This window comes from Aeromonas sp. S13(2024), assembly GCF_041402405.1.
In the GTDB taxonomy this organism is placed as follows: Bacteria; Pseudomonadota; Gammaproteobacteria; order Enterobacterales; family Aeromonadaceae; genus Aeromonas; species Aeromonas veronii.
Genome location: NZ_JBGLRA010000002.1, coordinates 343500 through 400447, shown reverse-complemented (window position 1 = coordinate 400447; position 56948 = coordinate 343500). Strand labels below are relative to the sequence as shown.

Annotated in this window: 50 protein-coding genes (1 of these 50 only partly in view); 25 read left to right on the top strand and 25 right to left on the bottom strand. The window is 60.1% G+C overall.

From position 1 onward, the window contains the following. Positions 1-84 precede the first annotated feature (84 nt). Positions 85-519 carry a thioredoxin TrxC gene (gene trxC, locus ACB042_RS05620; RefSeq protein WP_150995820.1) on the bottom strand — a complete coding sequence of 145 codons (435 nt, stop codon included), beginning with the start codon at positions 517-519 and terminating at the stop codon, positions 85-87. A 187-nt stretch (positions 520-706) separates the two neighbouring features. Between trxC and ACB042_RS05615 the strand changes: the two genes are divergently transcribed. From ACB042_RS05615 to ACB042_RS05600, 4 genes are all read left to right on the top strand, one after another. Further along, positions 707-3511 (top strand): response regulator, encoded by a 2805-nt coding sequence (locus tag ACB042_RS05615; protein WP_371177995.1) that lies wholly within the window; start codon positions 707-709, stop codon positions 3509-3511. Positions 3512-3677: 166 nt separating this feature from the next. Further along, a complete protein-coding gene (locus tag ACB042_RS05610) occupies positions 3678-5414 on the top strand; it encodes an ABC transporter transmembrane domain-containing protein (RefSeq protein WP_371177994.1) in 1737 nt (578 codons plus the stop codon). Beyond that, positions 5411-7162, top strand: coding sequence for an ABC transporter transmembrane domain-containing protein (locus ACB042_RS05605; protein ID WP_371177993.1), 1752 nt, complete (start codon positions 5411-5413; stop codon positions 7160-7162). Before ACB042_RS05610 ends, ACB042_RS05605 begins: the two co-directional genes overlap by 4 nt. A 167-nt stretch (positions 7163-7329) precedes the next feature. After that, a complete protein-coding gene (locus ACB042_RS05600) occupies positions 7330-7803 on the top strand; it encodes a DUF4442 domain-containing protein (RefSeq protein ID WP_019446113.1) in 474 nt (157 codons plus the stop codon). A 33-nt stretch (positions 7804-7836) separates the two neighbouring features. Here ACB042_RS05600 and ybcJ read toward each other — a convergent pair whose 3' ends face one another. Next, positions 7837-8070, bottom strand: a complete 234-nt coding sequence (gene ybcJ / locus ACB042_RS05595; RefSeq protein ID WP_005361116.1) for a ribosome-associated protein YbcJ — start codon at positions 8068-8070, stop codon at positions 7837-7839. A 260-nt stretch (positions 8071-8330) separates the two neighbouring features. On the opposite strand from ybcJ, the gene ACB042_RS05590 reads away from it, so the two are divergent. The 3 genes from ACB042_RS05590 to pdxY all read left to right on the top strand — a co-directional run bounded on the left by ACB042_RS05590 (position 8331) and on the right by pdxY (position 10793). Further along, positions 8331-8894: a VC2662 family protein gene (locus ACB042_RS05590; RefSeq protein ID WP_019446112.1), complete on the top strand. Its 564-nt coding sequence runs from the start codon at positions 8331-8333 to the stop codon at positions 8892-8894. 84 nt (positions 8895-8978) lie between these two features. Next, the gene (locus ACB042_RS05585) at positions 8979-9755 is read left to right on the top strand and encodes a DUF429 domain-containing protein (RefSeq protein ID WP_279487016.1); all 777 of its coding nucleotides are present in this window, start codon (positions 8979-8981) and stop codon (positions 9753-9755) included. 174 nt (positions 9756-9929) lie between these two features. Further along, positions 9930-10793, top strand: coding sequence for a pyridoxal kinase PdxY (gene pdxY, locus ACB042_RS05580; protein WP_019446110.1), 864 nt, complete (start codon positions 9930-9932; stop codon positions 10791-10793). A gap of 106 nt (positions 10794-10899) precedes the next feature. Here the strand turns inward: pdxY and ACB042_RS05575 are convergent, their stop codons facing one another. The 3 genes from ACB042_RS05575 to ACB042_RS05565 all read right to left on the bottom strand — a co-directional run bounded on the left by ACB042_RS05575 (position 10900) and on the right by ACB042_RS05565 (position 13306). Next, positions 10900-12018, bottom strand: a complete 1119-nt coding sequence (locus tag ACB042_RS05575; protein WP_279487017.1) for a glycerol dehydrogenase — start codon at positions 12016-12018, stop codon at positions 10900-10902. Positions 12019-12315: 297 nt separating this feature from the next. Continuing rightward, positions 12316-12822, bottom strand: a complete 507-nt coding sequence (locus ACB042_RS05570; protein ID WP_371177992.1) for an N-acetyltransferase family protein — start codon at positions 12820-12822, stop codon at positions 12316-12318. A gap of 91 nt (positions 12823-12913) precedes the next feature. Continuing rightward, positions 12914-13306, bottom strand: a complete 393-nt coding sequence (locus ACB042_RS05565; RefSeq protein WP_236272498.1) for an NUDIX domain-containing protein — start codon at positions 13304-13306, stop codon at positions 12914-12916. A 338-nt stretch (positions 13307-13644) separates the two neighbouring features. On the opposite strand from ACB042_RS05565, the gene ACB042_RS05560 reads away from it, so the two are divergent. Together ACB042_RS05560 and ACB042_RS05555 are read left to right on the top strand one after the other, a co-directional pair. Further along, on the top strand, positions 13645-14490 hold the full coding sequence (locus ACB042_RS05560) for a DUF5718 family protein (RefSeq protein WP_005361108.1): 846 nt from the start codon (positions 13645-13647) through the stop codon (positions 14488-14490). 57 nt (positions 14491-14547) lie between these two features. Further along, positions 14548-14988, top strand: coding sequence for an acetyltransferase (locus ACB042_RS05555; RefSeq protein WP_371177991.1), 441 nt, complete (start codon positions 14548-14550; stop codon positions 14986-14988). A 78-nt stretch (positions 14989-15066) separates the two neighbouring features. Here the strand turns inward: ACB042_RS05555 and ACB042_RS05550 are convergent, their stop codons facing one another. Both ACB042_RS05550 and ACB042_RS05545 read right to left on the bottom strand, forming a co-directional pair. Beyond that, positions 15067-15387, bottom strand: coding sequence for a DUF4377 domain-containing protein (locus ACB042_RS05550; RefSeq protein ID WP_019446103.1), 321 nt, complete (start codon positions 15385-15387; stop codon positions 15067-15069). A 92-nt stretch (positions 15388-15479) separates the two neighbouring features. After that, the gene (locus ACB042_RS05545) at positions 15480-16766 is read right to left on the bottom strand and encodes a citrate synthase (protein ID WP_005333572.1); all 1287 of its coding nucleotides are present in this window, start codon (positions 16764-16766) and stop codon (positions 15480-15482) included. Between the two features lie 442 nt (positions 16767-17208). Here ACB042_RS05545 and sdhC point away from each other — a divergent pair, with 442 nt between their 5' ends. The 9 genes from sdhC (at position 17209) to ACB042_RS05500 (ending at position 27616) form a co-directional block, all read left to right on the top strand. Then, complete coding sequence (gene sdhC, locus ACB042_RS05540; RefSeq protein WP_005333571.1) at positions 17209-17586, top strand: succinate dehydrogenase cytochrome b556 subunit; 378 nt, start codon at positions 17209-17211, stop codon at positions 17584-17586. Beyond that, positions 17580-17924, top strand: coding sequence for a succinate dehydrogenase, hydrophobic membrane anchor protein (gene sdhD, locus ACB042_RS05535; RefSeq protein ID WP_005333558.1), 345 nt, complete (start codon positions 17580-17582; stop codon positions 17922-17924). Before sdhC ends, sdhD begins: the two co-directional genes overlap by 7 nt. A gap of 1 nt (position 17925) precedes the next feature. Then, positions 17926-19692: a succinate dehydrogenase flavoprotein subunit gene (sdhA, locus tag ACB042_RS05530; RefSeq protein WP_040066317.1), complete on the top strand. Its 1767-nt coding sequence runs from the start codon at positions 17926-17928 to the stop codon at positions 19690-19692. Between the two features lie 16 nt (positions 19693-19708). Continuing rightward, the gene (locus tag ACB042_RS05525; protein WP_005333549.1) at positions 19709-20425 is read left to right on the top strand and encodes a succinate dehydrogenase iron-sulfur subunit; all 717 of its coding nucleotides are present in this window, start codon (positions 19709-19711) and stop codon (positions 20423-20425) included. A 115-nt stretch (positions 20426-20540) separates the two neighbouring features. Continuing rightward, a complete protein-coding gene (gene sucA, locus ACB042_RS05520) occupies positions 20541-23348 on the top strand; it encodes a 2-oxoglutarate dehydrogenase E1 component (protein WP_371177990.1) in 2808 nt (935 codons plus the stop codon). A gap of 35 nt (positions 23349-23383) precedes the next feature. Beyond that, entirely contained in the window at positions 23384-24574 is a 1191-nt protein-coding gene (gene odhB, locus ACB042_RS05515; protein ID WP_267529738.1) for a 2-oxoglutarate dehydrogenase complex dihydrolipoyllysine-residue succinyltransferase, read from the top strand. 171 nt (positions 24575-24745) lie between these two features. Next, the gene (gene sucC / locus ACB042_RS05510) at positions 24746-25912 is read left to right on the top strand and encodes an ADP-forming succinate--CoA ligase subunit beta (protein ID WP_005361097.1); all 1167 of its coding nucleotides are present in this window, start codon (positions 24746-24748) and stop codon (positions 25910-25912) included. Continuing rightward, a complete protein-coding gene (sucD, locus tag ACB042_RS05505; protein WP_005333542.1) occupies positions 25912-26784 on the top strand; it encodes a succinate--CoA ligase subunit alpha in 873 nt (290 codons plus the stop codon). The genes sucC and sucD overlap by 1 nt, the downstream gene beginning before the upstream one ends. Before the next feature lie 154 nt (positions 26785-26938). Beyond that, positions 26939-27616 carry a hypothetical protein gene (locus ACB042_RS05500; RefSeq protein WP_371177989.1) on the top strand — a complete coding sequence of 226 codons (678 nt, stop codon included), beginning with the start codon at positions 26939-26941 and terminating at the stop codon, positions 27614-27616. Positions 27617-27999: 383 nt separating this feature from the next. On the opposite strand, the gene ACB042_RS05495 is transcribed toward ACB042_RS05500, so the two are convergent. From ACB042_RS05495 to phnR, 5 genes are all read right to left on the bottom strand, one after another. Continuing rightward, a complete protein-coding gene (locus ACB042_RS05495; RefSeq protein WP_371177988.1) occupies positions 28000-29406 on the bottom strand; it encodes an FAD-dependent oxidoreductase in 1407 nt (468 codons plus the stop codon). A gap of 18 nt (positions 29407-29424) precedes the next feature. Then, positions 29425-31161 carry a putative 2-aminoethylphosphonate ABC transporter permease subunit gene (locus tag ACB042_RS05490; RefSeq protein ID WP_371177987.1) on the bottom strand — a complete coding sequence of 579 codons (1737 nt, stop codon included), beginning with the start codon at positions 31159-31161 and terminating at the stop codon, positions 29425-29427. Next, on the bottom strand, positions 31158-32252 hold the full coding sequence (locus ACB042_RS05485) for a putative 2-aminoethylphosphonate ABC transporter ATP-binding protein (RefSeq protein ID WP_371177986.1): 1095 nt from the start codon (positions 32250-32252) through the stop codon (positions 31158-31160). Before ACB042_RS05485 ends, ACB042_RS05490 begins: the two co-directional genes overlap by 4 nt. Positions 32253-32524: 272 nt before the next feature. Further along, the gene (locus tag ACB042_RS05480; protein WP_043824248.1) at positions 32525-33544 is read right to left on the bottom strand and encodes a putative 2-aminoethylphosphonate ABC transporter substrate-binding protein; all 1020 of its coding nucleotides are present in this window, start codon (positions 33542-33544) and stop codon (positions 32525-32527) included. Between the two features lie 120 nt (positions 33545-33664). Beyond that, complete coding sequence (phnR, locus tag ACB042_RS05475; RefSeq protein ID WP_162519648.1) at positions 33665-34372, bottom strand: phosphonate utilization transcriptional regulator PhnR; 708 nt, start codon at positions 34370-34372, stop codon at positions 33665-33667. A gap of 253 nt (positions 34373-34625) precedes the next feature. Here phnR and phnW point away from each other — a divergent pair, with 253 nt between their 5' ends. From phnW to phnX, 3 genes are read left to right on the top strand one after another with little or no spacing between them, the layout of a single operon-like run. Further along, positions 34626-35768, top strand: coding sequence for a 2-aminoethylphosphonate--pyruvate transaminase (phnW, locus tag ACB042_RS05470; protein WP_371177985.1), 1143 nt, complete (start codon positions 34626-34628; stop codon positions 35766-35768). Continuing rightward, positions 35765-37204 carry an aspartate aminotransferase family protein gene (locus ACB042_RS05465; RefSeq protein WP_371177984.1) on the top strand — a complete coding sequence of 480 codons (1440 nt, stop codon included), beginning with the start codon at positions 35765-35767 and terminating at the stop codon, positions 37202-37204. Before phnW ends, ACB042_RS05465 begins: the two co-directional genes overlap by 4 nt. After that, a complete protein-coding gene (gene phnX, locus ACB042_RS05460; protein ID WP_371177983.1) occupies positions 37197-38036 on the top strand; it encodes a phosphonoacetaldehyde hydrolase in 840 nt (279 codons plus the stop codon). The genes ACB042_RS05465 and phnX overlap by 8 nt, the downstream gene beginning before the upstream one ends. 98 nt (positions 38037-38134) lie before the next feature. On the opposite strand, the gene ACB042_RS05455 is transcribed toward phnX, so the two are convergent. From ACB042_RS05455 to ACB042_RS05395, 13 genes are all read right to left on the bottom strand, one after another. After that, entirely contained in the window at positions 38135-38587 is a 453-nt protein-coding gene (locus ACB042_RS05455) for an NUDIX pyrophosphatase (protein ID WP_371177982.1), read from the bottom strand. 54 nt (positions 38588-38641) lie between these two features. Further along, positions 38642-39271, bottom strand: a complete 630-nt coding sequence (locus ACB042_RS05450; RefSeq protein ID WP_371177981.1) for a DUF2268 domain-containing putative Zn-dependent protease — start codon at positions 39269-39271, stop codon at positions 38642-38644. Between the two features lie 91 nt (positions 39272-39362). Then, entirely contained in the window at positions 39363-40568 is a 1206-nt protein-coding gene (gene nrfF / locus ACB042_RS05445; RefSeq protein ID WP_371177980.1) for a heme lyase NrfEFG subunit NrfF, read from the bottom strand. Then, positions 40565-41179, bottom strand: coding sequence for a DsbE family thiol:disulfide interchange protein (locus tag ACB042_RS05440; RefSeq protein ID WP_371177979.1), 615 nt, complete (start codon positions 41177-41179; stop codon positions 40565-40567). Before ACB042_RS05440 ends, nrfF begins: the two co-directional genes overlap by 4 nt. Beyond that, a complete protein-coding gene (gene nrfE, locus ACB042_RS05435; protein WP_371177978.1) occupies positions 41176-43143 on the bottom strand; it encodes a heme lyase NrfEFG subunit NrfE in 1968 nt (655 codons plus the stop codon). Before nrfE ends, ACB042_RS05440 begins: the two co-directional genes overlap by 4 nt. Positions 43144-43316: 173 nt before the next feature. Further along, complete coding sequence (nrfD, locus tag ACB042_RS05430; protein ID WP_371177977.1) at positions 43317-44270, bottom strand: cytochrome c nitrite reductase subunit NrfD; 954 nt, start codon at positions 44268-44270, stop codon at positions 43317-43319. Positions 44271-44357: 87 nt separating this feature from the next. Further along, positions 44358-45038 carry a cytochrome c nitrite reductase Fe-S protein gene (gene nrfC, locus ACB042_RS05425; protein WP_371177976.1) on the bottom strand — a complete coding sequence of 227 codons (681 nt, stop codon included), beginning with the start codon at positions 45036-45038 and terminating at the stop codon, positions 44358-44360. Then, positions 45035-45634, bottom strand: a complete 600-nt coding sequence (gene nrfB, locus ACB042_RS05420) for a cytochrome c nitrite reductase pentaheme subunit (RefSeq protein WP_213388712.1) — start codon at positions 45632-45634, stop codon at positions 45035-45037. The genes nrfC and nrfB overlap by 4 nt, the downstream gene beginning before the upstream one ends. 53 nt (positions 45635-45687) lie before the next feature. Further along, complete coding sequence (gene nrfA / locus ACB042_RS05415) at positions 45688-47130, bottom strand: ammonia-forming nitrite reductase cytochrome c552 subunit (RefSeq protein ID WP_371177975.1); 1443 nt, start codon at positions 47128-47130, stop codon at positions 45688-45690. A 521-nt stretch (positions 47131-47651) separates the two neighbouring features. Then, positions 47652-48854, bottom strand: a complete 1203-nt coding sequence (gene glpC, locus ACB042_RS05410) for an anaerobic glycerol-3-phosphate dehydrogenase subunit GlpC (protein WP_371177974.1) — start codon at positions 48852-48854, stop codon at positions 47652-47654. A 51-nt stretch (positions 48855-48905) separates the two neighbouring features. Then, positions 48906-50171 carry a glycerol-3-phosphate dehydrogenase subunit GlpB gene (gene glpB / locus ACB042_RS05405; RefSeq protein WP_371177973.1) on the bottom strand — a complete coding sequence of 422 codons (1266 nt, stop codon included), beginning with the start codon at positions 50169-50171 and terminating at the stop codon, positions 48906-48908. Further along, positions 50161-51834, bottom strand: coding sequence for an anaerobic glycerol-3-phosphate dehydrogenase subunit A (gene glpA, locus ACB042_RS05400; RefSeq protein WP_371177972.1), 1674 nt, complete (start codon positions 51832-51834; stop codon positions 50161-50163). The genes glpB and glpA overlap by 11 nt, the downstream gene beginning before the upstream one ends. A gap of 241 nt (positions 51835-52075) precedes the next feature. After that, positions 52076-52531, bottom strand: coding sequence for a YchJ family protein (locus tag ACB042_RS05395; RefSeq protein WP_083250005.1), 456 nt, complete (start codon positions 52529-52531; stop codon positions 52076-52078). 123 nt (positions 52532-52654) lie between these two features. Here ACB042_RS05395 and ACB042_RS05390 point away from each other — a divergent pair, with 123 nt between their 5' ends. The 4 genes from ACB042_RS05390 to ACB042_RS05375 all read left to right on the top strand — a co-directional run. Further along, the gene (locus tag ACB042_RS05390) at positions 52655-54322 is read left to right on the top strand and encodes a methyl-accepting chemotaxis protein (RefSeq protein WP_069529311.1); all 1668 of its coding nucleotides are present in this window, start codon (positions 52655-52657) and stop codon (positions 54320-54322) included. A gap of 132 nt (positions 54323-54454) precedes the next feature. Then, positions 54455-55666, top strand: coding sequence for an ROK family protein (locus tag ACB042_RS05385; protein ID WP_042055876.1), 1212 nt, complete (start codon positions 54455-54457; stop codon positions 55664-55666). A gap of 173 nt (positions 55667-55839) precedes the next feature. Then, positions 55840-56595: a tRNA-uridine aminocarboxypropyltransferase gene (locus ACB042_RS05380; RefSeq protein WP_371177971.1), complete on the top strand. Its 756-nt coding sequence runs from the start codon at positions 55840-55842 to the stop codon at positions 56593-56595. A gap of 177 nt (positions 56596-56772) precedes the next feature. Continuing rightward, positions 56773-56948, top strand: the 5' portion of a protein-coding gene (locus tag ACB042_RS05375; protein WP_005333472.1) for a TSUP family transporter. 601 nt of this gene lie beyond the right edge of the window; 176 of the gene's 777 nt are visible here — the first part of the coding sequence; its start codon is at positions 56773-56775; its stop codon lies beyond the right edge, outside the window.

The following is a 56948-nucleotide window of genomic DNA, read 5'->3' as shown; positions in this document are numbered from 1 at the left end:
ATGTTGAAAATCAGCCTCTACTCACATACTCATTGATAAAAATGAGGAAATGAACACATAAATAAAACATGTGCGAAATATAAATCAAACATCCATGAACTGTTCCAGCCACTGCTTGAACATGTTCTTGGGCAAGGAGCCATTTATCTGGTTCACCAGTTTGCCCTGTTTGAAGACCATCAGGGTGGGGATGCTGCGAATGGCGTAACGGGCGGCAATGGTGCTCTGCTGCTCGGTATCGACTTTGACAAAGCGCATCCGTGGTTCGAGTTCATGGGCAACCTCATGAAATACCGGAGCAAACTGCTGGCAGGGGCCACACCAGCTGGCCCAGAAATCGACCACGACCGGGATGTCTGAGTTGATCAGGGTATCGAAGTTATCCGCATTCCCGAGGCAAGGGGTCTGGCTGAACAGGAGGGCTTTGCAGCGCCCGCATTTGGCAGATGTATCGATATGGGTACCGGGCAGGCGGTTCCTGGTAAAGCAGTGGCTACAATAAGTAGTGATAAATGACATAATTGGTTCCTTCTAAATCAGCTCTGGCCGGGGATATGATGAGAAGCCAGAATGAAGCAATCGCGAAACAATAGCGAAATATCAGAGCAATAACGGTAACACAGTGCCCAGCGGGAGTGGATAATTCCCCCAGGGTTCATTGCCTGACCGGATAATTCAGCGACCACCAGATGAGAGTCGAGACGGGATGAATAAAGGATCACGGAAAAACCGTGCTGTGCCAGGGCTGATTGTTGCCCTGCTGCTTGCCTTTTCGGGCTACTGCTGGCAGTCGCTCAGTCAGCAGCAGCAGGCCCACAACCTGAACGAAGCGGCCGAGGTGGTGCTGAACCGGATCAACGCCGATACCCTCTATCTGCTTGGGCGGGAGCAGGCCAATGACAGCAATGTCCAGCAGCGCCTGAACCAGTTATCCATCACCCTTGACGGTTTTGTACGGGAAGTCAGAAGCGATCCCGAGCTGGTGCAAGACGATCTCTCCCAGGCACTGCTTGAGGACATGGACACCTATCTGATGGCGCTGGCCAGGCTTCATGCCATTGAGATGGCTATCGAGTACCTCAATGCGCCCCTGCAGGCCCAGATTAAAAAGGTGCGGGGGATAAGCCCGTCAGACAGTGCGCTTCATCGCGACCTGGAGGAGCTGGCGCAACTGAGCAACTATCTGCAGCGCAGTTGGGACAAACGTGAACAGACTACGCTGGACCAGCTGCAACAGCAGTTGCAATCCCGTTATGGCAACTTGCCGGAGATCGCTACCCTGATCCGCCTGAGCAAGGAGATGAGCCAGCAGGTGATTGCCTATCACACCTTGCGTTACCAGCTCATCGACATGCATGTGATCGAGAGTCTGGTGCGCTGGAAACTCGACAAGCTGGAGCGCGCCTCCTCTTTGATGAATCGCTTTTATCTGATGGTGCTGTGCGGAGCTTTGATCTGCTTTGCGCTGGTGGCCTTCACCCTGTGGCGCCGTAACCAGAAGCTGAGCGAGTTGTCGCGCCAGACCGGCTTGCTGGCCCAGGCCAAAAGCGATTTTCTGGCCAACATGAGCCACGAGATCCGCACCCCCATGAATGCCATCATAGGTTTTAGCTCGCTGGCACTGCAGACTGAACTGGATCAACAACAGCGGGACTATCTGGGCAAGATCAAATCCTCATCCGATACCCTGCTGCTGTTGATCAACGACATCCTTGATTTGACCAAGGTGGAGTCAGGCAAGCTGACGTTGGAGGAGATCGACTTCGATCTCAGCGAGCAGCTCGATTCGCTGGCGGGCATGTTTGCCGATCTGGCGGAGCGCAAGCACGTGGAGGTGGTTATTCGCAAGTCACCGGAGGTGCCGGTCTTCTTGCGTGGAGATCCCCTGCGATTGGGGCAAGTGCTGGTCAATCTGGTGAACAACGCCATCAAGTTTACCGAACGCGGTGAAGTCGAAGTCTGCATCGAGCTGGCCAATCCTCATCCCATGCGGATCCGCTTCAGTGTGCGCGATACCGGCATCGGCATTGCCGAAGAGAAGCAGACCCAACTGTTTCAAGCGTTTACCCAGCTGGAGGCGGGCAATACCCGAAAATATGGCGGCTCGGGTCTTGGGCTCAACATCTCCCAGCGGCTGGTGGAGCTGATGGGGGGGCGGATCACCGTAGAGAGCAAGCCTGGCGTCGGCTCTCTGTTCAAGTTCGATATCCCGATGGCGCAGGCGGTCTACGGCGTCGCTGGACGGAAAGTCTTCTTCGAAAACCAGCCGCTGGTGATGGTGATGGATGACAACGAACTGGTGCTGGATCTGGCCCGGGACATTCTGACTCGGGCGGGAGTGCGGGTGCTGCCGGTCAACTCCCTTTCCCGTGCCCGTCAACTGCTCCGTGAAGAGGGACCGAATCTGCGGTTGGCGATCCTCGACTGGCGCATGGGTCAGGAGGATGGGCTCGATCTGGCGCTGGAGATGTATCAGCACAGCCAGTGGCGGCGGATCCCCATCCTGATGATCAGCGCCTGGGCCAGAGAGGGGCTACACGCTAGGATGGACAGCATGGGGTTGACCCATTTTCTGCCCAAACCGATGACCGAAAATGCCCTGCTGGCCAAGGTGGACGAGCTGCTTAACGGCAGCTCCTACGAACTCAACCTGCGCAAGGCCGAGGCACAGGGGGATCAGCAACACTTCAAATCCCTGTTGCAGGGTACCCGAGTGCTGTTGGCGGAAGATAACCGGGTCAATCAGCAGCTCATCATCGAATATCTGCGGCGCGTCGATGCGGTAGTGTGTGTGGTCAGCAATGGTCGGGAGGCGGTGGAGCGGGTCGCCGAGCAGCCTTTTGACGTGATCCTGATGGATTTGCAGATGCCGGTGCTGGACGGACTCGATGCCACCCGCCAGATCCGCAAGATGGTCGACAAACACGATGTGCCCATCATTGCCCTCACCGCCAGTGCAATGCCCGGTGACAAGGAGCGTTGTTTGGGGGGGGGGATGAATGGTTATGTCACCAAGCCGGTGAGCAAGCTGGATCTCTACAACAACCTGCTGCAGTGGGTAAAGCCGCAAGGGGTGGAGCAGGCGGGGATCATGGAGGTGAAACCGCCGGATATGATCGGGATCCTCGATCTGCAGGATGCCCTCAAGCGGCTGGAGCAGGACAAGGAGGCATTGCAGATCCTGTTCAAGCTGTTCATGTCGGAGCACAAGGACGATCTGTGGGAGATCCGCTCCGCCCTGCGCCGTCAGCAGCCCGAGGTGGCCAGCAAGCTGCTGCACACCCTCAAGGGGGTGTCTGCCAATATCTCGGCGGCCCGTCTGCAATTGGTGGCTGGCGAGCTGGAGTGGCGCTTGCGGCAAAACGAGGCGCTAAGCGAGACGGATCTCGAACAGTTGCAACAGGTCTTCAGCCAGACCCGGGAAGAGGTGTCACACTTCCTGTTGACCGGTGAGCAGCATGAAAATTCGTATAATCCCTATTCATCAGGGGATGATCGCATGTCACAGTGAATTAAATAGTAATTATTCTCAACCATCCCGGTTCGGGATATGATGAGCTTTCGTTCGAATCGCCTCCAGCCGGAGGCGATTGTTTTCATTCTTCTATTTCTGCGTGGCTTCTCTGATGGCCGCTCCTTGGAGCGGTCACGGGCAGAGAGCGCTAAAGGTTGGTGGTGTGAGCGTATTTCTACGATTGAGCTGGTTTTTCAAGGAGCAGTGGCCCCGTTATCTGGCCGCCATCTCCCTGCTGCTGATGGTGGCCCTGTTGACCGTTATTCCGCCCAAAGTGGTGGGCTGGGTGGTGGATGGCATCACCAAGGGTGGTCTCGACAATGGTACCCTGATGCGCTATCTGGCGGGGCTGTTTGGTCTGGGTGTGCTGATTTATCTGCTGCGCTACGTTTGGCGGGTGATGCTGTTTGGTGCCTCTTACCGTCTGGCCTATGTGCTGCGCAATCGCCTTTTCAGCCATTTCACCCGGATGAGCCCCGATTTTTATCAGCGCCACCGTACTGGCGATTTGATGGCCCATGCCACCAATGACATTCAGGCGGTGGAGATGACCGCTGGCGAAGGGGTGCTGACTCTGGTGGACTCCATCATGGTCGGGGTATTGGTGCTCTCCATCATGTGTAGCCAGTACTCCTGGCAGTTGACGCTGGTCTCCTTGTTGCCGCTGCCGGTGATGGCCTATTTCATGAACCGCTTCGGCACCCAGATCTACACCCAGTTCAAGGCGGCGCAAGGGGCCTTCTCCAAGCTCAACAACAAGACCCAGGAGGCCCTTTCCGGCGTGCGGGTGTTGAAATCCTATGCGGTTGAATCGCTGGAAGATGAAGGCTTTGCCGAGCTGACCAAACAGGCGGGGGCGCGCAATATGGCTGTGGCCCGCATCGATGCCAAATTCGATCCGGTCATCTATCTCTGTATCGGTTGCTCCTACTTCCTCGCGGTGGCGGGGGGCAGTGTGCTGGTGCTGCAGGGTGAGTTGACCCTGGGTGAGCTCACCAGCTTCACCATGTACCTCGGCCAGCTGATCTGGCCGATGTTTGCCATCGCCTGGTTGTTCAACATCATCGAGCGGGGTAGCGCCGCCTACTCCCGTATCGAAAGCCTGCTGGGGGAGCGCAGCGATATCGAAGAGCCCGCCCAGCCTGCCGCGTTTACCTCTGCCTTTCCTTTGCAGATCAAAGGGGTGAGCTATCAACTTGAGCAGCGCACCCTGCTTGCGGATATCGACGTTACCCTCAAGCAAGGGGGGATGCTCGGGGTGGTGGGGCGCACCGGGGCAGGCAAGAGCTCCCTGCTCAAGCTGTTGATGCGCCTTGCCAATCCGACTCACGGTTCGATTGTCATGGGGGGCGTACCGATTGACCAGTTGCCGCTCGCCACACTGCGCAGCCAGTTTGCCTATGTGCCACAGGAGCCATTCCTGTTTTCCACCACCATCGCCGCCAATATCGCCCTGGGCAAACCCGATGCGAGCCGCGAGGAGGTCGAACGGGTGGCACGCATTGCCTGTGTCCACGATGATATCGTGCGTTTCCCCAAGGGCTATGAGACCGAGGTGGGGGAGAAAGGGGTGACCCTCTCCGGCGGCCAGAAACAGCGGCTGGCCATTGCCCGCGCCCTGCTGCTGGAGGCGCCCATTCTGGTGCTCGATGATGCGCTCTCGGCGGTGGATGCCCACACCGAGCAGCAAATTCTGCACGCTCTCAAAGCCAATCGTCGCACCCTGATCCTGGTCAGCCATCGCATGACGGCGGTGGAGCAGGCTGACGAGATCCTGGTGTTGGAGCAGGGGGCCATTAGCGAGCGAGGTCATCACGGTGCCCTGATGGCGCACAATGGCTGGTACGCAGATATGGTGCGTTACCAGCGTCTCGAAGAAGCGGTGGAGGAGAGCCTGTGAATCCGACCATTAAACGACTGCTCGCCTACTGCGCCCAGTATCCTCGCTGGCTTATTCAGGCGGGGATCTGTTTGCTGCTTGCCACCGGCGCCGAAGTGGCCGGGCCGCTGCTGATCAAGCTCTTTATCGATGACTATCTGGCGCCTCGCAATATCGTGCTGCCCACCATAGCCCTGATTGCAGCGGGCTATCTGGGCTTGCAGGTACTCTCGGCGGCGGGCTTCTATTTGCAATCCCTGCGCTTTAACCGTATCGCCCAGGCGGTGGTGCAAACCTTGCGCGAGCAGGTGTTTGCCACCGCCATCCGCTTGCCGGCCCGCTACTTTGACAAGCATCGATCCGGCTCGCTGATTTCCCGCATCACCAACGACACCGAAGCGATCATGAACCTCTATGTGCAGGTGATCGGCTTGCTGGTGCAAAAGGTGGTGCTGTTGTGCGGCATCCTCATCTCGATGGCGCTGCTGGATCTGCGGCTGATGCTGGTCTGCTCCCTGTTGCTGCCCGCTGTGGGCGGGGTGATGTGGCTCTACCAGAAACTGAGCGTGCCGGTGGTGCGAGCGACCCGCAGTCTGCTCTCCGACATTAACAGCCGCCTCAACGAGTCGCTGCAGGGGATGCCGGTGATCCAGGCGATGGTGCAGGAGCGCCACTTTGCCAACGCCTTTGCCGAGGTGAACCAGCAGCACTGGTCGGCACGGATCAAGAGCCTCAAGATCAACGGCATTTTGCTGCGTCCGCTCATCGATCTCTTCTACATGATGGTGCTGATCGGTCTGTTGGCGCTGTTCGCCCACGAGGGGGGGAGCCACGCCGGTGCCATTCAGGTGGGGGTGCTCTACGCCTTTATCAGCTATCTGGGGCGGATGATCGAGCCGCTCATCGAGATGACCAACCAGCTTAACCAGCTGCAGCAGGCGATGGTGGCGGGGGAGCGTGTCTTTGCCCTGCTCGATGAAACTCGCGAGAGCACCGAGGGCGAGATGATCCCGCTGGAAGGGCGGGTCAGTTTCGAGCGGGTGAGCTTTTCCTACGATGGTGAGCAACAGGTGCTGCGGGAGGTCAGTTTTTCCGCAAAACCGGGCCAGATGCTGGCGCTGGTGGGCCATACCGGCAGCGGCAAGTCCACCATCATCAGCTTGCTGATGGGCTTCTATCCGCTGGATCAGGGGCAGATCCGCTTCGATGAGCACGCACTGGATACCCTGTCGCTGGCGGCGGTGCGCCGCAGCATCGGGCTGGTGCAGCAAGATCCCTTTATCTTCGTCGGCACCCTGGCGGAGAACCTGCGTCTCGGCCGCGCCGGAATAGATGACGCGCGGCTCTGGCAGGCGCTGAGCGAGGTGCAGTTGGCCGAGTTTGTGCGCAGCCTGCCGGAGGGGATCAACACCCTGATGGAGGAGGGGGGCAAGAACCTCTCCGCCGGTCAGCGGCAACTGCTCTCCTTTGCCCGCGCGCTGGTGGGGGATCCGCGTATCCTCATTCTGGATGAAGCGACGGCCAGCGTGGACTCCCAGACCGAGTTGGCGCTGTCGCAGGCGATCTCTGCTGCCCGTCGTGGCCGCACCACCATCGCCATCGCCCACCGCCTCTCGACCATCGTCGATGCGGACGAGATCCTGCTGCTCTCCCGCGGTCAGGTGAGCGAGCGGGGTACCCATGGTGAGTTGATGGCCCTCGGCGGTCACTATGCCCAGCTGTTCGAGATGCAGAGTCAGGGGGCTTGGCTGGAAGAGAAGCGCGCCTGATCGGCACATTTGCTGTAACAGCGACATGAGCGAAAAGAGGGAACCGGTGCGATTCCCTCTGTTTTTTTGGGTTGGGCAAAAGGTCGTAACCGTGATCCCTGTGCTTGTCGAATGGCGCAGATGCAGGCAACATATTGTTTACATTAACTCATCGGATCAGTTCGCATATGGATTTGCAACGCTTCAAAGCCAATCTGGCGCTCCGGCTGTTTGCCTGGCGCTATATTCCCGTCATCGGGTTTTGTGCCCCGATCATCGAAGAGATGAACGCCAAGGCGCTGCGCATTCGCATTCCCCTTGGCTGGCGTACCCGCAACCACCTGGGCAGCATGTATTTTGGTGCGCTGGCGACCGGCGCCGATCTGGTAGGTGGTCTGCTGGTGATGGAGAAAGGGCGGCAGCGGCGCAAGAAGGTGCACTTCGCCTTCAAGGATGTGCAGGGGGAGTTTTTGAAACGACCGGAGGGGGATGTGCAGTTCGACTGCGCAGCGGGGGAGGAGATTGACGCCATGATCGACGAATCGCTGGCAAGCGGTCAGCGCATCAATCGCCCCATCCAGGTGGTGGCCACCTGTCCGTCATTGAACGGGGATGAGGCGATGGCGCGTTTTGTGCTGACCCTGTCGATCAAGGCCAGCTAGCGGGTTGCCGGAGAGTGGCTCCCCGAAACGTGTTTAGCCAATCTCCGGGCTGACGCCCTCTTTCACCACGACCTTCATGCCGTTGAAGTTGACCACCTGTTCGGCCACGATCTTGCAGCGCTTGCGGGTCTCGACCTGACCGTCCACCTCGACCAGCCCTTCGGCAACGAGGGCTTTGGCGGCGCCGCCACAATCGGCCCACCCCTGATGTTTGATAAGGTCACACAAGGCAACGAAGGGGTGACCTTCGAGCAGAAACGTCTCCATGGAAAATCCTCTAGATGGATGAATGCCGGATACAGCAGGGCGACTATTTTAGGCAGTTCGCTCAGGCAAAGAAAGGAAGAGGGGCCACTCGCTGCGAAAAAGTGGCCGATTGTCTTTAAGGTGGCGCTTTCGCAAGACCTGATGGAGAGGTGAGAGGGCCACCCGTGACGTATCGTGACGCACCTCGTCCCTGCTGGTGTGCACACACTCTCCCCTGACTGTTAGGATCGGGCCACTCTCAATGGCCCAAGGAACTTTCCATGACACTCTCCCGCCTGCTGCTGGCATGCAGCGCCCTGACTCTGTGCGGTGTCGCGCAGGCCAGTACTCCGGTGCAGGTCTCGCTGCCCGGGGTCAATTTGCCCGCGTCCCATCAGGTGGAAGGAGCGCGCGCCTCGCTGCTCTACGGTCGGACCGGTCAGGTGAAGGGCATTGATCTGCCAATCTTCGCTCTCTCCGATGTGGATCAGTTCAGCGGCCTGCAGCTCGGGATCTTTCTCGGTGCTGGTCGGGTGCGTCACCAGTTTGGTGGGGTCGCCATCAACGCCATCAACTGGCACGAAGGGCAGGATACCGGCGTCAATCTGGGGCTGGTCAACCTGACCAACAATGTACAGGGGCTCAACTGGGGGGCGGTCAATATCGCTAAGGGCAATGCGCTGGCCAACGTTGGCCTGGTCAACTATGCCGAGCGTACCACCTTCCAGATTGGCTTTATCAATGCGACCAAGCACCTCGATGGCTTGCAGATCGGGCTAGCCAACTATGCCGCCAACGGCGTTTTCCCCATTTTGCCGCTGGTGAACTTCCAGAAATCGTTCTGACCAAGGCAGTTCGCTTTGCGTTAAAGACATCTGCTGATTACCCTGTGCCTCTTGCAACTTGTGACAGGCGAACAGAGGTAATTGATGACGGCAGGGCAGATGAGTGCAATCGGGATCGGCTGGGATGTGCGTGGCTGGCAGGGCAGTGCCCAGGCGGTGGCCGTGGTGGGCTGGCAGGCCGAATCCAACCGCCTGCACTGGCTCGGGGTGTCGCCGCTGTTTCGTCTGAGCTCGCGGGTGGCGCCGGATCTGGCCGCTCTGCTGCGTCCGGCCCTGCAAAATGAGGCCACGTTGGCGCAGGTAGAAGCCTGCCCGCAACTGGCGCTCGGTATCGATGCGCCGCTCGCCTTTCCCCGCGCCTTGCGGGATCTGCTCAACGGCCAGCCACATAGCTGCGCCGCTCCCGAGCGGGAGATAGACAACCCCTACGCCTATCGTGACTGCGAGCGCTGGTTGTATCAGCAGTACGGCAAGAAGCCGCTCTCGGCCACCTTCGACCGGCTCGGTAACAATGCGACCCTGGCGCTCTCCATGCTGCCGCGACTCTCGGATCTGCAACTGGTGCCGACCGTTGCCCCGAAGGCCAGTCGCGCCGTGCTGGAGGTCTATCCGGCATTGGCCAAAGTGGGCGGCAAGGCCTCCCCGGCACGGCCCGAGCTGGCGGCGCAGCTGCCTGCGGATGTGCTGGTCGGCACTGATCGCTACGATGCGGCGCTCTGTGCCCTGATGGCGCTGCAATATGCCGCTGGTGGCAAGGTGACGGTATTGCCTGAGCTGATTTCGCCACCCAGTGACATGCCGTGTGATGAGGGATGGGTCTATCACTTTGCTCGTCATGGCGTTGAGCACAACGGCATGTGATGGACGGTGACGCGGCGGATCATGGCGCCGCTCATCCTGTCGACGCGGGCCAAATGGCGCAAAAAACCTGTCTTTAGTCAGGAAATTGCCTGTTCATCCCGCGCCAAGGTGGCGCATCGTTATCTTCATCCGATATATTGCCCACCTTGCTGATCCTTTGCTGTGGTATTCCCGATGAAATCCGTTCTCTCTATTCAGTCCCACGTGGTCTTTGGTTGTGCCGGCAACAGCGCGGCCGTCTTCCCCATGCGCCGCCTCGGTATGGATGTATGGCCCATCAACACGGTGCAGTTTTCCAACCACACCCAATATGCCCAGGGGTGGCAGGGAATGGCGATGCCGGCGGGTCATATCAGTGCGCTGGTGAAAGGATTGGGCAATATCGAGGTGTTGAGCCAGTGTGACGCCGTGCTGAGCGGCTACCTTGGCTCCGCCGAGCAGGGGGACGAGATCCTGACCGTGGTCAACGCCGTCAAGGCGGCCAACCCTGATGCCATCTACTTCTGCGACCCTGTGATGGGTCACCCGGAGAAGGGGTGCATCGTTGCCCCCGGCGTCACCCGTTTCCTGACCGAGCAGGCGCTGCCGGTGGCCGACATGATGGCCCCCAACCTGCTGGAGCTGGAGACCCTCTGTGATACCCATCTGGCTGATCTGGATCAGACCCGCGCCGCCGCCCATCAGCTGCTGGCCCGCGGCGTCAAGCTGGTGCTGGTCAAGCATCTCGGTCGTGCGGCGCAGGACTCCAGCCGCTTCGAGATGCTGCTGGCCACCCCGCAAGGGGATTACTTGATTGCCCGTCCGCTCTATGACTTTGCCCGCCAGCCGGTGGGGGTTGGCGATCTTATCAGCGCCCTGATGCTGGCCAATTTGCTGGCCGGTCACGATGCGGTCAGCGCGTTCGAGCGCACCAACGCCTCGGTGGATGCGGTGCTGCAGGAGACCTGGCGCCAGCAGGCTTACGAGCTGCAACTCATCGCCGCGCAAGATGCCTTCGCCCTGCCAGAGGTTGCAGTGCGAGCGGTGAAACTCCCCTGAGTCAACGCGGACTTTTGTCTATCCCGACAAGGGGGTGGGATGCAGATGAAAAAGGCTTGCCAATGGGCAAGCCTTTTTACTGTTTGCCTATTTAGTGCGGCAGCAATCAGATGCGGGGATGGCGGAGGCGATAACGCTCAGCCATGGCATTGGCCGCTACCACGGCGGCGTAGACATCCTGTTCACTCACTGTCATCGGCATGTTGCCCATGGTATCGAGGGGATCGCAGGCCAGCTGCGCCACCTTGCGCCACTCGCTGTCATCAAAGTGGGTGAGCCCCAGTTCTTGCAGCGTCATGGGCAGACCCGCACAGTCTATGATGCGAAACACCTCATCAAGTTCATGTTGCGGGGCGCGCTCAAGCACAAGTTGGGTCAGCAAGCCGAAGACCACCTTCTCGCCATGCTGGGCACGATGGAGCTCCGGGATCAGTGACATGCCGTTGTTGACGGCATGAGCGGCGGCCAGTCCACCGGCTTCTGCGCCGACCCCGCTGAGGTAGATGGTGGCCTCGATGACCTGCTCCAGCGCCGGAGTCGAGACATGGTGGCGTATTGCATCCATGGCCAGCTCGATGTTCTCACCAAGCAGCTCGTAACAGAGCTGTGCCAGACCAAGGCCAGTGCGTGAAGGACGCTTGCCGACCAGATTGAGCCCGTCCGACCGATAGCAGGCGCGCGCCTCGAAATAGGTGGCCAGGGCATCACCGACGCCAGCGGAAAAGAAGCGGGGAGGGGCGGCGGCAATGATGGCCGTGTCAGCCAGCACCACGTCCGGATTTTGCGGCAGGAACAGATAGCGCTCAAATTCCCCCGCCTGGTTGTAGATCACCGCCAGTGCCGTGCAGGGGGCGTCCGTGGAGGCAATCGTCGGGAATAGCACAACCGGACGGCGCAGATAGAAGGCCACGGCCTTGGCGACATCCAGCGTCTTGCCGCCGCCGATCCCGACAATCACGTTCGCACCATATTGCTCTGCAAGGTGGGTCAGGCGGTGGATCTCCTGTTCGGTGCATTCATAGCGAAACTTGTCGACCACTCCCCTGAGGCCTGCCTGCAGGAGCCCCGCCAAAGCTTCTTCCCGTACCCGCTCCAGAATGAACTCATCGCTGATGAGCAACGCATAGTCACCAAAATCTTTAACGTGCTCATGGAGTTGCGGGAGAAGGTGTTGACCGATGATGAACTTTTTGGGGGAGGTAACTGTACGGGGCAAAGTGGGCATCCATTATTCCTCAAGGCAGTGAATAACAAAAAGTTGATTATCAAATGGGTCTCTTACGATACGCCTGATGAGGCAATAGATGAAGAATAAAAGGGGGGTGTTTTAATCATTAATTAATCTTTCTATTTATTTGGCTGTATTTTGGGGTGGCGATTGGCGGTGTTGAGGCATGCAGGCGCAATGGCTCTATCGTGGCAATCCGTCGCAAGCCATATTGCTGCAACAAACAGTCACGCTGGCAACAAGCAGGGCCGCTTGGTGCGGCCCTGCTGTATTTGGATAAGGGATAGGAGATAGTCAGAGCAGTTTGTAGAAGATTGCGGTCGCAGCAAGGGAGCCATCGGCGTTGCGTGCAAAGCTCGGGATCTGGCCCGCCTCCAGATAGCCGAGTTGACGATAAAGGTGGGAGGCCACATCACCGGCGCGAGTATCCAGCACCAGCAGCGAACGGCCCGCGGCATGGGCGCCTTGTTCCAAGGCCTGCATCAGCGCACGACCGACACCTTTACCTCTCGCCGTTTGCAGTACCATCAGTTTTTCCACTTCGGCCCGGTGGCGACCGTTGGCCTTGCCACAGAGCGCGAGCTGAATCGCTCCTACGATCTGTTGCTGCTCAAGGGCCAGCCACAGATTTCGGTGACCTGCCGCTAGATCCGCTTCAACTCCTTGCCAGTAGCGGGTAGATTCCTCCGTGGTCAGCGGCGGTAAAAAACCGACCGAGGCGCCGCTATCGACACAATCTTGCAGCAGGGTGATGAGCGCTCTTTGATAGGTCGCTGCGCAATTAACTTCCACAATGTCCATCTGACATCCTTGTCGTTGCGTTGCTATGTGGCTGATTGCCACCGTTGGTTCATATGAGGTGGGTACGTATGCTCGCCGCGAGTACGGCTTGTCAGCGGATCAGCCCCTGCTCAACCAGCCAGACAAACAGCAGGCGGGAGACGGGGGAGAGCTCATCGAGGTGAGAGCTGTCGAGCCAGCGCAGTTCGGCAATTTCTGCCGAGGCGATCGGGGTGCCGCTCGCTTCGCCGGTGTAACAGCGCAGCCGCACCTCGACTCCTGCCGGTTTGCCATCGGCCTGGGCGCTGAACTCGCAGGCAAAGCGCAGGGTATCGGGCTGCAGGGTGACAGCCAGCTCCTCCTCAATCTCGCGGATCAGCGCCGCCTCGTCGCTCTCGCCCGGTTCCCGCTTGCCGCCCGGGATGTAATAGATGCCCTTGCCGTGGGAGCGGGCGCAGAGCAGTTGCTGATCTTTAAAGGTGAGCCAGGCGAGTTTGTCGATCATCTGTTTTCTCTCCAATGGGGTTGCCGTGATGAGCACTGGCGCACTCAAGCGCACAGTTGTTTTGCATGCCGGCAGCCTAACAAAGATGAAGTTGAGTCCCAAGGAGAAAGAGGGGATAGGCCGGAAACGCACTGTTTCCAGCGCGGTGACCGCGTAGCTGAATGAGTGCGCAATGGCTGGTTCGCCACAGCTTTCTCGTCCCTAAAAAAGCGGGCTGGCGCACATCACGACAGGGCCGGACTGGGCGAAGGCGGGGTCCTTGTGGTTTAATCTTGCCACTTTAGCGGTAGTAGGCGACGAGCCTGCTACCTTGCGTTGGCAAGATGCAGGTGAGCAAGATGCAGATAGCAGCAGAGAGCAAGTTTATCGGACTCGGGGTCGCGGGCAATTTCGCCGGTCATCTGGAGCAGGCGGGTGAAGCGTCGGACTTCGTAGCGGTAGTCGTGCGCGACACCACGGCGCCCAAGGCGCTGTTTCCCTTCTTCGTGCCGGGCCATCCGGGTCAGCTCGGGGTATTCCCGTTGAGCGACAAGGCGATCTTCCTGCCGGAAGCGGCGGTCAGCGGTGACGAGAAGGTGCAGATCGAGCCGGAAGTAGCCCTCTGGTGCGAGCTGGAGTATGCCGGAAAGCAGGTGGTGGCGATCCATCCCCGTGCCTTTGGTGCCTATAACGACTGCTCCATCCGCCGTCCCAACGCCAAGAAGATCAGCGAGAAGAAGAACTGGGGCGAAGAGAGCAAGGGGTTGGCGGCCAAGCTGCTGCCGCTTTCCGGTTTTGCCGCCGGTTGCGAGCTCGATGACTATCGCATCGCCTGCTATCTGGAGCGCGATGGCGAGCTGCACGCCTACGGGGTAGACAGCGCCGCCATCGACTACAGCTACTTCCACGGCAAGCTGCTCGACTGGGCCATCGACAAGTTCAATCATCAGCAGGATGAAGGGCCGGCGGAGCACATTCAGGGACTGCTGGCGCAGGCGGGACATCCTCCCCATGCGCTCATCAGTATCGGTGCCACCCGCTATACCCCGTTTGGCGAGACCCACTTCCTCAAACCGGGCGACACTTCCTGCGTGGTGGTCTATCCGGGCAGCCGTTATAGCGAAGCGGATATTCGCGAAGCGATCCGCAGCCGCAACTTTGGCGCTGATATGTCGGTGCTGCTGCAGGCGGTGCAGGCGCGCTAATCACCGTTGCCAGCGGGAAGGTGTCTCTTCCCGCTGGTTATCATATCTAGTTATTTCATGACGATTGTTCCGGTATCCCAGGCCGATTATCCGGCCCTGATCGATCTGTGGGAGGCCTCTGTGCGGGCGACCCACCACTTTCTGCAGGAGGCCGAGATCCTCGCGCTTAAACCGCTTATTCTGGAGCACTACTTCGATGCGGTGACACTGCACTGTGCCCGTACAGAAGAGGGGAACGTTGCGGGTTTTAGCGGAGTGCACGAGGGCAAGCTGGAGATGCTGTTTGTGGCTCCCGAGGCGCGCGGTAGTGGCGTGGGGCGTTTGCTGGTGGCGCATGCCATCGAACAGGGCGGCGCGACGCAGGTTGACGTCAACGAGCAGAACGAACAGTCGGTGGGCTTCTATCTGAAGATGGGATTCACCGTGACGGGTCGCTCGCCGCTGGATGGTCAGGGCAAGCCCTATCCGTTGCTGCATATGGCGCTGGCGCCGACCTGATCGTGCCTGATGAGGCACAGTACCCATAAACCAACGGGGGATGGCATCAGCCATCCCCCGTTTTTTTGATCGTGTTTGTTACTTGCTGGCGACCTTGTTCACTACCTTGATCAGCTGATAGCGCACGGAGGGGGCATCGGCCGGCACATCGGTGAGCTGCTCCTTGCTGACAGTGAGCTGGTAGCGATAGCCAGGCTCGAACTGGAAACCTTCGATATTCTGGTAGAACAGCGTCCAGGGCTGCTGCTCATCACTGCGAACCTGCATGCACTGCATTGGGCCAACTCCGACGCAATCGACCAACTGGCTGTTGATATAGAGGGTCTCCCCCTGTGACGATGCGGGGGCGCTCTGGCAGGCGGTCAGCAGCAAGGCTGCGCTGATAAACAGTGGTTTCATAATGGACTCCTTAACGCGAAAGGGGGCATTAGAGCGGCAAACAAAAAGGCGGTCAATGACCGCCTTTGTAACAAACCATATCAGCGCAGTGGTTAGCGCTGCTCGAGTGGAGTGAACTCGCGCAGCGGGTGGCCTACGTAGAGCTGGCGTGGGCGACCAATCTTGCTGTCCGGGTCTGAGTGGAACTCGTTCCAGTGCGCAATCCAGCCGATAGTGCGGGAGATGGCGAAGATCACGGTGAACATGCTCATCGGGATGCCGATCGCCTTCATGATGATGCCGGAGTAGAAGTCCACGTTCGGGTAGAGTTTCTTCTCGACGAAGTAGGGGTCGGAGAGCGCAATACGCTCCAGCTCCATGGCTACGTCCAGCAGCGGATCCTTGATCTGCAGCTCGGTCAGTACTTCGTGGCAGGTTTCACGCATCACTGTGGCACGAGGGTCGTGGTTTTTGTAGACACGGTGACCGAAGCCCATCAGACGGAACGGGTCATTCTTGTCCTTGGCCTTGGCGATGTACTCGGGGATGCGATCCACCGAGCCGATCTCTTCCAGCATGCGCAGGCAGGCTTCGTTGGCACCACCGTGGGCTGGTCCCCACAGGGAGGCGATCCCCGCGGCGATACAGGCGAACGGGTTGGCACCGGAGGAGCCAGCCAGACGAACGGTGGAGGTGGAGGCGTTCTGCTCGTGATCCGCATGGAGGGTAAAGATACGATCCATGGCACGTTCAACGATGGGGTTGACCTTGTACTCTTCGGTCGGCACGCCAAACATCATGTGCAGGAAGTTACCGGCATAGGAGAGGGCGTTACGCGGCTGCATGAACGGCTGGCCGATGGAGTACTTGTAACACATGGCGGCCAGAGTCGGCATCTTGGAGAGCAGACGGAAGGCACAGATCTCGCGATGCTGCTCGTTATTGATGTCGAGGGCATCGTGATAGAAGGCGGAGAGGGCGCTGACTACACCGCACATAATGGCCATGGGGTGGGAGTCACGACGGAAGCCGCGGAAGAAGAAGGCGATCTGCTCGTGCACCATGGTGTGGCGGGTGACCAAGCGTTCGAATTCGGCATATTGGGCCTTGGTCGGCGCTTCGCCGTACAGCAGGATATAGCAGACTTCCAGATAGGTGGCTTGGGTGGCCAACTGGGCGATGGGGTAACCACGGTGCAGCAAGACACCCTGATCCCCGTCAATGTAGGTAATGGCAGATTTGCAAGAACCGGTCGCCATAAAACCGGGGTCAAAGGTGAAATACCCCTGTGATCCCAATTTTCTGACATCGATGACATCCGGGCCGATGGTGCCGGAGAGGATCGGCAGTTCGACCGGATCTTTTCCGGGCAGGTGTAGGGTGGCTATCTTATCAGCCATAGCACGTCTCCTTTGCTCTTTATAATTTGGTTCCAGTCCTACTCTATTACGACTTTTATGACGCTGGCAAAGGTTGTTACCCATACCGAAGTGGCTGGAGCGCCTTATTTGAAACAGAGTTCCTTATCAATGTCAATTTTGCTGGAACCCCATTAATGGCATTAATGAAATGTTAAATTAAATATGCGATCGAGTTTGCGGTTTTGTGTTTTCTTTGTAGCTAATTGATTGTCTTCGGTTAAGGCCGCCGATATACTGCGCCACGTGGGTCATGGCTGCGGGTGTTTGAAACGCTTTGGCAAAGCCTGATGTGAAACCGAAAACTCGCGTTTTGGCTTTTTCAGAGTGTTTTGGTAACAAAAAACCAACAATCACCATTCCGTGCCCTCAAGTGTGAGTTAAAACAATAACTAACGTGCTCAATGGAGCTGAGTGGGCAAGCGTGAAAAACAAACAGAGACCGGTCAACCTCGACCTACAGACGATCAGCTTTCCTGTCACTGCCATTGCATCCATCCTGCACCGTGTTTCAGGGGTCATTACCTTTGTTGCACTGGGCATCTTGCTGTGGATGCTTGGTACTTCACTCGCCTCTCCCGAAGGGTTTGAAACCGTGGTTGCCATCATGGACAACTTCCTGGTCAAACTCGTGCTGTGGGGGATCCTGACTGCGCTGGCATACCACATTGTGGGCGGCTTGCGTCATCTGGTCATGGATATGGGCTATTGGGAAGAGCTGGAATCCGGCAATCAGAGCGCCCGCGTGGCCTTCGTGATCACCGCGATCCTGGCTGTATTGGCGGGAGTGCTTGTATGGTAACCAATTCTGCAACCTTCGGGCGCAGCGGCGTTCACGATTACATCCTGATCCGCGCCACCGCCCTCATCATGACCTGTTATGTCCTCTATCTGGTGGGCTTTGTCGCGTTCAACGACATCACCTACGAGGTGTGGGCAGGCTTCTTCGCCAAAACATTCACCAAGGTATTCACCCTGTTGACCCTGCTCTGCGTACTGATCCACGCCTGGATTGGTCTGTGGCAGGTGCTGACTGACTATATCAAGCCGGTAGGGCTGCGCGGGGCGCTGCAATTTGCCCTGGTCGTGGTGCTGTTTGTCTATCTGATGACGGGTTTCGTCGTGCTGTGGGGTGTGTAAGGTGACTATTCCAACTCGTGAATTTGATGCGGTGGTGATTGGTGCCGGTGGTGCCGGTATGCGCGCCGCTCTGCAGATTGCCCAGTCTGGCAAGAGCTGCGCTCTGTTGTCCAAGGTTTTTCCAACCCGTTCTCACACTGTTTCCGCCCAGGGCGGGATCACGGTTGCGCTGGGCAATGCCCACGATGACAACTGGCAGTGGCATATGTATGACACGGTAAAAGGTTCCGATTACATCGGTGATCAGGAAGCCATCGAGTACATGTGCAAAACCGGCCCCGAGGCTATCTATGAGCTGGAGAACATGGGGCTGCCCTTCTCCCGTTTCGACAACGGGTCTGTCTATCAGCGTCCGTTTGGTGGTCAGTCCAAGAATTTCGGTGGCGAGCAGGCTGCCCGTACTGCGGCTGCGGCCGACCGTACCGGTCACGCCCTGCTGCACACCCTTTACCAACAGAACGTCAAGAACAAGACCACCGTCTTCTCCGAGTGGTATGCGCTGGATCTGGTGAAAAACCAGGATGGCCATGTGGTGGGTTGTACCGCCATCGACATGGAGAGCGGTGAAGTGGTCTACTTCAAGGCCAAGGCCACCGTGCTGGCGACTGGCGGTGCCGGTCGTATCTACCAGTCCACCACCAACGCCCACATCAACACAGGTGACGGTGTCGGCATGGCGCTGCGTGCCGGCGTCGGCGTGCAGGACATGGAGATGTGGCAGTTCCACCCGACTGGCATCGCCGGGGCTGGGGTGCTGGTAACCGAAGGCTGCCGTGGTGAAGGCGGCTATCTGCTCAATAAGGATGGCGAGCGCTTCATGGAGCGTTACGCCCCGAACGCCAAGGACTTGGCCGGTCGCGACGTGGTGGCCCGCTCCATCATGATCGAGATCCGCGAAGGACGTGGTTGCGACGGTCCCTGGGGTCCGCACATCAAGCTCAAGCTGGATCACCTCGGCAAAGAGGTGCTGGAATCCCGTCTGCCGGGCATCTGCGAGCTCTCTCGCACCTTCGCCCACGTGGATCCGGTCAAAGAGCCGATCCCGATCATCCCGACCTGCCACTACATGATGGGCGGCGTGCCGACCAACGTGAATGGCCAGTGCCTGACCCAGGACAAGAACGGCAACGATGTGCCTGTAGTCGGCCTGTTTGCGGTGGGCGAGATTGCCTGCGTCTCGGTGCACGGCGCCAACCGTCTGGGTGGCAACTCCCTGCTGGATCTGGTGGTCTTCGGCCGCGCTGCCGGCATGCATCTGGTCAACACCCTGGGCGAGATGGATCACGGCCGCGATGCTTCCGAGTCGGATCTGGATGCCGCACTGGCCCGCTTCAACCGCTGGGAAAATTGCCGTGACGGTGAAGACCCGGTGCAGATCCGCAAAGACCTGCAGCGCTGCATGCAGAATAACTTCTCCGTATTCCGCGAAGGTGCGGCGATGGCAGAGGGGCTGGCCGAGCTCAAAGTTATCCGCGAACGCCTCAAGTCAGCCCGTCTGGATGACACCTCCAAAGAGTTCAACACCCAGCGCATCGAGTGCCTGGAGCTGGACAACCTGATGGAGACGGCGTTTGCCACGGCGGTTGCCGCCAACTTCCGTACCGAGAGTCGCGGTGCTCACTGCCGCTTCGACTTCCCGGATCGCGACGATGAGAACTGGCTGTGCCACAGCCTCTATCATCCGGACACCGAGTCCATGACCCGTCGCGCTGTCAACATGTCACCCAAGACCCGTGAGGCGTTCCCGCCCAAGGTTCGGACTTACTGATTGCGGAGCCAGCCCTATGAACGTCACATTCTCTGTCTACAGATACAATCCGGATGTTGATAACGTCCCCCATATGAAGGAATATCGTCTTGATATTCCTGAAGGTTCCGACATGATGGTGCTCGACGCACTGATCCAGTTGAAAGAGCTGGATCCCACGCTCGCCTTCCGCCGCTCTTGCCGCGAAGGGGTCTGTGGATCAGACGGTCTCAACATGAATGGCAAGAACGGTCTTGCCTGTATCACCCCGCTCTCCGACCTGCTGAAGAAGGGCAATAACGTCGTTATCCGCCCCTTGCCCGGCCTGCCGGTGATCCGTGATCTGGTGATCGACATGACCCAGTTCTACACCCAGTGGGAGAAGGTCAAACCCTTCCTCATCAATGATGACAAGTTGCCGCCGGTGCGTGAGCATCTGCAATCCCCCGAAGAGCGCGCTAAGCTTGACGGCCTGTACGAGTGCATTCTCTGTGCCTGCTGCTCCACTTCGTGCCCCTCCTTCTGGTGGAATCCCGACAAGTTCATCGGTCCAGCCGGGCTGCTCGCCGCCTACCGCTGGCTGGCTGACAGCCGCGACACCGCGACCACCGAACGACTGGGGAATCTGGACGACGCCTTCAGCGTGTTCCGCTGCCATGGCATCATGAACTGCGTGAACGTCTGTCCGAAAGGCTTGAACCCGACCAAGGCGATTGGCCAGATCAAGTCGATGTTGCTCAATCGGGCTGTTTAGTATCAGGGCCGGCCACGTGCTGGCCCGACCTCTGGATAGCCATCCCACCCGTGGCAGGATGGCTATTTGACCCCTACAAGCTGCGCAGCAGTAACAAGAAGTACAAGGGATAGAAATGCATAACGGCGTGATGAAGGCCTGGTTGGAGTCATCTCACCTGGCTGGTGCGAATGCAAGCTATATCGAGGATTTGTACGAATCCTTCCTGGAAAATCCTGACTCCGTGTCCGATGAGTGGCGCAGCCTGTTTAGCGAGCTGCCCCAGGTCAATGGCCATGCGGTTGAACAACCCCACTCCCAGGTCCGCGATTATTTCCGTCGTCTGGCCAAGGATCCCTCTCGCTACAGTGCCCCCGTATCCGATCCGCAAGTGGATGCCAAGCAGGTGCGGGTATTGCAGCTGATCAACGCCTTCCGTTTCCGTGGTCACCAGAATGCCAATCTGGACCCGCTGGGCCTGTGGCAGCGTGAAACCGTTGCCGAACTGGATCCTGCGTTCCACAACCTGCTGGGCGCAGATATGGAGGCCACCTTCAATGTGGGCTCCTACGCCATCGGTCGCGAGACCATGGTGCTCTCCGACCTCTACGCCTCGCTGAAGAAGACCTATTGCGGCTCCATCGGCGCCGACTACATGCACCTCACCTCCACGGAAGAGAAGCGCTGGCTGCAACAGCGTCTCGAATCCATTGAAGGGAAGGGGAGTTACACCCTCGAAGAGAAGACCCGTTTCCTCGAGAGCCTGACCGCCGCCGAAGGGCTGGAGAAATATCTGGGTGCCAAGTTCCCGGGAGCCAAGCGCTTCTCGCTGGAAGGTGGCGACGCCATGATCCCCATGCTCAAGGAGCTGATCCGTCGCGCCGGTGAGCAGGGCTGCAAAGAGGCCGTTATCGGTATGGCCCACCGCGGTCGCCTCAACGTGCTGATCAACGTGCTGGGCAAGCGCGCTCAGGATCTGTTCGACGAGTTTGCCGGCAAGCATGGTGAATCCTGGGGGACCGGTGATGTGAAGTACCATATGGGCTTCTCCTCCGACTTCGCCACCCCGGGTGGCAACGTCCACCTTGCGCTGGCGTTCAACCCCTCTCACCTCGAGATCGTCAACCCTGTGGTCATCGGCTCGGTCCGTGCTCGTATGGATCGTCGCGGTGACAAAGATGGCTCCAGCGTGTTGCCCATCACCATTCACGGTGACTCGGCCATGGCCGGTCAGGGCGTGGTGGCCGAGACCTTCAACATGTCCCAGACCCGTGCCTATGGCGTCGGCGGGACGGTGCGCATCGTCATCAACAACCAGGTTGGTTTCACCACCTCCTATATCCGTGACCTGCGTTCCACCGAATATTGCACCGACATCGCCAAGGCGGTGCAGGCGCCGGTGCTGCACGTCAACGGGGATGATCCGGAGGCTGTGGTGCTGGTGACCCAGATTGCACTGGATTACCGCAATACCTTCAAACGCGACGTGGTGATCGAGCTGGTCTGCTACCGTCGTCACGGTCACAACGAAGCGGATGAGCCGAGCGCCACCCAGCCTTTGATGTACCAGAAGATCAAGCAGCACCCGACCCCGCGCAAGATCTACGCCGATCAGCTGGTGGCCGAGGGGAGCCTCGCCCAGGAGCGGGCGACCGAACTGGTCAACGAGTATCGCGAAGCGCTGGATCGCGGCGAGCGGGTGAGCAAGGAGTGGCGGCCGATGGAGCTGCACTCTGTCGACTGGACCCCTTATCTGGGTCACGACTGGAACATGGCCTATGAGAGTGCCGTGCCGATGGATCACCTCAAGAGCCTCGGCGAGCGGGTGAGCCAGTATCCGGCGACCCACGTGCTGCAGCGTCAGGTCGAGAAGATTTACGAAGACCGCCGTCTGATGGCCGCTGGCGAGAAGTTGGTGGATTGGGGCTTTGCCGAGACTCTGGCCTACGCCACTCTGGTGGACAAGGGGTCCCGTATCCGCTTTACCGGTGAAGACTCCGGCCGTGGCACCTTCTTCCACCGCCACGCCGTACTCCACAGCCAGACCGATGCCAGCACCTACACCCCGCTGTGCAACCTGCACGACGAGCAGGGCCCGTTCGAGGTGTATGACTCTGTGCTGACCGAGAACGCGGTTCTGGCCTTTGAATATGGCTACGCCAGCGCCGAGCCGGCTGGCCTCACCATCTGGGAAGCCCAGTTCGGCGATTTCGCCAACTGTGCCCAGGTAGTGGTGGATCAGTTCCTCTCCTCCGGTGAGCAGAAGTGGGGCCGGATGTGCGGCCTGACCATGCTGCTGCCGCACGGTTACGAGGGGCAGGGGCCGGAGCACTCCTCCGCCCGTCTGGAGCGTTATCTGCAGATGTGTGCCCAGCACAACATGCAGGTGTGCGTGCCCTCTACCCCGGCGCAGGTGTTCCATATGCTGCGTCGTCAGGTTGTGCGCCCGATGCGCCGTCCGCTCATCGTCATGACGCCCAAATCCCTGCTGCGCCATCCGCTGGCGGTGAGCAAGCTTGAAGAGCTGGCGGAAGGTACCTTCCAGAACGCCATCGGCGAGATCGATGCGCTGGATCCGAAAGCGGTCAAGCGGGTGGTTTTCTGCTCCGGCAAGGTCTACTACGACTTGCTCGATGCCCGTCGCAAGGCCGAGCAGCAAGATGTGGCACTGGTGCGAATTGAGCAGCTCTACCCCTTCCCGGAAGAGGAAGTGCGCGCCATTCTGGCCGATTACAGCCACGTCACCGACTTTGTCTGGTGTCAGGAAGAGCCGCAGAACCAGGGCGCCTGGTACTGCACCCGTCACCACTACGATGGCGTGCTGCCAGCCGGAGCCACCCTGCGTTATGCCGGTCGCCCCGCGTCAGCCTCACCGGCCGTCGGTTACATGTCTGTCCACGCCAAGCAGCAAAAAGCCTTGGTGGAAGATGCCCTTACCCTGTAAAGCCTCTGGCATAGAAGTAAAAAGGAACTGATTGGATGACTATCGAAATCAAGGTACCGGATCTGCCGGAATCAGTGGCCGATGCCACTATCGCCACCTGGCACAAAAAACCGGGCGATCTGGTCGCCCGTGACGAAGTGCTGGTCGACATCGAGACCGACAAGGTGGTGCTGGAAGTGCCGGCACCGCAAGCCGGTGTGCTGGGGGATATTCTGCAAGGGGAAGGGGCGACCGTGTTGTCCCGTCAACTGATTGCCATCCTCACCGCCGCCCCGGTGGCCGGTGAAGAGACCAAAGAGAAACCCGCTGAAGCGGTTGCCGATGATGGTGCCGATGGCTTGAGCCCCTCGGTGCGCCGCCTGATTGGCGAGCACGACATCGACGTGACCAAGCTGACCGGTACCGGCAAGGGTGGTCGCATCACCAAGGATGATGTGGAAGCCTTCATCAAGGCCAAGAGCCAGCCTGCGGCAGCCGCACCGGTCGCAACTGCAGCCCCGGCAGTCAAGGTTGCCCCGCTGGGTGGTCGTACCGACAAGCGGGTACCGATGACCCGTCTGCGCAAGCGCATTGCCGAGCGTCTGCTGGAAGCGAAAAACACCACCGCCATGCTGACCACTTTCAACGAGGTCAACATGAAGCCCATCATGGATCTGCGCAAGCAGTACGGCGAGATCTTCGAGAAGAAGCACGGCATCAAGCTCGGCTTTATGTCCTTCTACGTGAAGGCGGTGGTGGAGTCCCTCAAACGCTATCCGGAAGTGAACGCGGCGCTCGATGGCGATGACGTGGTTTACCACAACTACTTCGACGTCAGCATCGCCGTCTCCACCCCCCGTGGTCTGGTGACGCCGGTGCTGCGCGACTGTGACAACATGAGCCTGGCGGACATTGAGAAGGCCATCAAGGATCTGGCGGGCAAGGGCCGTGACGGCAAGCTGACCGTGGATGAACTGACTGGCGGCAACTTCACCATCACCAACGGTGGCGTGTTCGGCTCCCTGATGTCTACCCCGATCATCAACCCGCCCCAGAGCGCCATTCTGGGCATGCACAAGATCCAGGATCGCCCGATGGCCGTTGACGGCAAGGTCGAGATCCTGCCGATGATGTATCTGGCGCTCTCCTACGATCACCGTCTCATCGACGGACGCGAATCGGTAGGCTTCCTGGTCTCCGTCAAGGAGCTGCTGGAAGACCCGACCCGTCTGTTGCTGGACGTCTAAGCCTGTGGCACCCGGGCAAGGGGTTTGCGCCCCGAGCTGAGTGTGCTGCTGGACGTTTGAGTAATACCCGAGCGATTGAAAGATAACGAGGGGCCGCCCAGGCCCCCATTCACAGGGGATTGAGAAACACCAGCCCCGGACGGAAATACCTACAACACGGATAGAGCATCTATGAATCTGCATGAATATCAGGCAAAACAGCTGTTTGCCGAGTATGGCCTGCCGGTCTCCGAAGGTTATGCCTGTGCTACCCCACAAGAAGCGGCCGAAGCGGCCGACAAGATTGGCGGCAATACCTGGGTCGTTAAATGCCAGGTACACGCCGGTGGCCGCGGTAAAGCGGGCGGCGTGAAAGTGGCCAAGAGCAAGGATGAGATCCGTGCTTTTGCCCAAAACTGGCTTGGCAAAAATCTGGTGACCTACCAGACCGATGCCAACGGCCAGCCGGTCACCAAGATCCTGGTGGAATCTTGCACCGACATCGCCAAAGAGCTCTACCTGGGCGCCGTGGTTGACCGTGGCTCCCGTCGCGTGGTCTTCATGGCCTCGACCGAAGGTGGCGTGGATATCGAGAAGATCGCCCACGAAACCCCCCATCTGATCCACAAGGCGGCTATCGATCCGCTGGTGGGTCCGCAGGCCTATCAGGCCCGCGAACTGGCCTTCAAACTGGGTCTGGTCGGCGATCAGATCAAACAGTTCACCAAGATCTTCATGGGTCTGGGCCAGATGTTCCTGGATTGCGATTTCGCGCTGCTGGAGATCAACCCGCTGGTGATCACCGCGCAGGGCAACCTGCACTGCCTGGATGGCAAGATCAACATCGACGCCAACGCACTGTATCGTCAGCCCAAGCTGCGCGAGATGCACGACCCGTCACAAGATGACCCCCGCGAAGCGCACGCCGCCCAGTGGGAGCTCAACTATGTGGCCCTCGATGGCAACATCGGCTGCATGGTCAACGGCGCGGGTCTGGCCATGGGCACCATGGACATCGTCAACCTGCACGGCGGCAAACCGGCCAACTTCCTTGACGTCGGCGGTGGCGCCACCAAGGAGCGCGTAACCGAGGCGTTCAAGATCATCCTCTCCGACAGCAACGTCAAAGCGGTGCTGGTCAATATCTTCGGCGGCATCGTGCGCTGCGACATGATCGCGGAAGGCATTATCGGTGCGGTCAAGGAAGTGGGGGTCAAGGTGCCCGTCGTGGTCCGTCTGGAAGGCAACAACGCCGAGCTGGGTGGTATCAAGCTGGCCGAGAGCGGCCTCAACATCATTGCGGCCAAGAGTCTGACCGATGCCGCGCAGCAAGTCGTCAAAGCAGCGGAGGCCAACTGATGAGCGTACTGATCAACAAGGACACCCGAGTCATCTGCCAGGGCTTTACCGGCGGTCAGGGTACTTTCCACTCCGAGCAGGCGCTCTCCTACGGCACCCAGCTGGTGGGCGGCGTCTCCCCGGGCAAGGGCGGCACCACCCATCTGGGCCTGCCGGTGTTCAACACCGTCCGTGACGCGGTCGAAGCGACCGGCGCTACTGCCTCCGTCATCTATGTTCCGGCTCCGTTTTGCAAGGACGCGATCCTGGAAGCGATCGACGCGGGCATCAAGCTCATCGTCACCATCACCGAAGGCATCCCGACGCTGGATATGCTGGACGTCAAAGTGAAGCTGCAAGAGACCGGCGTGCGGATGATCGGTCCCAACTGCCCGGGCGTGATCACTCCGGGTGAGTGCAAGATCGGCATCATGCCGGGCCACATTCACAAGCCGGGCAAGGTGGGCATCGTCTCCCGCTCCGGCACCCTGACCTACGAAGCGGTCAAGCAGACCACTGACGAGGGCTTTGGCCAGTCCACCTGCGTCGGTATCGGTGGCGACCCCATCCCGGGTTCCAACTTTATCGACATTCTGGAGATGTTCCAGAACGACCCGCAGACCGAAGCGATCGTGATGATCGGCGAGATCGGCGGCAACGCCGAGGAAGACGCGGCCGCCTATATCAAGGCCCACGTCACCAAGCCGGTGGTCTCCTATATCGCCGGTGTTACCGCACCTCCCGGCAAGCGGATGGGCCACGCTGGCGCCATTATCTCCGGTGGCAAGGGTACTGCCGCCGAGAAGTTTGCCGCTCTGGAAGATGCTGGCGTGAAAACCGTCCGCTCCCTGGCCGATATCGGCAAGGCCTTGCGCGAAGTCACCGGCTGGTAATTCCTGTTAGCCCGTTATCTCTAATAAAAGTGCCGCCCGATGGGCGGCTTTTTTATGGTAAAATAGTTTGGTTAGTTATATTTGTGTGTGAAAAACTGAAATCGGTTTAACTATTAATACTTATGGGTCTGTTAAACCAACTTGAGATGAAAATATGATTCAAGGGAAAGTAATATTAAATACGATGCCAAGTAAACATCGTAAAAATATTGAAGATATTTGTAATGGCTGGATTGAAGCTTTGCAGAGATATGAGAATAGTTATCCTGGACGAGATTCAATACATTGGTATAACGAACGAGCCTGTATTGGTGCGCTCTCAGCAGGGATTTGGATTAAAGGTGGTATTACTCTGGAGGAATATCAGTCGACAAAGCTCATAGGCAGTAAAAAGGATAGCCTTCCAAAATATGGACGAGTAGATTTATATTTTCAAATTGATAGTAAGAGAAACAAATGTTCTTCAACACTAGTAGCTATATGTGAGGCTAAACTACGTTGGCTATGTACATCCCAAAGAGCGAAAAGGCATGTTATTGTAGATCGGATTAAAAGCACTCTTAATAATGCAGCAAAAGATAGTGAAAACTCATTTAATGGTGGTAATGAACACATAACACTTGCTGTAAGTTTCTTTCCTACGTATAGGAAAGGTGATGCCGATGAGGATGTTTTGGTCTTTATTGAGGAAACCCTTGAAAGTCTGGAGTCAAAATGGAGTGAAGGTCGAGCTATCGCCAAGTTCACAACTAGTGTGGATCTAAAGTCTTCGAATGATAATATATGCAATGAAATATATATGGTCGTTGAGTATAAAAATATGAAGAAGTAAAAATTATCTCCATACAGGCAGGAGTCATTTTTGTGAGCATTTCGTATGTTGGGCTAATAAGGTAGGTTGGTGCTGAACGAAGTGAAGCCCAACGTTTACCGTGAAATATGCTTGTCAATCTGTTTACTGCTCGGCCACATCCTCGTTTATCCCTCTCTGGTTGACGTAATCATGCTCGCCTGTTGGGCTTCGCTTCGCTCTGCTCCAACCTACACATCACGCTATCTCAACCCTGCCGCCACAGGGGCCCATCAGCGGATCACGCGTGGCGATAATGCCCCCTCAGATTTCACCTGTAAAAATGCCGACCCTCGGGTCGGCAGTTTCAAGAAATAGGGTGTGGGGCGAAACAGTATGGGAAATGGTTGCCCTCTATCGCCGAACTATTTATCCGCCTTGCCCGCCGCATCGGCAAGTTTGGCCAGCTGTTTGTCATACCAGGCCACCGGGCGGTTCTCATCTTCCGCCCGCTCCTTGCGCCGGATAGCGTTGCGCACCGCCATTGCACCCAGCCAGCGGAATGGCTCTGGCGGGAAGTAGCCGCGCGGGCCGCTTACCAGGGCGCAGTCACGCCACGGTTTGTCCTCCTCCCGCACCTCGTCTCTCACCAAGGCCGCCAGGATCTGGCCGCCCATCCAGCTTTGCGCCACTCCGTTGCCAGAGTAGCCGAGGCCATAGACGATATTGGGCTGCCCTCGCCAGTGGCCGAAGAAGGGGAGGCCATCTACCGAGCGGTCGGAGGCGCCGCACCAGCTGGCGGCGATGGGCACCTCTTTGAGCGCCGGAAAGAAGCGGCGCAGGGTGCGGGTAAGGGGGGCAAGATAACGGCTCGGCGCATCAAACTCGGCCAGATGGCGGTTGGCAAAGGCAAAGGTGTTGCCCCCCTTGCCCAGCATCAGCCGCCCTTGCGGGGTCGAGCGGTAATAATGGACAAAGGTGCGGCCATCCACCACGCTGCGGCCGTGCTCAAGCTGCTGGGTGGCCAGTGCATCCGGCGCGGGGTCGGTTATCACCATATCGGAGGAGACCAGCACTATGCTGCGGCGAAACTCGCGAAAGTGCTGCACCATGGCGCTGTTGAGGGCCAGCACCACCTTGCGGGCACGCACCTCACCCTGCGGCGTTTGCACCCGCGCAGGCTGGCCCGCCTCAAGGCGCCGCATGGGGGAGTGTTCATAGACCTCGACCCCCAGTTCCCGCGCCACCCGCAGCAGGCCGCGCACCAGCAGTGCCGGTTGCACCGAACCGGCGTGTGGGCTGTAGAGCCCCTCCAGATGAACGTGGGAGCCGCTCTGGCTCGCCAGTTCACCCTCTGCAATCGCCTGCCACTGGTTAAGGTCGGCTCGCTGTAGCTCCCGTAATACCGGCTCCATCAGGCCGCGCTGCGCCTCGCTGGTGGCGGTGTAGCAGGTGCCCTCGACCCTCAGCTCTGCCTCTATGTTGTACGTTTCGCAGAAGCGGGCAATCTCGTGCACCGCCTGCTCGGATCTTTGTACCAGCCAGGCGGCCTGCTGCTCGCCAAAGAGGCGCTTTAAGGTCAGGTATTTGGCCGACCAGGTGAGCAAACAGCCGCCGTTGCGCCCGGAGGCGCCGCTGCCGCAGCGATCTTTTTCCAGCACCATGATGCGCAAGTGTGGCTCGGCCTGTTTAAGGGCGATGGCGCTCCACAGCCCGGTAAAGCCGCCACCGACGATGCAGACATCGGCCTCGTGGTTGCCGACCAGGGGGATGGGGGGCACGGGCTGTTCGGCGGCGAGCGCCTCGGCCAGCCAGAAGGGGAGAGTGGACATGATGACTCCTCGATAAGGTTATTGGTGGCGCCAGCGCTGGGTGCGATCCAGCAGGGCGCGGCTCAAAAAGAGCTGGAGCAGCTTGACGGTGGCGGCGGCCAGCAGGATCAGGGTGGCCATGGCGGCGGCCGCGGCGGTATCGCCGGAATCCTCCATATTGAGCACGGCGATGGAGGCGAGCACGCTGTCGCTCGAATAGAGGAAGATCACCGCCGAGGTGGTGGTCATGGCGTTGACGAACAGATAGATAAAGATCTCCAAGAGCGCTGGCAGGGAGGCGGGCAGGGTGACCCGCAAGAACGCCTTCCAGAGCGGAATGCGCAATGAGATGGCCACCAGCTCCAGCTCCTTGGGCAGCTGCTTGAGGCTGGTCAGCGCCGTCATATGGCCCACCGTGTAGTAGTGGATGACGCAGGAGAGCACCATCAGCGGCAGAGTGCCATAGAGGCTGCCAAAGAGCGGATTGCCGTTGAAAAAGAAGATGTAACCCAGCCCCAGCACCATGCCGGGTACCGCCAGCGACAGCATGGCAAGCAGATGTAGCAATTGGCGCAGCGGCGCGAAGTGGCGCCCCTTCTCCTGTGCCCAGGCCAGCACCATCACCAGCACGGTGCCGATCAGCGCGGTATAGAGGCCCAGCTGCAGGGTATTGGTAAAGGGCTGCCAGCCGTAGACGCTATTGCTGTCAAAGGCGTAGTGATCCAGCGTCAGAGCGAGGTTGTAGGGCCAGAACTGTACCAAGGATCCGTAAACCGCCATCCCCACCAGCGCCAGAAACAGCAGGGCCCAGAGCGTGCACCAGCCGAGCGCCAGCAGATCCCGCAGCCGATGGGGTTTGGGCTGATAGGGCACCGCCTTGGTGCTGCTCTGCTCCTGCATCTTGCTGCGCACTCTGTGCTCCAGGGCAAAGCTCAAGAGTGCCGGCAGCAGCAGGGTGACGCTGGCAACGGCGCCCAGCGAGAAGTTCTGCATCCCGATCACCTGCCGGTAGATATCGGTAGCCAGCACGCTGTACTGGCCGCCAATCACCTTGGCCACCCCGAAGTCGCAGATGGTGAGGGTGAAGACGGCGATGGCGGCGCTGAGCAGGCCATAACGGGCGGTAGGCAGGGTGACAGTGACAAAGGTGCGCCAGCCGCTGCTGCCCAGCACCCGGGAGGCTTCATAGAGGCGGGCGTCGCTCTGACCGAGCGCCGTGATAAGGATCATCAGGGCGTGAGGGAAGCACCAGAAGCCAAGACCGATGACGATGCCGATGGGGCCGTAGATGCTCTCGCCGCCGAGCAGCCCCTTGGCGATCCCCTGATTGCCAAACCAGTAGACCAGACTGATGGCGGGCAGCAGGGAGGGCATCAACAGCGGAATAAGGCCGATGAGGCGAAACAGGGGCTTGCCCGGCATGCAGGTGCGGGTGAGGGCATAGGCGTAGCCAAAGGCGATGGTCACCACCAGCGCGGTGATCAGCACCCCGAGCCAGAGGGTGTTGCCGATGGTACGCCCCAGATGAGGGGAGTCGAAATAGGCGCTGAAGTTGGCAAGGCCTATCCAGAGGCCGTTCTCATCCTGCAGGCTCTTTTGCAACATGGTGAGCAGCGGTAGCAGCAAGCCGCCGGTGAGCAGGGCGATGCCGAGCACCAGCAGGATCAGTTGCAGCAGCTGATCCCAGCTCCAGCCGCGACAGAGCCGCTGCCAGCGAGAGTCTTGGCGGGCTGTCACTGGTGGCTGCAGGGAGGAGGTCGCGAAGGGGGCTGTCATGGGCGATCTCCTTCAAACAGTTGCATCGCCCCGGCGGGCCAGTGCAGCGAGCAGCGCATGCCGCTGCGCCAGCCACCCTGTTCGTGGCGGGGCAGCTCGTGGGTCGGGCGCTCCACCAGGATCTGCTGCGGGCCCAGATAGGTGTCGGCGGTGCAGATAAGACGCTGGGCGGCGCCGAGAAACTCCACCTGATCGATGGTTGCTTCAACGCCATGCAGCCCAAGATACGGCTCGCTCGGTGCACTCAAGGTGATCGCCTCGGGGCGGATCGCCACCTGCAATTTGCTGCCGGCCGCCGCCTGGTTGGCAAGTGTCAGCGGTTGTTCGTTGAGGCGCACCTGATTGGGGCTCAGCACCAGGGTCTCGAGGAAGTTCATGGTACCGACAAAGCTTGCCACGAAACGGCTGGCAGGCTGGTGGTAGATCTCCTGCGGGGTGCCCACCTGCACGATGCGGCCGCCCTCCATCACCACGATGCGATCGGCCATGGTCAGCGCCTCTTCCTGATCGTGGGTCACCATGATGGTGGTGATGCCAAGGCGCTGCTGCAGGGCGCGGATCTCGCTGCGAAGGTGGGTGCGCACCAGCGCATCCAGCGCGCTGAGCGGCTCGTCCAGCAGCAGCAGGCCGGGGGAGAGGGCCAAGGCCCGGGCCAGCGCCACCCGCTGCTGCTGGCCGCCGGAGATCTGGCTCGGGTATTTGTGGGACTGGGCAGTGAGATCCACCAGCCCCAGCCAGTGATCGACCCGCTCCTTGATGAGATCCCGCGCCAGCCCCTGATTCTCAAGGCCGAAGGCGATGTTCTGGGCCACCGTCAGGTTGGGGAAGAGAGCATAGGACTGAAACACGATGCCAAAATCGCGCTCCTGGGGCGGCAGGCGGGAGATATTGCGCCCTCCTTGCCAGATCTCGCCGCTGTCTGGCAGATCCAGCCCGGCGATGGCTCTGAGCAGGGTAGTTTTGCCGCAGCCGGAGGGGCCGAGAAAGCAGATAAACTCCCCCGGCTCAATGGTCAGAGAGATCCCCTTGAGGGCCTGAAAAGCACCGAACTGCTTGTTGAGATGTTGAATGTCCAGATAGGGCTGGGTCATGGTTCGACTCGCTACTGATTTGGTATATACCAGTTTGTGGGTGAAGTGTGACGGTCAGGTGATCGGGGGATGACAGCTTGATGACAGTCAAATGACATCGGGTCGCCAGCAAGTGGCTGGGCACTGTGCGAATGGACTAAGCATCGCTACTTGAAGGCAATGTAAACTCGGGAAGTTAAAACCAAAAAGCGAAGGCCAACAGCTGTTGGCCTTCGACTGGCAGTTTATTGGTGGCTGTGTGTCTGGCGTGAACAAACCGCCGACCCTCACGCTTACTGCTTGGCTTCGGTCTTGCCGTCGAAGCTGGCGCTCCACTGGGCCAGGATGGCGTTGCGCTCGCGGGCTGCCCAGCTAAAGTCGTTGTCGATCATCTGGCCTTTGATATCCGCCGGATAGCCCGCTCTCGGTTGGGCTACATCGGGGATGGCGACCACGGCAAACGACTTGTTGTAGAGGGCGTTGGCCTGTTCGGTGGCGGCAAAGTCGAGCAGCTGTTTGGCGGCTTCCAGCTTGGGGGTGCCCTTGATGATGGCGGCTGCTTCCATATCCCAGCCCGACCCCTCTTTCGGGAACACCACCTCGATGGGGGCACCCTTGGCCTTGAGGCTGGTAGCCGGGAAGTCGAAGGAGATACCGATCACCGTTTCACCGCTGGCGGCCAGCTTGCAGGGGGCGGAGCCCGAGTGGGTGTAACGGTCGATGTTCTGGTGAAGGCCGTTCATGAATTGCCAGCCCTGCTGCTCGCCCATGGTCTGCAGCCAGCCCGCAACGCTCAGGTAACCGGTGCCGGAGGAGCTGGGGTTGGGCATGATCACCTTGCCCTTGTAGATGGGCTTGGTGAGGTCGGCCCAGCTGGTGGGGGCCGGGATCCCCTGTTTTTCCGCCTCTACCTTGTTGAAGCAGATGGCGCTGAAGAAGGCGTCCAGACCGATCCAGTGCGGCTCGGCCTTGCTGTCGCGAAAGCGGCTGTCGAGCTTCTCCAGTCCTTTCGGTGCATAGGCATTGAGCATCTGCTGCTGATCGAGCTGCATCAGGCTGGTGGCGGCCAGTCCCCATACCACATCCGCTTTGGGCTGCGCTTTTTCTGCCAGCAAGCGGGCGGTGACCACGCCGGTGGAGTCACGCACCCACTTGATGTTGATGTCCGGATGCTGGCGTTCGAACGCGGTTTTCAGCTCGTTGAGCTGCTCCGGTTCGAAGGCGGTGTAGACGGTGAGATCGGTCGCGGCCAGTGCCGGGGCGGTCATGGCAGCCAGCACGGCGGCGGCCAGCAGATGGGTTCCCTGTTTCATCCTCTTCTCCAGTTAAATTGGTTTGGTATAAACCAGATTGGTCGAGAGAGAGGCTAGGGGATCTTTATGACGTGACCGTGACAGCCCCGTGACGTTTTGCCTTTCCTGATTTGTCCGTGACTAATCTTGGGTATCCACCTCGATCTCCAGACTGTCGTGGCGCCAGTACTCCAGATCGAAGTCGAGCACCCGGCCGTGCTGATCGAAGTTGAGTCGCTCGAGGCGCAGGGCGGGCAGACCGGCGGTGGCCCCCAGCGCCTTGGCCACCTCGTCCGGCAGGGCGGTGGGGAAGAAACGCACCTGCATGCGGGCGTAGTGGAGATCGTAATGGGCCTGGTAGATCTCGGTCAGACTGCCGTTGAGATCCAGCTCCAGCAGGCCGGGCACCCGCTCTGGCAGGCAGTGGTTCTCGCAGTAGCAGATGGCGCGCCCGTTGGCGTAGCGCAGCCGCTTGAGCAAAAAGAGGCTGTCAAACGGCTTGAGCTGCAACTGCGCCATCAACGCGGGCGGCACCGCCTGGCGGTTTTTCTCCAGCAGCTCGGTGCGCGGCTCACCCCCTTGCTCCCGCACTATCTGGTGAAAGTTGGAGGTGCGTCTGGGGTTCAAGCGAAAGCGCGGCGGGGTGACAAACCAGCCGCGGCGATCCTCCCGATAGATAAGGCCGTTCGCCTCCAGCTGCACCAGCGCCTCGCGGATGGTAACCCGGGTGGTGCCATAGAGTTCCCCCAGCAGCCGCTCGGAGGGGAGCTTGTCGTTGGGGGCCAGCCCCCCCGCCAGGATCTGGTTGGCGAGGGCATCCTTGATCTGCAGATATTGCGGTTTGCTCATGAAAATCCCTGGTTTTGCAATAAGTTGTGCAATGAGTTGGGCACAGGGCAGGACACCTGCCCGGTCGTTAAAGGGCAGCATCAACATGCGTTGGTAGATACCAGCATCGCCCCTGTTGTTCAGGCTTCCTAGATTATCGCGATCCCGGCGCTGAAAATGAATTTTTTGTTGCACGTAGCGCCACCCCTTTGACCTTGGCGGGGCAGTTACCCACAATGCGCTCATTCTGGTATATACCAAAAGGAGCGAAGTCATGACCCATATTCCTGCGGCCCCTGCTGCCGTCGATTACCTGCTGCTGACCCCGGGCCCCCTCTCGACCACCGCGACGGTGCGCGCCTCCATGCTGCAAGACAGCTGCACCTGGGATGCGGACTACAACCAGGGTGTGGTGGAGCCCATCCGCCGCGAGCTGGTGCGGCTTGCAACTGGCCCTGAATATCAAAGTGACTACAGCGTCGTCTTGCTGCAAGGGAGCGGCAGCTATGTAGTGGAGAGCGTGCTGGGCTCGGCGATAGGCGTCGATGAGTGTCTGCTGATCATCAACAACGGCGCCTACGGTGCCCGCATGGGGGAGATGGCCCGCTGCCTTGGCCTGAGCCACCACGAGCTGGACTGCGGCGAGACCACCCGCCCGGAGCCCGCCGCCATCGAGGCGATGCTGGCGCGCCACCCCGAGATCACCCATCTGGCCATGGTGCACTGCGAGACCACCACCGGCATGCTCAACCCCCTTGAGGAGGTGGCTGTGCTCTGCCAGCGCCGCGGCATTCGCCTGATCGTCGATGCCATGAGCAGCTTTGGCGGTATCCCCATCGATATGGGGCGCCTTGGCATCGAGTTTCTTATCAGCTCGGCCAACAAGTGCATTCAGGGGGTACCGGGCTTTGGCTTCGTCATCGCCCGCCGCGCCGCGCTGGCGGCCTGCGCTGGTCGTGCCCGCTCTGTCTCCCTCGACCTGCATGCCCAGTGGCAGACCATGGAGCAGCAGGGGGGCAAGTGGCGCTTTACCTCGCCCACCCATACCGTGCTTGCCTTTGCCCAGGCCCTGCGCGAGCTGGACGAAGAGGGGGGCATTGAAGCCCGCCATCAGCGCTACGGCGAGAATCAGCGCACGCTGCTGGCGGGGATGGCTGCCCTCGGCTTTGCGCCACTGCTGCCAGAACAGTGGCAATCTCCCATCATCACCGCCTTCTACTCTCCGGCCCACCCTGACTACCGCTTCGCCGATTTCTACCAGCGGCTCAAGGCGCAGGGCTTTGTCATCTATCCGGGCAAGGTCTCCCAGGCCGATTGCTTCCGTATCGGCAATATCGGCGATGTGACCCCGGAGCGGGTGCGCGAGCTGCTCGCCGCCATGGCCAGCGCCTGTTACTGGCAAGAGGACGCGCAATGACCAGCATGCTGGCTCAGGGTCGTGATCTGCGTGGCCGCGATTTGCATGACCATAAGCTGCACGGCAGCGGCCGCGCCGACAGCGAAGGGGATATCAACCTCGGCGAGGGGCGGGCGCGCTGGTGGGCGGGCCAGAGCGAAGATGTACAGGCCGGATTGGCGGAGGATAGCCGCTACTTTCTCCATCAGGCACTCTCCACCCCCTGTCTGGATTTGATCGAGGGGGCGCAGGGGAGCTGGTTGACCAGTGTATCGGGCGCGCGTTACCTCGATTTTCACGGCAACAGCGTTCATCAGCTGGGCCACGGTCACCCCAGGGTGGTGGCCGCGGTGCAGCAGCAACTCGCCGATCTGCCGTTCGCGCCCCGCCGCTACACCCATCAGGTTGCCATCGACTGCGCCCGCACCCTGGCCGAGCTGGCCCCCGGCGATCTCAACCGGGTGCTGTTTGCCCCCGGCGGCAGCGAGGTGGTGGGGATTGCCCTGAAGCTCGCCCGTTTCATCACCGGCAATAGCAAGGTGGTGTCCCTGTGGGATGCCTTTCACGGCGCCTCTCTCGATGCCATCTCGGTCGGTGGCGAGGCCTGCTTTCGCGCCGGTATGGGCCCGCTGATGGCCGGGGTGGAGCGCATCCCGCCCCCCACCCGTTATCGCGGTGTCTGGTATCGCGGGGAGGGGGATGACCTGCACTACGCCGATTATCTGGAGTACGTCATCGAGAAGGAGGGAGGTGTCGGCGCCTTTATCGCCGAGCCGATCCGCAACACCGATGTACAGGTGCCCTCGAAGGCCTACTGGCAGCGGGTGCGGGAGATCTGCGATCGCCACAAGGTGCTGCTGATCGTCGACGAGATCCCCAATGCCCTGGGTCGCACCGGCCACTGGTTCAGCTTTGAAGAGTTCGGCATCGAACCTGACATCATCTGTCTGGGCAAGGGGCTGGGGGGCGGGGTGGTGCCGTTTGCCGCGCTCATTACCCGCGACAGGTTCAATCAGGCGGCAGCTATTTCACTCGGTCACTACACCCATGAGAAGAGCCCTATCGGCTGCGCGGCGGCCCTCGCGACCATCGCTACCATCCGTGAAGAGGGATTGCTGGCAAAAGCGCAGGAGGATGGCCGTTTTATGGCGGCAGAGCTAGCGACGCTTGCCCAGCGTTACCCGTTGATCGGGCAGGTGCGGGGTATCGGTCTTTTGTGGGCGCTCGATCTGGTGGTCGATCACCAGAGTCGCACCCGCAATAGCCAGGCCGCCGAGCAGCTGCTCTACCGCTGTCTGGAGCTGGGGCTCAGCTTCAAGGTCTCCCAGGGCAATGTCATCCAACTCTCGCCGCCGCTCAATATCGCTCGCGCCGATCTGGTGCGCGCCATTTCCATTCTCGATCGCGCCCTCGGCGAGATCGCACTTTCACCGAAACAGGAACCTCACCATGACTGACTTGCAGATTGCCATTCACCCGACCACCGACGTGGAGGCGCTGATCCTCGACTGGGCCGGCACCGTCGTCGATTTCGGCTCCTTCGCCCCCACCTCCATCTTCGTCGAGGCCTTCGCCCGCGCCTATGACTTCACCGTGACCCTGGATGAAGCACGCCAGCCCATGGGCCTTGGCAAGTGGGATCATATCGCCGCGCTGGGCCGTCTGCCCTCGGTGGATGCGCGTTGGCAGACCCGCTTCGGCCACCCCATGAGCCACGCCGAGGTGGACCACATTTATCACACCTTTATGCCGCTGCAGATTGCCGCCGTGACCCGCTTTGCCGCCCCCATCCCCGGTGTGCTGCCGGTGTTGGACGCTCTGCGGGTGCAGGGGATGAAAATCGGCTCCTGCTCCGGTTATCCCCGTCCGGTGATGGAGGCGCTGGTGCCAGCGGCGGCCGATCACGGCTATCGCCCGGATCACTGGGTCGCCACTGACGATCTCAAGGCAGGTGGTCGCCCCGGCCCCTGGATGGCGCTGGCCAACGTAATTGAGCTGGGAGTGAGCGCCGTGCATCGCTGCATCAAGGTGGATGACGCCGTGCCGGGTATCAGCGAAGGGTTGAACGCGGGCATGTGGACAGTGGGATTGTCGGTTTCCGGCAACGAGTTCGGTGCCACCTGGGACGAGTTTGCCGCCATGAGCGAGGCGGAGATCGCCGCCCGGCGCGCACCGGCCGAGGCCAAACTGCGGGCGGCGGGGGCGCACTATGTGATTGATACCCTGGCCGACATCGCCCCGGTTATCGCCGATATCAACCGCCGTCTGGCCGCTGGCGAGCGGCCGTAGGCCATCGGCGTGGTCTAACATAAGCGCTTGGCTGGCTGTAAATGCAATACGCCCCCATCCGGGGGCGTATTGCATTTACAGGGGGAAGTTGTGCGCAGTCAGCGGATATCGACCCGCATCAGGGGAGAGGGGGCGTTGTCGACAAAGTGGTGCCAGATATGGTCGTAGAGCGCCTTCTGGCCGGGGAAACTCACCAGCGCTTTTGCTTCGGCCAGGGAACACCAGCGATAGTCTGTGTGCTCGTCGTTGAGGGTCACTGCCTGATTGGCCGGGCAATAGACCACAAAGACCGGCACCACCTCCACCGTATTCAAGCTCGCATCGTAGAACTGCTCCAGATACTGGCCGTTGTAGAGTTCGGTGACCCGGATCCCCGTCTCTTCAGCAAACTCCCGAATAATGGTCTGCCAGCCGGTTTCACCCGCCTCCACCGTGCCCGCCACATGGCACCAGAAGCCCCCCTTGACCCGTTTCATCACCAGCAATTTTGTTTCGCCATCGACAGTGGTAAGGGCAACGCCGGAGACGGCCTTGCAGCGAATGGGGATCATGATCTTCTCTCCGGATTTGGGCTCTGTGATAGCCACGAACAGTGTGAAGGCGTGTTAATTGAAATACGCTTCGGCGGGCAGGCCCATGACCTCAATTTCATTCAGTCCATTTTTGGCCAGATAGTTGGCCACCAGATTGAACCCCACCCAGTAACCGGCATATTTGGGAAATGGCCGGTTATCACGGCAGTAGAAAAAGTCTAAATAGTTGAACTGCTTGCTGGATAGATTGGGTGTCATCTCTGCCAGGAGCGATTGCCAGTCATGTTGATGAGACTCCTTGAACAGCGAGGGGAGTGTGCCACCATTGAACCTCTGCTCAAAGTAGCAAGCCAGTCCTTCAAAAATCAGGGTTTCGGCCAGTGTTTCTGCTTCCACCTTGTTCTTCTTTTGCACGATATGGTGGACTTCGTGGGCCAGCACGGCAGGCAATTCGGTGATGATCACCTCTTTGATATCAGGCCGTTCCAGATCAAGCTGGAGTTCTATTCGATACATGTTGATGGCCCAGCCACCGATACCCGAGTCGGGAGCATCCCCCTCGGCAAAAGGGCTGAAGGTGACATCCAGTTGGGAGAGATCGAACAAGGCATTCAATTTGTGCGCCGTCTCGGCAAAAACGTGCCTAATGGTGTCATCGAGCCCATCGAATTTGCCCGAGTCGTTTAACAGGGTGAGTTGCATCCAGACATCCTTGTCTATTGAAAGAGAGTACTGAGCCACTTGCGTGGTCGCGGCGCCATATCACCACGATTACCCTCCTTCAATCAAGGGGTTACCCGCCCATTATGCTTGCCGTCTGGATCGCCTCGATCAGCGCGGCCCGGTTGATGCGAGGGCGCTCGCCATCGAGCAGTTGCTGCCACAGCGAAATGGCCTGCTTGTAGCGACCATGCAGGAAGTGATCGGAGGCAAGCAGCATCAGGGCGCTCACCTCGCCTTTGTCCTGCTTGAGGGCGCTCTCCAGCAGGCGGGTTGCCTCGGGAGTCAGCATCTGGCCCGCCTGATAGTAGAGCACAGTGGCTTGGGCGGCCTGAGTCGCCGCGCTGGCGCCCCCCTCCAGCAGAGCGAGGCGCTGGTAGGCGAGCAGGGCGTTGTCATATTCGCCCCGATAGAGATAGAGCTGGCCGAGCGCCGCCCAGCTGTCGAGATCGGCGGGGCTGCGCTGAAGCTTCTGATGCAGACTCCCCAGCTCCTTGTCCTGCAGATCCCGCGGGCTCAATCCCGCCAGCGGATTGGGGCGCGACTGATACGTCTGCCACGCCTGATAACGGCCGCTGCTAAGATACACAGCTGCAACGGCTACGAATGCCATGATGCCAAGCAGCAACAAGGCCCGCCCGTGCTGGTTATTGCGGCCGCGATTGTCACGCTGGCTGGCCAGTTGCGCGCGCAGGGCCAGCTCAGCCGCCGGGATGGCGTTGGCCAGGCGGGCGGCGCTCAGCTCCCTGTAGAGTGGTTGGTCGGGGGAGAGGCCTGCCTGCTCCCCGTGCATGATCAGCAAATTCAATTCGCTGCGCGGATCGGCGGCGGGTTGAGGGGGGGCCTCATCGATGGCCTTAACGGCAGGGATGGGTTGCGCCTTTGTGCGTGTCAGGCGGCGAAACAGGGTCAACAGTGCCAGCCCCAACAGCAGCGGGGGGCCGCCCCACAGCAGCGCCGTGCTGCTCTTGAAGGGGGGATCGTAGCGGACGAAATCGCCGAAGCGCTCCGTCATCCGGGCGATCACCTGCTCATCGCTCTGTCCCTCGTCCACCCAGCGGTATACCTCTAGCCGCAGATCCCGGGCGATGGGGGAGTTGGACTCCACCAGGTTTTGGTTCTGGCACTGGGGGCAGCGCAGGGCGCGGGCCACTTCCTGAGCGCGGGTTTGCAGCTCGGGGTGGCGAAACTGATAGGTATCGACCCCGCTGGAATATGCAGTGGCACTCAGCAGCATGCCGAGGGCCAGCAGGGCGCAGGCAAGAGAATGGCGCATCATGGCTGTGTCTCCCGAGCTGATGTTGCAATAGACGGCGCAATAAATGGCGCAATCGCGGGTGCCGTTGTGGCAGCCTTTATCTGCGCATCAGCTCGCGCCTGGTCGAGCAGGGGGGCAAACTGGCGTTGCCAGATCTCCCGGGTGAGCAGGCCGGTATGACGGGTCAGCAGGGTGCCGTCGCCGGCGAAGAGATAGGTCTCCGGCGTGCCGTAGACGCCGAGCTCAAGGGCCAGTTTGCCGTTGGGGTCGGCCAGTACGGCGCGATAGGGGTTGCCCGCCTGGATAAGCCAGGCGCGGGCGGCATCCCCCTTGTCCCGGTAGTTGAGACCGTAGAGGGGCACTGCTGCCGCGAGCTCGCTGAGCAGCGGATGCTCGGCGCGGCAGTTGGCGCACCAGCTGGCCCAGACGTTGAGCACAAAGGGCTCGCCTTTCAGTGCAGCGGTATCAATAAGCCCGCCATCCAGCAGATTGTCGCTCTGCCACACAGGCAGGGTACGGCCGAGCGTCGCCTCATCCTGGCTGTAGGGATTGTTGCCAAGGCCGAGCCAGAGCAGGATGCCGAGGCTCAGGGTCAGCAGCAGTGGAAGAAAGAGGCGCAGGCGGGATCTCATAACGCCTCCTGTTCGAGCCGGGGATGGGAGGTGCCAACCGCAACGGGGCGGGAGGCAAGCAAGGGGCGACGGGCGAGCAGGCGCAGGGTGCCGCCTGCCATCATCAACAGGCCACCGAACCAGATCCAGCGCACCAGCGGCTTGTAGTGCAGCCGCATGGCATAGGCATCTGGTCCCATCTTCTCACCCAGCACCACGTAGAGATCGCCGAGCATTCCCCACTCGATGCCGGGTTCATTCATGTTCATGGTGCGCACGCTGTAGTGGCGCCGCTCCGGCGTCAGCCGCGCCACCTCTTTACCGTTCTTGTGCACGCTAAGCGTGATGCGCTCGGCGGTGTAGTTGGGGCCGATCACCGGCTCGCGCCCCTCATAGCGAAACTCGAACGCGCCGAGCTGGTAGGGTTGGTTGGCACCGAGCACTGTACCCCCCTCCTGACTGTGGTGACTTACCTGCGCGATGCCTAGGGCACACACTGCCACCCCGAGATGGGCCAGCAGGCTGCCGAACCGATTGAGGGTGAGCTCACGCAGCGACGTCGGTTGCAAGAGCGGGAGCAGCAGTCTGGCCATCAGCCAGAGGCTCACCATATTGGCGAGGATGCCAATCCAGCTACCGGAAACCGCTCCCTGTTCCAGATAGGCAAGGCTAATGAGCCCGCCGCCAAGCAGGCCAAACAGCGGTGGCAACAGAGCGTTGAGTCGGGAATGTGGCGCAAGCTGCTGCCAGCGCAGGCGCGGCAGCTTGGTCATCAGTCCCATCAGGCATAGGGCCAGCGGCACGAAGATGGTATTGAAATAGGGGGCGCCCACCGACAGCGAGCCCAGATGGAGCGACTGGAACACCATGGGGTAGAAGGTGCCGAGCAGCACACTGGCGCAGGCCACGCAGAGCAGCAGGATAGCGGCGCCAAGCAGCCCCTCTTTTGACAGCAAGCCAAAGCGGGCATAGGGGGCGCGAATGTCTGCGCGCAGGGCAAACAGGGTGAGGGCGCAGGTCAATAGCAAACCGAGCAGCAACAAGAGGGTGAGGCCGCGGCTGGGGTCCACTGCAAAGGCGTGCACCGAGGTGAGCACCCCGGAGCGCACCACGAAGGTGCCGAGCAGGCTCAAGGCGAAGGTGAAGATGGAGAGCAACAGCACTGCGTGGCCGTAGGCGCCGCGCTTCTCGCAGACAATCAGGGCGTGCAGCAGGGCGGTGCCCAGCAGCCAGGGCAAGAGGGAGGCGTTTTCTACCGGATCCCAGAACCACCAGCCGCCCCAGCCGAGCTCGTAATAGGCCCACCACGAGCCCAGCACGATGCCGGCGGTGAGAAAGACCCAGGAGCCGAGCGCCCAGGGGCGGCTCCAGTGGGCCACGGCACCATCGAGCCGACCCGAGTGCAGCGCCGCCATGGCGAAGGCGAAGTTGACCGCAAAGCCGACGTAACCGAGATAGAGCAGGGGTGGATGGATGATAAGGCCGATATCCTGCAGCATGGGGTTGAGGTCGCGCCCCTCCAGCGGCCCCGGGAACTGGCGGTCAAACGGGCTGGAGAAGATCAGGGTATAGAGGCCGAACAGCCCGACGATCAGCCCCATGATGGCCAGTACCCGGGCTGTGATCAGCGGATCGACCCGCTTGGAGCAAAGGGCCACCAGGGCGCCCCACAGCCCCAGCGCAAACACGAAGAACAGCATGGAGCCCTCGTGGCCGCCCCACACCGCCGCCAGCTTGAAGCCAAGCGGCAGGGCGCTGTTGGCGTGTTGGGCCACATAGCTGACGGTGAAATCATCCTGGGCAAAACAGCTGGCGAGCAGCAGCAGGGAGGTCAACAGCAGGATGGCATTGATCAGCGCCAGCGGTTTTGCGCAGCCGAGCAGCGGGCGTGAGGCGAGCCGCAATCCCAGCCAGGGCAGCAGCCCTTGCAGCAGGGCGAGCCCGGTCGCCAGCAACAGTGAGAGATAGCCGAGCTCCGCCAGCACATAACCTCCGGTTCAATCTTTGATCTCATTCATGTCATGGCACACACGCCGCGTCGTCTCCCTTTGGCGGAGAACATTGCCAAGCAACGGGTGTGGCATCACCAGAAATTCATTGGGCCAGCAACAAACCAGCGCCAGTCACCCGAGGGCGGCTGGCGCTGGTGATCATATCTTTAAACGACCGTCATCTGGCCGGCATAGAGCACGAAGTAGCGCAGCAGCAGGATCCCCACCAAGGTCAAGCTGCAGACCAGCACCAGATGGCCGTTTCGCTCCCGCAGGGGCGCCGGGGCCAGCAGAGCCAGCAACTGGGGCAGCAGCATGCCGATGCCTACCACCCCGAGCCAGAACACCTGAGCCCAGAAGCCGCTGCCGATGGCCGCCCACATCGCCACCTCTTTCTGGCCGCCACCGAAGTAGAGGCCGGTAAAGAAGCAGACCAGCAGCAACACCTCCACCGCCAGCACGGGTCGCTCGAAGCGATGCACGAAGTTCACCCCCTGGCTGTGGTGGTTCTCCTTGAAGAGCGTCACCGCCAGCAAGATGGTGGAGGCGATACCTGAGCTGATGCCCGAGACCAGAAACAGCACAGGCAGTACCGGGTTGTTCAAGAGCGGATAGGTCTTGAGCGCCGAGAGCAGAAAGCCGGTGTAGGCCCCCAGCAGCACGGCGAGCAGCAGCAACAGCGGCGCCAGCAGCCGCTCGATGCGGGCAAGCCAGCCAATCAGCCCATCCACAAGAGCGAACTTCTCTTTCAGCAACCGGTGGCGCAGGGTCTCGATCTCGGCCCGAAACACCACCGCCAGCCAGGCGAACAGCACCGCCATATAGAGCTGAAACAGCATGACCCCCATCGACATCACTGAGTCGAACTGGTAGTGGAACATCAGCTTCCAGAAGGTCCAGGGGCGGGCCAGATGGAAGATAAGGATCAGTAACCCCAGGATCACGCTCGCTGGCGCCAGAATGGCGGTTGCCTTGATGATGCCGCTCTCGCTGCCTGCCCCCTTGCGGCGCAGCAGCACCGAGAGGGTGGTGGCCCCGGCGGAGATGCCGAGCAGGAACAGATAGATAGCGATGGGCCAGTCCCAGACAAGTGAAGGGAAGTGAAATGCGTCATGCAACATGATCCATTCCTCCCTCTGTCAAAGCAGTAGATGGCGATGGGGCAAATCCCCACACCAGCGAGGGGAAGTGAAATGCCGCTTGTATGGTCATGACGTTATCTCCCCTTTGGGCACGCGGTACATCTTGGGCGAGGTGCCGAGTGCCTGCTTGTAGCGATAGGTGGTCTCTTTCACCAGCCGTTTGGCGATGGGGCTGTCCGGATCATCCAGATTACCGAACACCAGCGCCTTGGTGGGGCAGGACTCCACGCAGGCTGGCTCCTTGCCCGCCGCCAGGTTGGTCTTGCGGCAAAAGTCGCACTTGTCTGCCACTCGGGTGACCGGGTTGATAAAGCGCACCTGATAGGGGCAGGCGGCGAGGCAATACATGCAGCCGACGCAGAGATCCGCGTCGACATCGACGATGCCATCCTCCTTGCGGATATGGGAGGCGCCGGTGGGGCAGACATGCACGCAGGGGGCGTTGTCGCAGTGCTGGCAGGACTTGCGAAAGAAGCAGTACTCGGCGTCGGGAAATTCACCGATGGGGCCTGAACGGATGATCTCGAGGCGCGAGACCCCTTCCGGCACTTTGTTGACCTCCCGGCAGGCATCCATGCAGGCGGTGCAGCCGATGCAGGCCGTCTCATCGTGGATCATGCCATAGCGGACCCCGTCGATGGTCTGGCTGTGGGCGAGGGGTGTGGCAAGGGAGCGAGTCGGCCCCGTCATCATGATAAGGGCCCCCGCGCCCATGCCCGCCATAAAGTCACGGCGAGAGCAGCTCATGAGGCCTCCTTGCCGGTAGCCGGTTTGGACTGCTCCTGCCGGGCCTTGCTGGCCTCATGCTGCTTGCTGTGGCAGTCGACGCAGAGCTTGATTCGGGATTTTTCCGGGATCCCCACCATGGGCTCCTTGGCCGGATGCAACTGGTGACAGCTGGTGCAGGTGAGCTTGGTGGCGTGCACATCGTGGGCCCAGAGCGCCTCGCGCAGCTCTTTGGGCTCGTGGCAGCTCATGCAGACTCCATTCTGCTCGCTGATGGGATAAAGCTTGATGCTCTCTTTATCCTTCAGGCTGTGGCTAAAACGCATCACATCCTTGACCCCTTCCCGGTGCTGGGGGGAGGGCTGGCCGTGGCAGTTGGTGCAGGTCACCGGCTTGAGGTTGTTGGGATTGGTCGCCTGACCATGCTTGCCGTGCATCCCTTCGCTCTGCTCCTTGTGACAGTCGGTGCAGGCCTTGTCGGGATTGCGTAAAAATTCCACCTCATGTGTAGCTGGAACAGGGGCTACTGCCGGCTCGGCCGCCTGACCCTGCAGGCTTGTGAGCAGCATGGCTGCCATCAGCATCAGTCGTAAAAAATCCATCGTTAAATCACCCATAGGAAGCCTCCATCCGCTGCGGGCCCGACTTGGCGCCGGGCCCGCAGGCGCCGTTACTGTGCCAGCCGTCCGGCCGCTTTGGCCTCGGCATCCCAGGCGGGGACCGTGGTCTTGAGGAACTGGGCCTTGTCGCTGTTGAACTGCTTCATATCCATGCCAAGGGCCGCTTGCGCTTTCTCCTTGGTGGAAATGTCGGTGATGGCGATTTCGTGGCTGATCCCCTTGCTGGCCAACAGGCGGGCCAGCTTGGTGCGGGCGTCAGCGGCTTTATCCAGCGCGCTGCCAAGTACCTTGAGGGCCACTTCGGGGGCGTGCATCTGCACCCCGTGGGAGGCGATGGCGTAGTCCCAGCGCCACTGGGCGTGCCGGATGTCCTGCAGAATATCCTTCATCTCTGCCTCGGTGGCGCCGGCATCCCAGGCCGCCTTGGCTTCAAAGTGGGCGTGTACCAGCTGCTTCTCGACCTTCAGCTTGGTTTCGATTACCGCCTCTTTGCGCTGTTTGACGATCCCTTGCAGCATCTCCTTGCTCTGGGTGTGGCAGTTGCGGCAGGTCTGTTCGAAACGATCGAAGGGGTTCCCCACCTTGTGATCGGTGTAGACCTTGCCCTGCTCGTTCTGCACCTTGGGCATGTGGCAGTCGACACAGGCGACGTTGTTCTGGCCGTGAATGCCGGCGCGCCAGGTCTCGTACTCGGGGTGCTGGGCTTTCAGCATAGGGGTTTTGGAGAGGGCATGGGGCCAGTCGGCAAAGCCGATTTCATCGTAATAGGCCTCCATCTGCTCAACCGTGGTGCCCTTGTCCCAAGGGAATTTGACCGCCTTGGTGGGGCCGCTGAAGTAGTACTCCACGTGGCACTGACCGCACACCTGGGACTGCTGATCAAAGCGCCCCTGCTCCTTGAACGGCTTGCCGATGGCGGTCATGGCCCGATCGGCATAGGGACGGGAGAGGTGCAGGGCAGGTTTGCCCTCCTTGAACTCCTTCGAGGCGGTGTCGTGGCAGTCGGCGCAGCCGATGGTGTTGACTACTTCCGGCCCACCTTTTGCCCACATCCCCTTGAAGTAGCCATCCTCACCCTTCTCGTCGATGACGCGGGCCACATCCGGGCCTTTGCAGCTCCAGCAGGCCATGGGCAGGGGGCCATCTTCGGCTGTTTTCGGGGCGCCGGTACGCAGGGTTTCCCGAACATCGGTCAGCGCATAGAAGTGACCGCGCGGCTTGTTGTAATCCTTGGCGAAGGGGTAACCGCCCCACAGCACCACCATATTGGGATCTTCCGCCAGCGCATCGGTGCGCTCCTTGCTTTCGCTGGTGGCTTGCCAGCTGGTGAACTGATCGGCGTGATCCTTGGCGAACAGCTCGCTGCGCGCCTCTATCTTGCCATTGGTGGTTGCGTCATCAGCCAGTGCCCAGCCGCTTGCACCAAGCAAGCTGGTCAGCAGCAGGGCGGCGAGGCCCAGTTTGGTCTGTCTGTTGTGTGAACTCACGATCATCACTCCCGAATCAATCTCATTGCCAGGCCCGCGCCATCCTTGCGGTGGACATAGACTCCCGAGAGTGCGGGAGCAGACAGGCCGATTCATTTCATTGTTATTGGTGAATAAAAATTACGAAATTATGCAATTGCTCGAAGTGGATATTACCAAATGGGTAAAATGAATAATGATTTATCAGGCGCTGATTTGCGCCAGATCAATTAGCTAGGGAGGTAAAGTGCGGAAATGAGACCTTGGTTAAATTATGCGTTGACTCAACTGATTGAGCTGCACTATCAAGATTTATTCATTTTCGACAGGTGACATTGATTGCTACGCTTGATATGGCAAGGGTTGGTGAAAAATATGACATGTAATTTATCTATTTATGGGTGTATTTTATAATTTGAATATTTATTCAATGTCGCGCCCTTTGTCGACTAGCGCCATGGAACCTTGGAAATGAAAGAGCCGGCAATTGCCGGCTCTTTGTTTATCTCTGCGTGGATTGTTTTTATGCGGCCGCAAGGGCCGGGGATTCAGGCCAACGCCTGGGCCAGCAGGTGGATCGGATGTTCACAGCGGAAGCTGGTGCTCATCTCGATCTGCCATTTGCAGGTCTCGCAGTCGGTGATCACCAGATCGGGGGAGAGGCGGTTGATCTGATCAAATAGCCCCTCACCGATGGTCTGGCTGGTCTGGTAGTTCTCCGACTTGAAGCCGTAGGTGCCGGCGATGCCGCAGCACTGGGACTCCAGTACCGTTACCTTGACCCCGGGAATGGCGCGCAGCAATTCGAGGGTGTAGATGACGCCCCCCATTTTTTCCATGTGGCAGGGGGTGTGGTAGGCGATGTGCAGATTGAGCGGCTTCATCGTCGGTTTGTTGCCCTTGTAGAACTCGTTCCACAGGAAGCGGGTCACCAGCGAGATGCGATCCCGTACCTTGTGGTTATCCTGCTCCAGCAGGTGGGGATATTCATCGCGCAGGGTAAAGCCGCAGGTGGAGGAGGTGGCCAGCAGCGGCATCTCGTTGCCCAGCAGGGAGTTCTCCATCTGCTTGATATTGAAGGCTGCCTGCTGCTTGGCCTTGTCCATGAAGCCGTTGGCAATCAGCGGCACGCCACAGCACTTCTCCCGTTCAAGCAGCTGCACACCGATGTTCATGGCGTTGAGCACCTGCACCAGCTCCTTGCCAAGCTGAGGATGGTTGTAGTTGACATAGCAGCCGTGGAAATAGGCTATTTGGCGCTCATAACGGGCCTGAGATTCTTTTTGCTTCTTGTACCAGCTGCGGAAGGTGCCCTGGGAGTATTTGGGCAGGTCGCGGTGGGAGGAGACACCCAGCGCCTTGTCCAGCACCAGCTTCATCGGCTTGAGGCCGGTGGTGAAGTTGACCACCGGGGCCATCAGGGTAGACATGCTGCCCATCAGATCGGTGTGGGAGAGGACGAACTCGCGGATCCCCGGTTTGAAACCGCTGTACTGATGCTTGGCCTTGGCAATGATGTCGCCGATGCGCACCCCGCTCGGGCAGGCTACTTCGCAGCGTTTGCAGTTGGTGCAGTGCTTGAGGGCGCTGTCAAAGAGCTCGGGGCTCTTGATCCGCAGCCGCTCGCCATCCGGGCCCGCCTGTTTCGGGCCGGGGTAGGCGGGGTTGGCCTTGGCCACCGGGCAGTAGGCGGTACAGACGGTGCATTTGATGCACTGATCGAAAGTTTGGTTGGCGTGATCCAGTAGCATGTCAGTTCTCCTCCCGGCGATGATGAAGACACGGGATATGGGACGTAGTAATCATTGGGCCGCGTCCAGAATATGGCCGGCAGCCTGCCAGCCGGTGGCAACGGCAACGCCGGAGCCTGAGCCCTCTTTAATGGGGTCGTAATGGGCCAAGACACTGCCCGCGCCATAGAGGTTGGCGAGTGGCTTGCCGCCGCGCAGCACCCGCAGCTTGTCGTCGGTCTTGACCCCGAAGCCCATGAAAGGGTGGTGATCGAACAGGCGGCGACCGGCCCAAGCGTCACGCTCCTCCAGACTCAGCACATCGGCATCGAAGATGGGCTCGCGAATGCCACGCAGACGGGATTCCAGCCCGCGGCTGAAGAAGCTGCCGGAGGCAAGCACGAAGTTGTCCGCCTCGAACAGCTGATCATCGCCATTCTGGGTATGTACGCCGACCACCCGGTCACCTTCGTAACGGGCGCCCAGCACCCGCTCGCTGGTGAGGAAGGTGCCGCCAAGGGCCATAAAGCGGCGCTTGAGCGCCTCCTGCATCCGCATACCTATCAGAGACGGCGGCATGGTGGCCACTTCCTTGATGGTGCAGCCGGTGCGCTGCTCCAGCTCCGCCAGACGCGGGCCTACCAGCCCCAGCGACAGGCAGGCGGGCAGCACGATATGGCGGCAGCCGGGTACACCGCTCTCCTGCACCATGCGGCTGATCTCGCGGGCCAGATCGGCCACCAGATGATGCTTGTCACACAGGCGCGCGATGTCGGCTGAGCGAAACTCGTGGGGATTGCGGCTGAATTCGGCCAGCTGGGGCAGGCGGATTTCGCCGGTCAGAATACGGCAGTGGGCAAAGCGCGGATGGGTCGCCAGATTGGCGGCCGCCAGTGCCGGATGAAAGTCGCGAAAGCCCTCGAGGGTGGCCAGCAGCAGCACGTCCGGGATCGGCGCATCGGTGACGCAAGCACAGGTATCGGGGGAGAGCCAGGTGCGCTTGAGGGTACCGATGGGGGTCAGGCGCTGGTGATTGGTGTCGTGGCGAACCAGCGGCAACCCCTGCTCGGCGCAGTGGCGCTGCAGATCGGCCAGGCTCGCTTCGATATTCTGCATTCCGACTTTGCTGTAGGGGTGATCCGGATGGGCAGCCATAAAGGCGGGCAGGGCGGCGCGGGGATCTCCCTCGCTTTCGAGCAGATCGACCGAGCCGGAGGAGAAGTGCAGCGCGCTCTGGCCGGAGGCCATCAGCAGGGTCTTCTGGCCTGCCTCTACCAGCCGCAGGGCGGCCGAGAGTCCCGCCATACCACCGCCGATAACGATATTGTCAAACTTCATGACGGCTCTCCTTGTGAGTGGTCTCGCTGGTTGGGCCGCGTGGGGTATCGGCAACCAGCTGCGGCGCCGTCCATTCTCCCAAGCCAAACAGCCCTTCGTAGATCCAGTAGGTGAACTCGGCCTCGCGCAGGGCATCGCCCCACAGGACGGGGCGGGTTCCCTTGTAACGCTCCTCGAGGAACTGGCGCAGCATGACGCAGGCCTGACGACCGTCAGCCTTGCCATACTCCTGCATCAGACCGGCGGCGCGGTAGGCGCAGAGCTCGCCCTGACAGGGCCCCATCCCCAGACGGGTGCGGCGGCGCAGATCGATGAGGTTGTCCACATCCAGCTCGCGCAAGGCGTATTCGATTTCGCCCGCGGTGACCATTTCGCACTCGCAGATCAGGGCGTTGGCCTTGGGATTGTCACGGAAGAAGGCGATGACCCGCTCGCCGTGGCGGTATTGGGCTGAGCCTTCGACCGGCACCGAGAGACCGGGAGCGGAGACCTTTTCCGGATCCCGCGAGCCGGGCAGGCTCAGTTCGGCGGTCTGGCAGGGTTTGCTGTTGCCGAGTTTCTTGGCCAGCAGATCGGTGGCCCACTCCGCCATCAGGCGGTAGGTCATCAGCTTGCCGCCGGTGATGGTGTTGAACCCCTTGAGACCGTCGCGCTCGGCGTGATCCAGCAGCACGATACCGCGGCTGATGTTGCGGCCGGTGTCGTCACCGTCCACCGCCACCAGCGGGCGTACCCCGGCGTAGGCGCGCAGCAGACGGGTGCGGGCCATGATGGGGGCGAGCTTGATCCCCTCGCGCAGCAACACTTCGACCTCTTCGGGCTCGACGGTAAGCTGGTCAATCTTGTTGTAATCGATGCGACTGGAGGTGGTACCGATGAGGGAGATGGTATCGCCCGGCACCAGAATGTCCGCATCCGCCGGTTTGCGGGCGCGGTTGAGCACCAGCTGGTTGATGCGGTAATCCATGATGAGCAGGGAGCCCTTGGCCGGGAACATGCGGATGCCGAGATCGGCATATTCGCAAATTTGCTGGCCCCAGATGCCGGCGGCGTTGATCACCTCCTGACACTCCACCTCGAACGCTTCGCCGGTTCGGGTGTTGATGGCCTTGACCCCGTGCACCCGATCCTGAGTGCGGAGCAGCCCCAGCACCTTGCAGTGGGTGAAGATGCGCGCGCCATGTTCTTTGGCATCCAGCACGTTGGCCGCGGCGAGGCGGAACGGGTCGATCGTGCCATCCGGTACATGGATGGCGCCGATCATCGCCGGGTTGGCGTTGGGCTCCATGCGCAGGGCTTCACCGGGATCGAGCTGGCGGGTTTCGATACCGGCCAGGGCGCAGGCATCCATAAAGGTGGTTTGGAAATTGATGTCATCTTCCGGCAGGGTGAGGAAGAGGCCGCCCGTGTCCTCGACACAGTGGCTGGCGATCCGCTTGAGGATGCGGTTTTCCTGGATGCATTCGCGGGCGGACTCCTGATCCGTCACCGCGTAGCGGGCACCGGAGTGGAGCAGGCCGTGGTTGCGACCGGTGGTGCCGGCGGCGATATCATCGCGCTCGAGCAGGATGCAGTCGATGCCGCGCAGTGCGCAATCGCGCATGATGCCGGCCCCTGTGGCACCGCCGCCTATGATGACGACTTGTGTAGTTATTCTTTTCATTGTTGCCCGTCTCATCTCTTCCAGATGAGGCCAGTGTGGCCTACTTCTGAGTGGAAATGTTTGATATGGGCCAAATTTGCGCTCGCAAACGCTCATTTGCTCGCGCGTTAATGAGCATTATGTGACATTTGTCACGCTTGTTATCGCAGCGGTTTGTGGGCTGGTGGCGAATAACAGGCACAAAAAAGGGGCATCTGATGCCCCTGTCACTGTTTGACGAGTCTGGTGGGTGTGTGATGCGTCAGCCGCAGCACTTCTTGTGCTTTTTGCCGCTGCCACAGGGGCAGGGATCGTTGCGGCCGGTTTTGAGGGGGGCCGGATCCTGCTCTCCCTCGGTGTAGACCCAGCGTCCCTGATAACGCACGAAGCGGGAACGCTCATGGAGGCAGTGACGCTCATCCCCCTCCAGAAACCAGGCTTTGAACTCCACCATCCCGGTTTCATCCTCCGGGCCGCCCTGGCTGGCGATGATCTCGAGACCATCCCAACGGGTGTCGATGCGTGAAAGCTCTTCGGCGGTGAGGCCGCCAAGGTGGGCCGGGTGCCAGCTATGGACCAGATACTCCCCCAGACTGAGCACAAAAGCGCTGTAGCGAGAGCGCATCAGCTGTTCCGGGGTGTCAGCCACAGCGCCACTGTGATGTGAGCCACAGCACAATTCGAGAGAAAGGGTTGAGCCGCAAGGACAAAGATTCATGATTTTCACGTTCTGGCCGATTTGTTTAAGGGAATTGTAACGAAAGCTGGGCTCGCCCTGCCAGCACCTATACTGATGAGTAAGCAAGGAATTCCAATAAAAACAGCTGCAAGGATGTGAAAGATGACGCTAAAGCAGAAAATCCTGTTACTGGGTGCAGTACCCGTGCTGCTGATGGCCCTGGTGGTCAATCTCAGTAACTACATGGTCTCCAAGCGCGATCTGGAGTCTGATCTGGTGGTGGCGAGGGAAAATGCCATCAAAGAGCGTAAAGCGCTGCTCAGCAGTTACATCATGATGGCCAAAACCGCCGTCGATGCCGTGTATTCTCTGCCGGATTCTCCGGAAAATCGTCAAAAGGTCAAAGAGTTGCTCAGACCGCTGCGTTACAGCAGTGATGGCTACTTCTTTGTCTATGACTTCGAGGGCAACACCATACTGTTGCCGGTGCGTACCGAGCTGGAGGGGAAAAACCGCTGGAACGACAAGGATGCCAAGGGCAAGTTGCTGATCCAGGAGATCCTCAAGTCGGCCCGTCAGGGGGATGGATTTACCGAATACTGGACGGCCAAGCCCTCCATCGGTCGCGATGCACCTAAACTGGCCTTTACTCTGGTGCTGGACAAATACCAGTGGGCCATTGGCACCGGTTTTTATATCGATGATATCGACAACGAACTTGCAGCCTTGCGGGCAGAGCGCGAGAGCAACATGCATGCCTCGTTGCAGAGCAGTGTGCTGGTGATCCTGCTGATCCTCGGTATCACCCTGGCGGCGACCGTTATTGTGGGCAACCGGGTCACCAAGCCGCTGGCGGATGCGGTACTGGCATTGAACGATATCGCCAACGGCGACGGGGATCTGACCCAGCGCCTCAAGGTGCAGAGCCAGGATGAGATTGGCCAGCTGGCCAGCGCTTTCAACCGCTTTGTCGAGCGGATCCAGTCGGTGGTAAGTCAGGTGGGCGAGACCAGCAACCACCTCTTTAGCGCGGTCGACAAGTTGCACCATCTGAGCGAGCACTATGACCATCAGATGCAGGGTCACAGTCGCGAGACCGATCAGGTGGTCACAGCGGTGACCGAAATGAGCTCCACCGCGCAGGAGGTGGCGGCCAGTGCCTCCAATGCCGCGACGGCAACCAGCGATGCGGCCCGTGAATCGGACGCCGCCCGGGGTGTGGTGAGCGGGGCCATCAACAGTATCAACCGGCTGGTGGGGGAGGTGCATACTGCCTCCGGCGTTATCGAACAATTGGCGCAAGAGACCGCCAAGATCGGCTCGGTGGTGGAGGTCATTCGCGGCATTGCCGAACAGACCAACCTGCTGGCGCTGAACGCTGCCATCGAGGCGGCCCGTGCCGGTGAGCAGGGACGCGGCTTTGCGGTGGTGGCGGACGAGGTGCGTTCGCTGGCCGGTCGTACCCAACAAAGCACCAAGGAGATCAACGAGATGCTGCAACGTCTGCAGGGCGGGGTGAAGCAGGCGGTGGAGGTGATGCAGGCGAGCGAGGATCGCAGCCAGGAGACGGTGCAGGAGGCGAGCCATATCGCCAGCTCCCTCGACAGCATGGTGATGGCGGTCAGTACCATCAACGACATGAACATCCAGATCGCCACCGCCGCCGAGGAGCAACACGCGGTATCGGAGGAGATCAACAAGAACCTGGTGGCCATTCAGCAGATTGTCAGCGAGCTGACCAGCGCGGCGGTGGAATCCAACAGCACCACCCGCGATCTGGCCAATACCGGTGACAAATTGCGCAAACTGGTCTCGCAATTCCGTTATTGATCTTGCAATGGTCCGTGACGGCAACCACAAGATGCGGCCTGACCCCCGGTTCAGGCCGCACTTTATTTGGGGATTGACCAATAATGTGTGAAAATTGCCAGCCTCTTTTTTTCAGCCTTTGCCCCATACCCTATGAATGAGATCGTGAAAGGTAGTATCGATTTGATCCGGCAGCTCAACTACGGCCTGGTCTATGCCAGCCTGGAAGAGCACAAGGAGCTGTCGCGCACCGATCTCTCCCGCCTGACCGGTCTCTCGCCAGCCAGTATCACCAAGATCACCCGGGAACTGCTCGATGGGGGGCTGGTGGTTACCTGTGGTGAAAGTTCGGTGGGGCGCGGCCGTCGTCAGACCTTGCTGCGCATTAACGAGCGCCGCTTCCAGTTTCTCTCCATGCGTCTTGGCCGTGGTTACGTGGATATGGCGCTGTTTGACTTCTCCGGTCGCTCGCTGGCTCGCCAGCGCCACCTCTTTACCGAGGAGGAGCGCGCCGATCTGCTGGGCAGTCTGGTGCATGCCATCAAGGTGTTTTTGCCGAGAAAGTCCCTCAGTCTGGCCTGTATAGCCCTCTGTCTGCCAGGTCAGGTAGAGCGCCACTCCGGCATGGTCAAGCACTTCCCCTTTTACGATCTGCGCAACTGGCCCCTTGGCCCGACTCTGCAACAGGCGTTCTCGGTACCTGTGCTGGTGAGCGGAGACGTGCGCACCTGGATCCAGGCCGAGCGAGAGTGGGGGGCTGCCAAGAATTGCGCCGATGCGGTGCTGGTGTTTGTCCACAACGACATCGGGGTTGGCATGGTGGTCAATGGCCAGCTCATCGAGAGCGAGAATGCGCTGCTCGGCGATCTCAGCCACCTGCAGCTCGAGCCCTATGGCCAGCGCTGCTACTGCGGCGGTTTTGGCTGCGCCTGCACCCTGGTGACCAATCAGGCGCTGGAGGCGCAATACCGGGATCTGCGCGAGCGGATGCAGGAGCACGACTTGCCCGAGAGCGTCACCATCCGCGAGCTGTGCGAGCTGGCGCTGGCGGGCAACGGCCTCTGTCAGGATATTCTCCATCAGGCGGCGGGTCGCCTCTCCAAGGTGCTCTCCAATCTCATCTGCCTGCTCAATCCGGGCAAGCTGCTGCTAGGGGGGGAGATCACCCGTGCCGATCGGCTGCTGTTCCCCATGCTGCACCAGTCGCTAGCCAGCCAGTTGCCCGCCGAATATCTGGTGCGGCTGCAGATTGAATCCACCCACTTCTACGAAGATCCCACCAAGCCCACTTCGGTGCAGGTGCACAAGGCACTGCGCGATGGCAGCCTGTTGCTGGAGCTGCTGCGCAGCTGTCAGGAGTCTTAAGGCAAGAGGAGTTGGCTCTGCGTCTGGCGAAAGGGGCAGGGATTGCTGTTCCGCCAGCACGTAACTCGGTACAATCTTGCGCTTTTCCGGCAGTCCCCTGTTATCGCGCCCTGTGGCGCCATGACATGTTGGCACCGCTTCCGTTCCTGTTTTGACTCCAGTTGTGAACCTAGATGAAGCCTGTTCCTGATCACGCCGTCAACCGCCTGCGGGCCTGGCGCAAGAGTATCTCTACCCGACCGTTTCTTGCCCGTGGCGGCACCCTGGCCCGCTGTCCGGCCTGTCAGCTGCGCGAGGATTGGTGTGCCTGCGAGTGGCGCCCCGAACTCAAAGCGGAGGCCGGTTTCTGCCTGCTGATGTATGACAGCGAGCCGATGAAGCCCTCCAACACCGGTCGCCTGATCGCCGATGTGTTGCCGGATACCACCTGGGCGTTTCTCTGGTCGCGCACCCAGCCCCATCACGAGCTGCGGGCCCTGCTGGCCGATCCCGCCTGGCAGCCCTATGTAGTCTTTCCCGCTTGCGAGAAGGAGCCTGCCCGCCTGACCGGCGAGGTGACGCTGGCACCGGGTAAAAAACCGCTCTTTATCCTGCTCGACGGCACTTGGCCGGAGGCGCGCAAGATGTTCAACAAGAGCCCCTATCTGGACGGTTTTCCGGTGCTCGCCATCAAACCCGATACGCTTTCTACCTACGGCATGCGGGTCGCCAACTGCGATGAGCACCTCTGCACCGCCGAAGTGGCGGCCTGCGTGCTGGAAGTGGCGGGAGAGCTCAAGGCGGGGCAGGCACTGCAGCACTGGTTCAACTTGTTCAGCAGCCGCTACATGGCCGGTCGGGTCAGCCGTTTCCCCGGTGCCGATGAGGATCATCTCTGTGAGGCGCTGGCGGCCATCAAGGAAGCGAACGTCGCTTCAACGGCTTGCTAACGGGCCCTCTGAGCTCAAATTAATGAAAATAAGGAATCAATTGGCTGCCACTGTTTCGTTAGATTCATGGTCAGTGGCTCGCTAGGATAGCGGACAGCCTGTGCAGACCCCCGCACAACGTCGTTTTGGTTATCTCCGGTTGCTCCTTCGGGCAACCCACTCTCGTGAGGTCTATGGATGGAATTGGAACTGGTTACCCTGTTTGCCCTGTTCGGTGTAGCGCTTGTCGCCGGCTTTATCGATGCCATCGCCGGTGGTGGCGGCCTGCTGACGGTGCCAGCGTTGCTTGCCACCGGCATGCCGCCCGCGCTGGTGCTTGGCACCAACAAGCTGCAGAGCAGTTTTGGCTCCTT

Bases quoted from the DNA above. Each gene is read 5' to 3' on its own strand.
- ACB042_RS05560 (WP_005361108.1), top strand. From the start codon at position 13,645: ATGCAGATAGCAGCAGAGAGCAAGTTTATCGGACTCGGGGTCGCGGGC.
- sucD (WP_005333542.1), top strand. From the start codon at position 25,912: ATGAGCGTACTGATCAACAAGGACACCCGAGTCATCTGCCAGGGCTTT.
- ACB042_RS05575 (WP_279487017.1), bottom strand. From the start codon at position 12,018: ATGCCCACTTTGCCCCGTACAGTTACCTCCCCCAAAAAGTTCATCATC.
- ACB042_RS05495 (WP_371177988.1), bottom strand. From the start codon at position 29,406: ATGTCCACTCTCCCCTTCTGGCTGGCCGAGGCGCTCGCCGCCGAACAG.
- trxC (WP_150995820.1), bottom strand. From the start codon at position 519: ATGTCATTTATCACTACTTATTGTAGCCACTGCTTTACCAGGAACCGC.
- ACB042_RS05485 (WP_371177986.1), bottom strand. From the start codon at position 32,252: ATGACCCAGCCCTATCTGGACATTCAACATCTCAACAAGCAGTTCGGT.
- ACB042_RS05380 (WP_371177971.1), top strand. From the start codon at position 55,840: ATGAAGCCTGTTCCTGATCACGCCGTCAACCGCCTGCGGGCCTGGCGC.
- nrfA (WP_371177975.1), bottom strand. From the start codon at position 47,130: ATGATCGTGAGTTCACACAACAGACAGACCAAACTGGGCCTCGCCGCC.
- ACB042_RS05615 (WP_371177995.1), top strand. From the start codon at position 707: ATGAATAAAGGATCACGGAAAAACCGTGCTGTGCCAGGGCTGATTGTT.
- sucA (WP_371177990.1), top strand. From the start codon at position 20,541: ATGCATAACGGCGTGATGAAGGCCTGGTTGGAGTCATCTCACCTGGCT.
- glpC (WP_371177974.1), bottom strand. From the start codon at position 48,854: ATGCTACTGGATCACGCCAACCAAACTTTCGATCAGTGCATCAAATGC.
- ACB042_RS05385 (WP_042055876.1), top strand. From the start codon at position 54,455: ATGAATGAGATCGTGAAAGGTAGTATCGATTTGATCCGGCAGCTCAAC.
- nrfC (WP_371177976.1), bottom strand. From the start codon at position 45,038: ATGAGCTGCTCTCGCCGTGACTTTATGGCGGGCATGGGCGCGGGGGCC.
- ACB042_RS05455 (WP_371177982.1), bottom strand. From the start codon at position 38,587: ATGATCCCCATTCGCTGCAAGGCCGTCTCCGGCGTTGCCCTTACCACT.
- glpB (WP_371177973.1), bottom strand. From the start codon at position 50,171: ATGAAGTTTGACAATATCGTTATCGGCGGTGGTATGGCGGGACTCTCG.
- ACB042_RS05450 (WP_371177981.1), bottom strand. From the start codon at position 39,271: ATGCAACTCACCCTGTTAAACGACTCGGGCAAATTCGATGGGCTCGAT.
- phnX (WP_371177983.1), top strand. From the start codon at position 37,197: ATGACTGACTTGCAGATTGCCATTCACCCGACCACCGACGTGGAGGCG.
- nrfF (WP_371177980.1), bottom strand. From the start codon at position 40,568: ATGATGCGCCATTCTCTTGCCTGCGCCCTGCTGGCCCTCGGCATGCTG.
- nrfB (WP_213388712.1), bottom strand. From the start codon at position 45,634: ATGGGTGATTTAACGATGGATTTTTTACGACTGATGCTGATGGCAGCC.
- ACB042_RS05480 (WP_043824248.1), bottom strand. From the start codon at position 33,544: ATGAAACAGGGAACCCATCTGCTGGCCGCCGCCGTGCTGGCTGCCATG.
- phnR (WP_162519648.1), bottom strand. From the start codon at position 34,372: ATGAGCAAACCGCAATATCTGCAGATCAAGGATGCCCTCGCCAACCAG.
- sucC (WP_005361097.1), top strand. From the start codon at position 24,746: ATGAATCTGCATGAATATCAGGCAAAACAGCTGTTTGCCGAGTATGGC.
- glpA (WP_371177972.1), bottom strand. From the start codon at position 51,834: ATGAAAAGAATAACTACACAAGTCGTCATCATAGGCGGCGGTGCCACA.
- ACB042_RS05600 (WP_019446113.1), top strand. From the start codon at position 7,330: ATGGATTTGCAACGCTTCAAAGCCAATCTGGCGCTCCGGCTGTTTGCC.
- ACB042_RS05390 (WP_069529311.1), top strand. From the start codon at position 52,655: ATGACGCTAAAGCAGAAAATCCTGTTACTGGGTGCAGTACCCGTGCTG.
- ACB042_RS05440 (WP_371177979.1), bottom strand. From the start codon at position 41,179: ATGAGATCCCGCCTGCGCCTCTTTCTTCCACTGCTGCTGACCCTGAGC.
- ybcJ (WP_005361116.1), bottom strand. From the start codon at position 8,070: ATGGAGACGTTTCTGCTCGAAGGTCACCCCTTCGTTGCCTTGTGTGAC.
- ACB042_RS05585 (WP_279487016.1), top strand. From the start codon at position 8,979: ATGACGGCAGGGCAGATGAGTGCAATCGGGATCGGCTGGGATGTGCGT.
- ACB042_RS05395 (WP_083250005.1), bottom strand. From the start codon at position 52,531: ATGAATCTTTGTCCTTGCGGCTCAACCCTTTCTCTCGAATTGTGCTGT.
- ACB042_RS05490 (WP_371177987.1), bottom strand. From the start codon at position 31,161: ATGACAGCCCCCTTCGCGACCTCCTCCCTGCAGCCACCAGTGACAGCC.
- odhB (WP_267529738.1), top strand. From the start codon at position 23,384: ATGACTATCGAAATCAAGGTACCGGATCTGCCGGAATCAGTGGCCGAT.
- phnW (WP_371177985.1), top strand. From the start codon at position 34,626: ATGACCCATATTCCTGCGGCCCCTGCTGCCGTCGATTACCTGCTGCTG.
- ACB042_RS05590 (WP_019446112.1), top strand. From the start codon at position 8,331: ATGACACTCTCCCGCCTGCTGCTGGCATGCAGCGCCCTGACTCTGTGC.
- ACB042_RS05545 (WP_005333572.1), bottom strand. From the start codon at position 16,766: ATGGCTGATAAGATAGCCACCCTACACCTGCCCGGAAAAGATCCGGTC.
- nrfD (WP_371177977.1), bottom strand. From the start codon at position 44,270: ATGTTGCATGACGCATTTCACTTCCCTTCACTTGTCTGGGACTGGCCC.
- pdxY (WP_019446110.1), top strand. From the start codon at position 9,930: ATGAAATCCGTTCTCTCTATTCAGTCCCACGTGGTCTTTGGTTGTGCC.
- ACB042_RS05465 (WP_371177984.1), top strand. From the start codon at position 35,765: ATGACCAGCATGCTGGCTCAGGGTCGTGATCTGCGTGGCCGCGATTTG.
- ACB042_RS05570 (WP_371177992.1), bottom strand. From the start codon at position 12,822: ATGGACATTGTGGAAGTTAATTGCGCAGCGACCTATCAAAGAGCGCTC.
- ACB042_RS05550 (WP_019446103.1), bottom strand. From the start codon at position 15,387: ATGAAACCACTGTTTATCAGCGCAGCCTTGCTGCTGACCGCCTGCCAG.
- ACB042_RS05555 (WP_371177991.1), top strand. From the start codon at position 14,548: ATGACGATTGTTCCGGTATCCCAGGCCGATTATCCGGCCCTGATCGAT.
- ACB042_RS05500 (WP_371177989.1), top strand. From the start codon at position 26,939: ATGATTCAAGGGAAAGTAATATTAAATACGATGCCAAGTAAACATCGT.
- sdhD (WP_005333558.1), top strand. From the start codon at position 17,580: ATGGTAACCAATTCTGCAACCTTCGGGCGCAGCGGCGTTCACGATTAC.
- ACB042_RS05565 (WP_236272498.1), bottom strand. From the start codon at position 13,306: ATGATCGACAAACTCGCCTGGCTCACCTTTAAAGATCAGCAACTGCTC.
- ACB042_RS05525 (WP_005333549.1), top strand. From the start codon at position 19,709: ATGAACGTCACATTCTCTGTCTACAGATACAATCCGGATGTTGATAAC.